Origin of the sequence: Nocardia sp. MH4 (assembly GCF_019266065.1) — a bacterium.
GTDB classification, from domain to species: domain Bacteria; phylum Actinomycetota; class Actinomycetes; order Mycobacteriales; family Mycobacteriaceae; genus Nocardia; species Nocardia canadensis.
Genome location: NZ_LPNR01000074.1, coordinates 1 through 42776 on the forward strand (window position 1 = coordinate 1; position 42776 = coordinate 42776).

The following is a 42776-nucleotide window of genomic DNA, read 5'->3' on the forward strand; positions in this document are numbered from 1 at the left end:
CCCCGGTGCCGGTGGCCACCGCCTCGACGCTGCGCCATCCAGGCGGTGGCCGCCACCGCGCGGCCCGGCGCGGCGGCGACGTGCCGCTCGTCACGTCGGCCCACGTTCCCGACCACGCGTGTCGACATGGGAAGATGGTCGGCGTGTTGCGCTGGATAACTGCCGGAGAATCCCATGGTCCCGCTCTCGTCGCCCTCCTGGAAGGGATGGTCGCCGGAGTCGAGGTGACATCGGACGATGTCTCCGCACAGCTCGCGCGCCGTCGGCTCGGTTACGGGCGCGGCGCCCGGATGAAGTTCGAGGCCGACAAGGTCACCCTGGTCGGTGGCGTGCGCCACGGCCGGACCATGGGTGGTCCGGTCGCGATCGAGGTCGCCAACTCCGAGTGGCCCAAGTGGACCGAGGTGATGTCGGCCGACCCGGTCGACGCGGACGCGCTCGCCGGGATGGCGCGCAACGCGCCGCTGACCCGTCCGCGCCCCGGTCACGCCGACTACTCCGGCATGCTCAAGTACGACTTCGACGACGCTCGTCCGGTGCTCGAGCGGGCCAGCGCCCGCGAGACCGCGGCCCGCGTCGCGGCCGGCACGGTCGCCCGCAACTTCCTGCGTCAGGCCTTCGGCGTCGAGGTGATCTCGCACGTGGTGTCGATCGGCACCGCGGCCAACACCACCGGCGTCATCCCCGGCCCGCACGATCTCGACGCCATCGACGCCAGCCCGGTGCGCGCGTTCGATGCCGACGCCGAGGCGGCGATGATCGCCGAGATCGAGGCCGCCAAGAAGGACGGCGACACCCTCGGTGGTGTCGTCGAGGTGATTGTCTCCGGTCTGCCGATCGGCCTCGGCTCGTTCATCAGCGGCGAGCAGCGGCTCGATTCCCGGCTGGCCGCCGCTCTCATGGGCATCCAGGCGATCAAGGGTGTCGAGGTGGGCGACGGTTTCGAGACCGCGCGCAGGCGTGGCAGCCAGGCCCACGACGAGATGCGTCCCGGGCCCGACGGTGTGCTGCGCTCGACCAACCGCGCGGGCGGTCTGGAAGGCGGCATGACCAACGGTGAGGCACTGCGGGTGCGCGCCGCCATGAAGCCGATCTCGACCGTGCCGCGCGCGCTGTCGACCGTCGACATGTCCACCGGCGAGGAAGCCGTCGCGATCCACCAGCGCTCGGATGTGTGCGCGGTGCCCGCGGCCGGTGTGGTCGCGGAATCGATGGTCGCGCTGGTGGTGGCGCAGGCCGCGCTGGAGAAGTTCGGCGGCGACTCGCTGACCGAGACCCTCGCCAACATCACCGGCTACCTCGAGCGGATCGGCAACCGCCCGCACGTGCCCGCGGACAGCCGTACGCCGTGACCGGACCGGGACAGGAGGGGGCCGCGGAGGACAACGACGCGGGTCCCCCATCGACTGTCGACACCGGCGGGCAGGCCGACCGAGCCGTCGGCTCCGCTGACGCGGTCGGCACCGTCGACGCGACCAGCACCCGCGCCGCCGACTCGACCGGTGACCGCAGTGCCACCGTTGCGATCGCTGAGGCCGCCGCGAGCAGTGCCACCGACGCGACCGGCGACGCCGACGCGAGCGCCGATACCGAGGCGGTGACCGTACCCCGTGCCCGGGTGGTGCTGGTCGGGCCGCCGGGGTCGGGGAAGTCGACCATCGGACGCAAGCTCGCCAGGGAGCTCGGGGTCGAGCTCTACGACACCGACGCCGGAATCGAGGCCGAAACCGGCCGCTCCATTCCGGAGATCTTCGCCAACGACGGTGAACCGGAGTTCCGGCGGATCGAGGAGCTGGTGGTGCGGCGTGCCGTGCTCGAACACGAGGGTGTCGTGTCGCTCGGCGGCGGGTCGGTGCTGTCGGCGCGGACCCGCGCGGTGTTGCGCACCGCGACCGTGGTCTACCTGGAAATCAGTGTGGCCGAAGGACTTCGGCGCACCGGCTCGAGCAATGCCCGCCCGCTGCTCAACGGCACCGATCCCGGTGCCAAGTACCGGGAGCTGATGCGGATCCGGCGCCCGCTCTACCGCGAGGTCGCCACCGTGCGCGTGCGAACCGACGGGCGCAGCCCCGGCCGGGTCGTGCGGATGATCCTCACCAAGCTGGGCTTGGAATCGGTGCGTACCGATCTCGACGCCGAGCGCGCCGGCGGATCCGGTACCGCCGCTTCGGGTTCGGCCACCAGCAGGCCCGGAATCGGCAGCAACCGGTCGCGGGCGCGTCGCCGCGCCAGGGCACGCGCCGCGGCCGCGCGCCGGGCGAACGAGCAGGCCACGATCGACCGGACCGCTTCGGCGGCGACCCGATCCGCCGACGCCGGGTCGAGCGGTGACGCGGGCACAGCGCAGGGCGAAGCCCGCACGACCGGCACTCGACGCTCCCGGCGTACCAGGTCCCGTCGCGGCGGGGTCCGCATCCGCTCGGCCGCGGGCACGAATCGCGACGCCGACGGCAAGACGGCGACGCGCGCCACCGGCGGCGACCAGGCAACGCAATCCGCGGCGTCACCGGATCGCCCGGCAGGTCAGCGCGCGGGCACCCCCGTGCCGACCGGACAGCGTTCCGGATCGGGCCAGACCGGCGACGCGGACCGCTCGACCGCTCAGGGCGAGCGCACACGGCGCAACCGGCCGCGGCGACGCGGCGGCCGACGCAAGACCAACGACCAGAAAGAATCGGAGCAGCGCACGTGACAGAGCCGACCACCATCCAGGTCCGCACCGCCGACCCGTACCCGGTGATCATCGGACGCGGGCTGCTCGGCGATCTCGTCGAGGCGGTCACCGCGGGCAACGCCGTGCGGACCGTGGCGATCTTCCATCAGCCGCCGCTGGCCGAGACCGCCGAGGTGGTCCGGAAAGCGTTGGCCGACACCGGGATCGACGCGCACCGCATCGAGATCCCGGATGCCGAGGACGGCAAGGATCTGGCCGTGGCCGGGTTCTGCTGGGAGGTGCTCGGCCGGATCGGGCTGACCCGCAACGACGCCATCGTGAGCCTCGGCGGTGGCGCGGCCACCGACCTGGCAGGCTTCGTCGCCGCCACCTGGATGCGCGGCGTGCGCATCGTGCACGTGCCGACCACGCTGCTGGCGATGGTCGACGCCGCGGTGGGCGGCAAGACCGGCATCAACACCGAGGCGGGCAAGAACCTCGTCGGCAGCTTCCACGAGCCGAGCGCCGTGCTGGTCGACCTGGCCACGCTGGAGACGGTGCCGCGCAACGAGATCGTGGCGGGCATGGCCGAGATCATCAAGGCCGGTTTCATCGCCGACCCGGTGATCCTGGACCTCATCGAGGCCGACCCGGAGGCCGCGCTCGATCCCACCGGTGACGTGCTGCCGGAACTGATCCGGCGCGCGATCCAGGTCAAGGCCGACGTGGTGGCGGCCGACCTCAAGGAGTCGAGCCTGCGCGAGATCCTGAACTACGGCCACACCCTGGGGCACGCCGTGGAGCGTCGCGAGCGCTACCGCTGGCGGCACGGTGCCGCTGTCTCCGTCGGCCTGGTGTTCGCGGCCGAGCTCGGCAGGCTGGCGGGTCGCCTCGACGACGCCACCGCCGACCGGCACCGCACCATCCTGGAGAGCGTCGGCCTGCCGGTCAGCTACGACGGTGACGCGCTACCGCAGCTGATGGACGCGATGCAGACCGACAAGAAGACCCGTTCGGGTGTGCTGCGATTCGTGGTGCTCGACGGGCTGGCCAAGCCGGGCCGGCTCGAGGGTCCCGATCCGTCGCTGCTGGCCGCGGCCTACTCCGCGATCGCGCGCGAGGCGTCCACCGGCGGCCCGATCCTGCTCTGAACGGTACTGTGCCCGGCGAGCGCGCTCGCCGGGCACAGTACCAACGGACTCAGACTGCCGGAGCGAACTCCGGTTGCGTAGTGGGAGAAGGGGATTCGGGGGTGCGCCGCGCGCGGCGGCGACCGAAGGCGACCCCCGCGAGCCCGGGCAGGAAGATCAGCAGCATGATGAACGACGCCGCCGAGGTCAGTTCGAACAGCGCGCCGGAGTCGCCGAGTTCGACGCCGGGCACCTGATCGAGGATCAGGCACACGGCACCACTGGCGAGACCGGCCACGGCCCCGGCGGCCAGCCAGCGCACGGTGAGATCATCGGTGGTGCCCGACCGGCCGTCGCGCATCCCCCAGACGACCACGACACCGACGATCACGACGAGGCAGGCGACCCGCCAGATCATGCCGTAGGTCGGCCAGAACGCCATCGCGAAGCCGAGCAGCAGCCGTAAGCCGACGACCAGCGCGCCGAGGACGGTGGCTCGTAACACCCAAGCGGTCATGTGCAACACCTTAACCGGAAAAAACTAGAACAGGTATCAATTCCGGCGATAAGGCGATCAGACCGAGGGCAGGGCCTCGTCGAGCGCGGCCGCCATCGCCGCGCGCGGCGCGGGCTGCCCGGTGAACAACTCGACCTGACCGAAGGCCTGGTTCAGCAGCATCTGCAGGCCGCTGACGACGGTGTGCCCGGCGGCGGCCACCGCCTCGGCCAGCGGGGTCGGCCACGGGTTGTAGATCGCGTCCAGCACCACCGGCGCCGCCGCGACCTGGGCCGCGACCGGGGCGGCCGCCGTCGCGGGAATCGTGCTGACCACCGCGCTCGCCGTCGCGCAGACGGCGGCGAGGGCCTCGGCCTCGAAGCCGATCGTCGACACGGCCAGGCCCAGACGTTCGGCGAGTTCCAGCGCGTCACGCGCGCGGCCCGCGTCGCGTGCGACCACGGTCACCGATTCCGCGCCCAGTTCCGACAGCGCCAGCAGGGCGGGCCGGGCGGTGCCACCGGCGCCCAGCACCACGGCCTCGCGCACCCGGTCGACGCCGCCCCCGCGCAGCGCGCCGAGCACCCCGTCCACATCGGTGCAGTCGGCCAGCCAGCCCGCCTCGGTGCGCACCAGGGTGTTGGCCGAGCCGACCAGGACCGCCCGGTCGGTGCGCGTGTCCGCGCGGGCCAACGCGGCCTCCTTGCCCGGCATGGTCACCGAGAGCCCGACCCACTCCGGTCCGAGCCCGTCGACCAGTCCCGGCAGCTCTTCGGCCGTGCACTCGACGCGCTCGTAGGTCCAGTCCAGCCCGAGCGCGCGGTAGGCGGCCAGATGCAGCTGCGGCGACCGTGAGTGTGCGATCGGCTTGCCGAGCACCGCCGCCTTGCGCGACTCAGCCACCGTAGGGCTTGGAGCTGTCGAGGATGCCGCTGCGCTGAGCCTGGGCGACCAGGCGCAGGTGTTCGGAGTAGCTGTCGGTGAACAGGGTGGTGCCCTCCTTGTCGACGGTGACGAAGTACAGCCACGCGCCCGGCTCCGGATTCTCCATGGCCCGCAACGCGTCCAGTGACGGTGCCGAGATCGGCGTCACGGGCAGGCCGCGCATCGCGTAGGTGTTCCAGGCGGTTTCCCTGGCCCGGTCGGCGTTGGTGGTCGCCACCTCGGTGGTGTCGAGGGTGTAGTTGACCGTCGAGTCGAACTGCAGCATCTGATCGACCTTGAGCCGGTTCACGATCACCCTGGCCACTTTGCTCATGTCCTGTGGCTTCGCCTCCCGCTCCACCAGCGACGCGGACACCAGCGTCTGATACGGCGTCAGGCCCGTGGTGGCGCCCGACTGCAGCAGGCCGGTCGACTCGTAGCGCTGCACGCTCGAGGTCACCAGCTGGCGCAGGATCTGCTGCGGAGTCCCGCTGGGATCGAAATCCCAGGTGCCAGCGGCGATCAGGCCTTCCAGCTGCCGGGACCGGTCCGGGGATTCCCGCACGCCCTTCATCGCCCAGTCCGGCACACCGAGGGCGGCCAGGTCCGTGCTCGCGCCCGCGGCGTCGAGCTGTTCGTAGGTCACGCACTTCTGCTCGGCGCCGTAGCAGCTGGCCTGGGCGACCTTGCGGTAGATGCCGTCGTAGCGCCCGCCGGTGTTCGCGTCGTGCTTGTCGTGCAGCAGCCTGCCCTCGGAGACGGTCACGTTGCCGACCCGCGACTTCCCGCCGACCAGCGTGGCGACGGCGGTGGCGGCCGGGCTGTTCACACCGATCGCGTAGTACCCGGGCTGCACGTTGTTCATCCCCGAATTGCGCACGGCCGCTTCGTAGAAGGCCTCGGGGCTGGCGACCACGCCACGGTCGTGCATGGCACCGGCGATCTGCGAGGCGGTGTCGCCGGGATGCACCTGCACCACGACCAGCGCCCCGGGCGGACCGGCGAAGTCCTCGGCCGGGGCGAACCGGCTCATCAGCTTGTAGCCGGCGAAACCGGCCGCGGAGACGATCAGGACGGCCAGCAGCGCACCGACCACCCAGAGGTTGCGGCGACGCCGTTTGCGCTCGGCGGCCTTGCGCGAGGCGATCCGCGACCGCTTGCGGCCCGACGCCGCCTTGCCGCGGCCCGCGGGCTGCTTGTCGCGGCCGGACGGCGGCGTGCCCCGGCCACGGTCGGCGGGGTTGCGTCCGCCCGCGCCGCGGCCTACCGGAGCGGCCCGCTGGCCGACCCGGCGCGGCGGAGCCACGGGCTCGGGCTCGGGTTCGGGCTCGGCGTCGTAGAGCTCGTCCTCGTAGCGCGGAATGACGTTGGTGTCGTCATCGTCGTCCCAGCCGGGCGGACCGGCCGGCTGCGGCTCCTCGCGCGCCTCGCGGGCGTCCAGGCCCCAGTCGTCGCGGCGGGGATAGCGCCGATCAGCTTCCCGCGCCCGGTAGCGTTCCTCGGCCCTGGCCCATCGGTCGGTCATGCATCGTCTCCGACCACGCTCGCGTCTGCTGCGTCCTTCAACACCGAACTCCGCTCGTCCAACCATCCTTGCAGAATCGACACGGCTGCCGCCTGGTCGATCACCTGCCGCTGGCCACGTGCGCGAACTCCGCTGTCGCGCAGCGCACGTGCAGCAGACACCGTAGTCAAACGTTCGTCGGAAAGGCGTATCGGAATCGGGTCGATCACCCGGCGCAACTCCCGGGCAAACCGACGTGCGATACCCGCCGCCGTGCCGTTTTCACCGCGCAAGGTGCGGGGCAGCCCGATGATCACCTCGACGGCTTCGTACTCCCGCACAATATCGGCAATTCTCGAGATGTCGGCGGGCGGACCCGCCGCGCGCCCGCCGGACTTCGACGGCTTGGCGCGCGGCACGGTCTCCACCGGGGTCGCGAGAATTCCGTCGGGGTCGCTCGAGGCGACCCCGATCCGGACGCTGCCGACATCGATCGCGATCCGGCGGCCCCTACCGGGGTCGGTCGCCGGATCCGGTCGGTCGGCCGGTTCCTGTTCGGCTGGACCTGCGGTGGGTGGCATCAGCCGGCGAGTTCGGCCACCCGGGCACGGACCGCGGCCAGACCGGCCGGGATACCCGACGGATCCGAACCGGAGCCCTGCGCCATCTCCGGCTTGCCGCCGCCGCGACCGGCGATGCTCGGGCCGAAGCTGGCCACCAGGTCGCCCGCCTTGAAGCCCAGATCCTGGGCGGCCTTGTTGACCGACACCACGAACGGCGCCTTGCCGTCGGTGTTGCCGAGCAGCACGACCACCGCGGCCTCGCTGCCGAACCGGCCGCGGATATCGGTGGCCAGGGTGCGCAGGTCGCCCGCGGCGACGCCCTCGGGCGCGGCGGCGGCGACCAGCAACACCGAGCCGACCCGCTCGGCCTGCTCGACGAAGGTGCCCGCCGAGGACAGCACCGCGGCGACCTTGGTGCGCTCGAGCTCCTTCTCCGCCACCTTGAGCCGCTCCACGAGCTGCTCGACCCGACCGGGCACCTCGTCCGACGGCACCTTCAGCGCGGACGCGACACCGGCCAGCAGCGCGCGCTCCTTGGCCAGGTACTTGTAGGAATCCAGGCCGACGAACGCCTCGACGCGACGCACGCCGGAACCGACCGAGGACTCGCCCAGCACCGTGATCGGGCCGATCTGCGAGGAGTGCTCGACGTGCGTACCACCGCACAGCTCCATCGAGAACGGGCCGCCGATCTCCACGACGCGCACCTCGTCGCCGTAGTTCTCGCCGAAGAGGGCCATCGCGCCCATCTCCTTGGCCTTGGGCAGGTCGGTGACGAAAGTGTTCACCGGGAAGTCGGCGCCGACGGCATCGTTGGAGACGGCCTCGATGTCGGCCTTCTGCTGCTCCGACAGCGCACCCTGCCAGTTGAAGTCGAACCGCAGGTAGCCGGGCTTGTTCAGCGAACCGGCCTGCACGGCGTTGGGGCCGAGCACCTGCCGCAGCGCGGCGTGCACCATGTGTGTGCCGGAGTGGCCCTGGGTAGCGCCCCGGCGCCAGGCCGGATCGGCCTGCGCGAGCACGACATCGCCCTCGGTGATCTGCCCCTGCTCGACGGTGGCCTTGTGCACCCACAGCTTCTTGGCGATCTTCTGCACGTCGTTGATGCGCAGCTTCAGGCCCGAGGCGGTGATGGTGCCACGGTCGGCGATCTGACCACCCGACTCGGCGTACATCGGGCTGCGGTCGAGGATGACCTCGACGTCGGACCCGGCCTGGGCGACGGGCACCCGCACGCCGTCGACGATCAGGGCCAGCACGTTGGCCTCGGAGGTGAGCTCGTCGAAGCCGGTGAACTCGGTGGCGCCGCGGTCGACCAGTTCCTTGTAGACGGTCAGGTCGGCGTGCGCGTGCTTGCGAGCCTGGGCGTCGTCCTTGGCGCGCTTGCGCTGCTCGGCCATGAGCGAGCGGAAGCCCTCCTCGTCCACCGACAGACCCGCCTCGGCAGCCATCTCGAGGGTGAGGTCGATCGGGAAGCCGTAGGTGTCGTGCAGCGCGAAGGCGTCCGAACCGGTGATCTGCTTGCCGCCCTTGGACTTCACCGCGGTGGCGGCGTTGTCGAAGAGGGTCTCGCCGGTGTTCAGGGTCTTCAGGAAGGCCGTCTCCTCGCCCACCGCGACGGTCTCGATGCGGGAGAAATCGGTGGCCAGCTCCGGGTAGGACGGCGACATCAGCTCGGAGACGATCTTCATCAGCTCGCCCATCACCGGCTTCTCGGCGCCGAGCAGGCGGGCCGAGCGCACGATGCGGCGCAGCAGCCGGCGCAGCACGTAGCCGCGGCCGTCGTTGCCGGGGTTCACGCCGTCGGCGATGAGCATCGCGGCGGTGCGGGCGTGGTCGGCGATGACGCGGAAGCGCACGTCGTCGGTGTGCTCGACACCGTAGGACCGGCCCGTGAGCTGCTCGGCCTTGTCGATGATGGGACGCATCAGGTCGGTCTCGTAGACGTTGTCCACGCCCTGGAGCAGGAACGCCACGCGCTCCACGCCCATGCCGGTGTCGATGTTCTGCTTGGGCAGCGGGCCGAGGATCTCGAAGTTGTCCTTGCCGATGCCGGCACCGCGCTCGTTCTGCATGAACACGAGATTCCAGATCTCGATGTAGCGGTCCTCGTCGGCCTCGGGGCCGCCCTCGACGCCGTACTCGGGGCCGCGGTCGTAGTAGATCTCCGAGCACGGACCACACGGGCCCGGAATGCCCATCGACCAGTAGTTGTCGGCCATACCGCGGCGCTGGATGCGGTCGGCGGGTACGCCCATCTCGAGCCACATCCGCTCGGCCTCGTCGTCGTCGAGGTAGACCGTCACCCACAGGCGCTCGGGATCGAAGCCGTAGCCGCCGTCCTCGACGCTGCTGGTGAGCAGTGTCCAGGCCAGGGTGATGGCCTCGCGCTTGAAGTAGTCACCGAAGCTGAAGTTGCCCGCCATCTGGAAGAAGGTGTTGTGGCGGGTGGTGATGCCGACGTTCTCGATGTCGAGGGTGCGCACGCACTTCTGCACGCTGGTCGCGGTGGCGTACGGCGGGGTCTGCTGACCGAGGAAATACGGCACGAACTGGACCATGCCTGCGTTGACGAACAGCAGGTTGGGGTCGGCCAGGATCAGCGAGGCGCTGGGCACCTCGGTGTGTCCGGCACGGACGAAATGGTCCAGGAAACGCCGTCTAATCTCGTGGGTCTGCACAGCTGTCCAGCTTACCGCCTGCAATCCACCGGTTTTGCGCCGGAGTCGGTGGTCTCGGCGACAATCCGAACGTGACCAAGACCGAGCGGCTCTACGCCCTCGCCGAAGAGCTGCGCGCCTACAGTCCGCGGCCGCGCACCGCACGTCAGCTGGCCGCCCGCTTCGAGGTGTCGACCCGCACGATCGAGCGCGATCTCGCCGCGCTGCAACAGTCGGGGCTGCCGATCCGGACCGTGCCGGGCCGCGCCGGCGGCTACGCCCTCGACCGGCACCGCACGCTCGCGCCGGTCAGCCTGACCGCGGCGGAGGCGACCGCGCTGGCCGTCGCGCTCCCCCGGCTGGCCGGGACACCGTTCGCGGCGGCCGCGCTGTCGGCGGTGCACAAGGTGGTGGCGGTGCTGCCCGAGCAGGACCGGCTGCGGGCCACGGCGCTGGTAGAGCGGGTGCGGTTCTTCCCGGTCGCGCCCGCACCCGTCCTGTCGCCCGCGATCCTGGACGCCCTCCTCGGCGGGCGGGTGCTGCGGATCGAGTACCTGGATCGGCTGGGCGCGCCCACCGAGCGCGAGGTCGAGCCGCTCGCGTTCGTGGCGGGCCGCGAGCACTGGTTCCTCTACGCCTGGTGCCGGATGCGGTCGGGACTGCGCGGATTCCGGCTCGATCGCGTGGTGCGCGCGCAGGTGCTCGACGACGTGGCGGTGGACCGGGGCATCGACCTGTCGACCATCCCGACCGGCGACGGGCGACTGATCGATGTGACCCCGATCACCGACACACCGTTGTCGCGGACGGACTGAATCCTGGACAGCGCGGGCCGTCACCGGGGCGGCCACTTCACCGGGGAGCAACCCATGACCACCACCGCACCGACCGTCGCCGACCAGCTCGCCGCCCGCTGGACCGCACTCTGGAACACCGACCCCGATCTCGCCCGGGCGCTGCTCACCGACGACTTCCAGCTCCGTTTCGCCGCCACTACCCGCGAGGCCACCGACGGGTTGCGCGGTCCCGCCGACGTGACCGCCTTCGTCACCGGATTCCGGGCACAGCGGCCGGACGTGCGCTTCGTCGTCGACTCGGCCGCGACCGGCACGCTCGATGCCGAAGGTTCCGGCACCTTCGCGGTCCGCTGGCATTCCGAGCGATCCGGGGAACCCGAGCACGGCGGCATCGACATGATGGAGGCCGTCGGGGGCAGGCTGCGCCGGATCTGGTCGGTCGGTGGGTCGGCGCCGTTCGCCGTCGACTGATCCGCCGGAGCCCGCCGCACGGGCACTTCGCCTGCCGGCGGACCGCGCCGTTCACCGTCGACACGATCCGGCCGGATACTCGTCCATCGGCGGATCGGCGCCGCTCGCTGTCGACGACGCGGCCGGGCTAGGTCCCCCGGACGATGCGGCGCAGTTTGGCGACGCGGGGGCCCACTTCGCGTTCGAAGCCGTGGTCGGTGGGCGCGTAGTAGTCGGTGCCGACCAGGTCGTCGGGTGGGTACTGCTGGGCGAGCACGCCGTCACGGGCGTCGTGCGGGAACTTGTAGCCCTGGGCGTTGCCCAGCGCGGCCGCGCCGGCGTAGTGGCCGTCGCGCAGGTGCGGGGGCACCGCGCCCGCCTTGCCCGCGGCGATGTCGGCCATGGCCGCGCCCAGCGCCGAGGTCACCGCGCCGGACTTGGGCGCGGTGGCGAGGTGGATGGTGGCCTGCGCCAGGGCCAGCTTGGCCTCGGGCAGGCCGACCAGCTGCACCACCTGGGCGGCGGCGGTGGCGGTCTGCAGGGCCATCGGATCGGCCATGCCGATGTCCTCGCTGGCATGGATCATCAGCCGGCGGGCGATGAAGCGGGGGTCCTCGCCCGCGGTGAGCATGCGCGCCAGGTAGTGCAGGGCGGCGTCGACATCGGAACCGCGGATGGACTTGATGAACGCGCTGATCACGTCGTAGTGCTGATCGCCCGCCCGGTCGTAGCGGACGGCGGCCTTGTCGACGCTGGCCTCGACCAGTGCCACATCGACGACGCCGTCGAGCGAGGACTCGGCCGAGGCCTCCAGGGCGGTCAGCGCGCGGCGCGCGTCACCGCCGGCGATCCGGACGATGTGGTCGAGCGCGTCCTCGGCGACGGTGTATTGCCCATCGAGCCCGCGCGGGTCGGTGATCGCGCGGTCGAGGACCTGGCGGATGTCGTCGGGCGTGAGCGACTGCAGTTGCAACACCAGCGAGCGCGACAGCAGCGGCGACACCACCGAGAACGACGGGTTCTCGGTGGTCGCGCCGACGAGCAGCACGATCCGGTTCTCCACCGCCGCCAGCAGCGCGTCCTGCTGGGTCTTGGAGAAGCGGTGCACCTCGTCGATGAACAGGACGGTCTGTTCACCCACGGTCAGCCTGCGCCGCGCGACGTCGATGACGGCGCGGACCTCCTTGACGCCCGCCGACAGGGCCGACAACGCCTCGAAACGGCGCCCGGTGGCCTGCGACAGCAGCGAGGCCAGGGTGGTCTTGCCGGTGCCCGGCGGGCCGTAGAGCAGCACCGACGCCGCCCCGGAGCCCTCGACCAGGCGGCGCAGCGGCGATCCCGGCCCGAGCAGGTGCTGCTGACCGATCACCTCGTCGAGCGACCGCGGCCGCATCCGGACGGCCAGCGGCGCACCGGAATCGCGCCGGATCACCGCGTCGAGACCGTGCTCGGGCGCGGCGGGTTCTCCGGGCACGTCGAACAGGCTCTCGCTCACGTCCAGCAGGGTACCGAGGCGGTCGGACAGGTCCGGGACGGCGCAGGTGACCCGCCACAAAGTTGAACGATTGACCAACTTTACGAACAGGACTTGCGCGTCACCCCGTCGGTGGGATGAGATCGCTCCTCGTGGTCGAAAACAACGGCGTCATCACCTCCGCGACAGGGCAGTTCGCCCGGCGCACCCTGTTCAAAGGCGGGACGGCGGCGGCCGCGGCGGTGTTCGCGAGCACCGCGACGGCCCACGCGGCGGGCGCGGTGTTCCGCCACGGTGTCGCCTCCGGTGACCCGCTGCCCGGCGCGGTGATCCTGTGGACCCGGGTCAGCGTGGCCGAGGACGCGGTCCCCGGCTCCGGCCTCGGCGCCCCCGCGACGGTGCGCTGGGAGATCTCCGCGAACGAGTCCTTCGCCGGGATCGCCGCCTCCGGCACCGTGACCGCGACCGCCGACGCCGATCACACCGTCAAGGTCGACGCGACCGGCCTGGCGCCGGCCACCGACTACTACTACCGCTTCACCGCCCTCGGCGAGACCTCGCCGGTCGGGCGCACCCGCACCGCGCCCGCGACCGACAGCGAGGTCGACCGCCTGCGCCTCGGCCTGGTCTCCTGCTCGAACTGGGAAGCCGGCTGGTTCGGGTCCTACCGGCATCTGGCCGCCCGCACCGATCTGGACGCGGTGGTGCACCTGGGCGACTACATCTACGAATACGCCCGCGGCAAGTACACCGGCCGCAACGGCGCGGTGCGCGGACACGAGCCGGCGAACGAGATCGTCAGCCTGGCCGACTACCGGACCCGGCACGGCCAGTACAAGACCGACCCCGACCTGCTGGCCCTGCACGCGTCGGTGCCGTTCATCTGCACCTGGGACGACCACGAGTCGGCCGACAACTCCTGGCGCGAGGGCTCCGAGAACCACGACCCCGCCGTGCACGGTCCGTGGAGCGCCCGCCGGGCCGCCTCCGCGCAGGCCTACCTGGAGTGGATGCCGGTGCGCGCCGCTCGCACCGGCACCGAGGTGCAGATCTATCGCCGCCTGCGCTTCGGCACGCTGGCCGAACTGTCGATGCTGGACCTGCGCAGCTACCGCGACCACGAGGCAGGTCCCGGCGCGGGCTGGCGCCAGGCCGACGATCCGGCGCGCACCATCACCGGCCGCGCCCAGATGGACTGGCTGACCGCGGGTCTGAGCTCCTCACCCGCCCGCTGGAAGCTGATCGGCAACTCGGTGATGATCGCGCCGCTGGTGTTCCCGCCGCTCGAGCCCGCCACCACCCAGGCGATCACCGAGGCGATCGGCGTGCCCCAGGGCGGCCTGACCGTCAACGGGGACCAGTGGGACGGCTACACCGCCGACCGGCGCACCCTGTTCCGGACCATCGCCGAGGACAACGTGGCCGATGTCGTCTTCCTGACCGGTGACATCCACACCTCCTGGGCCGCCGACCTGCCGCTGGATGCCGCGAACTACCCGGGCGGAGCGACGGTGGGCGCGGAGTTCGTCATCCCCTCGGTCACCTCCTCCAGCGTCGGCGACCTGCTGAAGGTGCCCGCCCGCACCGCGTCGGTGGCGGCCGAGGAGGCCATCAAGGCGGCCAACCATCACCTGCGCTACACCGAACTCGACTCGCACGGCTTCGGCGTGCTCGAGGTGACGCCCACCCAGACCCAGATGGACTGGTTCTACGTTCTCGACGTCACCGACCCGGCGACCGGTGTGCGCCACGGCGCCTCGTTCGCCGTGCCCGCGGGCGGCCGGGTGGAACCGCGGCCGAACCCGGTGGCCTGAGGGCGGTCACGCCTGGAGGAAATCGGCGCAGAATCTTCGGTGAGGCTGTCGATCGCAGCCACTGCCGCTCGTCGGGTGTGTACGGCTACCCGACGAGCGGGCAGCCCTCATCCGAAGGAGCACCGTCATGAGCCAGTATCTGGTCCTGATCTACGGCGACGAAGCCGCCTACGCCGCCCTGTCCCCCACCGAACTCGACGACATGCTCGCCGCCCACCGCACCTTCCAGCAGCTCGCCGGTGACGCCAACCTCGGCGGCCAGGCCCTGCAGCCCACCGGCACCGCCACCTCGATCCGTCACACCGCCGACGGCGAGGTCGTCATCACCGACGGGCCGTTCGCGGAAGCCAAGGAAGCCCTCGGCGGCTACTACCTGCTGGAGGCCCCCGACCTGGACGCCGCGATCGCGATCGCCGCGCAGGTGCCCGCGCCGGAGGGCGGCGTCGAGGTCCGCCCGATCAAGGTCTTCCCGCAGCCGTGACCACGACGGCGGCCGCGGCCGTCGAGCAGGCGCACCGTCGCGAGTGGGCCTTCGTGCTCGCCGCGACGGTGCGGCTGGTCCGCGATTTCGACCTGGCCGAGGAGTGTGTGCAGGACGCCTACGCGACGGCGCTCACCGTGTGGGCCACCGATGGTGTCCCGGCCAAGCCCGGCGCCTGGCTGACGACGGTCGCCCGGCGCCGCGGTCTCGATCTGCTGCGCCGCGACAGCACGTTCCGGCGGGCGCTGCCCGGCCTCGTCGTCGACGAGCAGGTCGACGACACCGCCGACCTCGCCCTGGCCGAACTGGACGACCCCGCGATCCCCGACGATCGGCTGCGCCTGATCAGCACCTGCTGTCACCCGGCGCTGGCGCCCGAGGCCCAGATCGCGTTGACACTGCGGCTGGTCTGCGGTGTGACCACCGCCGAGGTGGCGCGGGCGTTCCTGGTCAGCGAGTCGACCATGGCCGCGCGGATCACCCGGGCCAAGCGCAAGATCGCGGTGGCGGCGATCCCGTACCGGGTGCCGTCGGTGCGCGAGCTGCCCCAGCGCCTCGATGCGATCTGCGCGGTCATCCATCTGCTGTTCACCACCGGCCACACCGCACCGGCGGGCGAGCAGCTGGTCCGCGCCGATCTCGTCGAGCGCGCACTCCAGCTCGCCCGGATGATGCGCGCGCTGGTCCCCGACGACCCGTCGGTCACCGGGCTGCTGGCGTTGATCCTGCTGACCGACGCGCGCCGGGCCGCGCGGGTGGACGCGGCGGGCGAGCTGCGCACCCTCGAGCACCAGGATCGCGCCCGCTGGGACCGCGCGGCGATCGCCGAGGGCATCGCCCTGGTGAAACAGGCGCTGCCGCACCTGGATCCGTACACGCTGCAAGCCGCGATCGCCGCCGTCCACGACGAGGCACCCAGCTGGGCCGAGACGGACTGGCCCGAGATCATCGGACTGTACCGGCTGCTCCTGCGGGTGTGGCCGTCACCGGTCGCCCAGCTCAACCACGCGATCGCGGTCGGCCTCGGCGGCGATCCGGAGCGGGCGCTCGCGCTGCTGCGGCCGCTCGGCGCGGAACCCGCCCTGGCGACCTACGGCTATCTCGATGCGGCCCGGGCGGCGTTCCTGGCCGAGGTGGGCCGGGTCGACGAGGCGGTCGCCGCCTACGAGGCAGCGCTGCTGCTCACCGATAACACGGTCGAGCGGGCGCATCTTCGGAGCAAGCTGGCAGCGCTGATCACCTGAGCGCGGGCCGACCCGCCGCGGAGCTGCGGCGCCCTGCTGTTTCGGCCGGGCGCCACGACGCGGGCAACCCCACCGCCGGTTCCGCAGGTGCGGCGCGCCGATCAGGCGCCTTCGGCGGCCAGCGCGCGCTTCCACTCGCGGAAGCCTTCCTCGGTGCGACCGCGCCGCCAATACCCGGAGACGGACAGCCATTTCGGCGCGACGCCGCGTTCCTTGCGCAGGTAGGGGCGCAGCTGCCGCATGACGGCCTCGGCCTCGCCGTGCACGAACGCCTGCACCTGGCCGGGCAGCCACTCGGCCGCACGGACCGCCGCCACCAGCGGAGCGTGCTCCCCGGCGAGATCGTCGGGAATCCGGTCCGAGGACACGCCGCGATGCACCCAATGCAGGCGCAGGTCACCGGGAGAGCCGAGTTCGATCTCGTCCTCCGGGCCGCCCACCTCGACGAACACCTGCGCGGGCGCGCCGGCGGGCAGCGCCTCGACCGCGGCCGCGACGGCGGGCAAGGCCGACTCGTCACCGGCGAACAAGTACCAGTCGGCCGCCGGATCGGGCGCGAACGCGCCACCGGGTCCGGTCAATCGGAACCGCGCGCCCGGCTCGACCGAGCGCGCCCACGGACCCGCGATGCCCTCGTCGCCGTGCACCACGAAGTCGATGCTGATCTCGTGCCGCTCGGGAACGTAGGAGCGGACGGTGTAGGTGCGCAGCACCGGCTGACTCTCCGGGCCGAGTGTGGCGCGCACGGTGTCGAGATCGAACGGCTCGGGATACTCGACGCCGGGCGGGGCGAAGATCAGCTTCACATAGGCGTCGGTGAAGACATTCGGTGTGAATCCGTCGGCGGTGCCGACCACGCGCACCAGGTGCGGGGTCAACCACAGCTTGCGGACGACGGTGACGGTAACCGGTTTCGGCACTACTGCTCCCAACTCCTCGGACCCTCGCCGACGGTACTCCCGTCGGACCGGGAAGTGGGGAGCCTGCGCCGCGCGGCTACTCCGACCAGCGCTCTTCCAGCATCGCCGACACCTGCTCGGCGAAGTCACCGACCGCGTCGTCGCCGGTGACGCGCGCGTCCTCGGCCAGCGCCGACCAGCGGTTGATCAGCGCCTCCGAACGCGGCACGGACAGACCGTGTTCGCGGGCGGTGGCGATGCGGGTGTGATCGGCGGGCAGGAACCAGTACGTCGACAGCCACACCCAGATCAGGCGGGCCTCGAGGATCCGCTCGGCGAGCACGGTGTCGTCGGCCAGCGACGGCCACACCCCGACCACGGCCGACCGCCAGGCCTCGACCATCTCCCTGGCGCGGCTGCGCGAGAGCTCGAAATCGCAGAGGCAGCCCGGGAAGGACACGAGCGCGTAGGCGATGTCGAGAGTGGCGTCGCGGAAACCGCCCCACTCGTAGTCGAGGAAGCGGGCGCCCTCGTCGTTCATGATGACGTTGTCGGGGCACAGATCCGAGGGGCTGAACGCGCGGTACCGGCCGCCGGTGAACAGGCGATTGCCGTGCACGATCCGCTCGGCGATCTCGCCCGGCACCTCGATGCCGAGTTCGGCCTCGAGCAGCCCCGGCACATCGGCGATCGCGGCCTGAGCCTGCTGGGCGATCCCGTCGACGCGATGCACCGAGTCGACCCGGCGCATCAGCGCCACGAAGTCGGGCTCGCGGCCCACGGTCGCCGCGTGCATCCGGCCCAGCGCCTGCGCGAAGGCCATCAGCGCGTTGCGGGTGCCCGGCTCGGCGCGGGTCTGCAGCACGGAGGTGAGCAGCGCGTTGTCGCCCAGATCGGAGAGCACCAGCAACCGGTCGGGCACGCTGTGCGCGATCAGGTAGGCGCCGGGGCGCTGTTCGCGGCTGAGCGCGGTGGTGAACTGATAGGACACCGCCTCACGGAGGAATGCCGCATCGATGCTGGCGACTCCGGGCGCCATGCCACCGGTGCGGCGGTCCTGTGCGGAACCGCGCACCTGCTTCACGATCAGCGTGCGCGGCAACGAAAAAGCGTTCTCCGCAACACGCACGCGTAGGACTGTCGTCCTACCACTGCCACTGAGCTCCATCGGATCACTCAGCTTCACCGGAGCACCCATTCGCTTTGTGAGCAACTGTTGTGCTGCGGACACGACGTCGGCGGCGCGTTCGGCCAATAGTGCGGTCATCGCCTCTCAAGCTACTCGTACCTGGTCACTTCTAGCGAGCGGTTACACAACCTTTCCGCGTCGCTCGGCGTGTTGGCACCGTGGTTGCGCGAGTGTCACTGTTCGCTTGACACACCCGACTGTCGTCGGGTTTTCTCATCGTCAACTGCAGTGCGCCACACCGCAAACCGGTTGAGTCGAAAGGTCTACCACAGTGACCGACACGCCGTACGCCGCATCGAGCGATTCACCCGGTGGGCCCCCGGTTCCCGGAGGTGGCGGACAGTTCGCCGAGGGCACGGGCAGACACGAGGCGCCGGGTCGGGCGGGTGCCGCCGGACCGGGGCCGAGCAGGCATGGAATGGCCGGTGGCGCAGGCTATCCGCAATTCGAGGGTCCCGGCGCCGCGCAGTACGGCGAGGAGCCGCTCGAGCCGGCGCCGCCGATTGCCGGACCACCGCGATCCGCACCGCAGTACGGTCCGGCGGGCACCGGGCCCGGATACCCCACACCCCAGGCGAAGCCGGACAACCCGGGATACGCCGCCGCACCCGCACCCGGCGTGTCGGCCACCGGCGGCGGGCAGACGCCGGGTTACTACCATTCGGGAGCACAAGCCCTCGATGTCGGCCGCTCGCTGAGCTATGGCTGGGAGCGTTTCCGCGCCAATCCGGGCCCGTGGCTCGGGGTCACCGCGGTCGGCGTGCTCATCTACCTGTCGTTCCTCGCGATCGTCCAGATCTTCGACCCCACCTCGCTGTTCACCGTGCTGTTCCTGTTCCTGGTGGTGCTGGTGGCGCTGTGGCTGCTGCAGGCGGTGATGATCCGCGGCGCGCTGTACGAAACGGACGGCTATCCCCCGGCTTTCGGGTCGTTCTTCCGGTTCGTGAACGCGGGCAATGTCTTGTTGACGGCGTTGCTGGCGTTCGCGGCGACCCTGCTCGCCGCCTCGCTGTGCCTGCTGCCCGGCCTGGTCGTCGGCTTCCTGTGCATGTTCTCGATGCACTTCGTGATCGATCAGGACTACGGTCCGGTCGAGGCGATCAAGGCGAGCGCGCAGCTGGTGCTGGCCAATCTCTGGGCCGCGCTGCTGGTGGCGCTCACGGTCACCCTGGTGACCGTCGTCGGCGCGGCGGCATGCGGGCTCGGTCTGTTCATCGCCGGTCCGGTGTGCGCGATCGCGGTGACCTACGCCTACCGGATGCTCACGGCGGGACCGGTCGCCCGGATCTGAGCCGCGCGGTCAGTGGCTCAGCGGGGTGCTCATCCCGATGGCCCGCTTGAAGCGCTCGAACGGCCCGAGGTCGTCGCCGGCACGGGGACGCAGCTCGAGCACCAGCACGCCGGCCACGACGATGCCCAGCAGGTTCACCGCCAGCTGACCGACCGACTCGAACGCGCGATGCCACTGCCCGATCGTCGCGGCCACCACCGCGTAACCGGCGGCCGGCACGGTGGTGACCGAGATGAACACCCCGATCAGCGCGGCCGACTTCGCGGTCACCAGCGACAGCATGCCCGCCGCGCCCGCGAGCACGGCCACGACCAGCGAGAACGGCCCGACCTCGTAGATGAAGTCCACGTCGTGGGCATCGATGACCCCCTCGGTCGTCACCCAGCCGAGCTTCTCCCACAGCAGGGTGGCGAACAACGTGATCACCATCGCCACCGGGAACGCCACGGCCAGCGCGAGCACCGAGCGCCGGGCCAGCCGCCAGTTGCGGCGCACCAGGGCCACCGACAGCGCGGCCAGCGGCCCGAACTCCGGACCCACCACCATCGCGCCGACGATGGTGACCGGCGAGTTCGTCGCCACCCCGATGGAGGCCAGCAGGCAGGCGATGGTCAGGAACGCGACGAAGGTCGCGTTGAGCGATGACTCCTCGTGGGTCTCTTTGAGCAGTTGCTCCCAGACCACGGCGTCGCTCGGATCACCGGGCGCGGCCCGCACCGCCCGGTCGGCCGCGGCGGACAGCACCGCCTCGACGGGCCCGAGCGTGATACCGCCGGTCTGCTCGATGCCGAGCGCCTTGACGTCGGCGAGGACCTTGTTGGCGGCCTCGCGCGCCACGTCGGCCTGCACGAGATCACCGTGGGGCGCCACGGCGATCCCGCGCGCGACCGTGAGATGAGCGACGCCCGGGTCGGCTTCCAGCGCGCGCACGAGCGCGTCGGTCTGCTCGGGCGGACTGATCACACGCAGATGCAGCACCGGGTGGCCCTTCTGATCAATGCCGCCGTGACGGCGGGGAACTGACCAGAAGGTACCGGGCTACCGTCGGTGACCGCTATTTCTCGGCGGCAGCGGCTTTCGGCGCGTCGGTCTTGCCCTCGCCCTTGACCTCCGGCTTGGCGTCGATGCCCGCCTCCTTGCGCTGCTGCGCGGTGATCGGAGCGGGCGCGTCGGTGAGCGGGTCGACGCCGCCACCGGTCTTCGGGAACGCGATCACCTCGCGGATCGAGTCCTCCCCGGCCAGCAGCGCGGTGATGCGGTCCCAGCCGAAGGCGATGCCGCCGTGCGGCGGGGCGCCGTAGGCGAAGGCGTCGAGCAGGAAGCCGAACTTCTCCTGCGCTTCGTCGTGGCCGATGCCCATCACCTTGAACACGCGTTCCTGCACGTCGCGGCGGTGGATACGAATCGAACCGCCACCGATCTCGTTGCCGTTGCAGACGATGTCGTAGGCGTAGGCCAGCGCCGAGCCCGGGTCGGTGTCGAAGGTATCGATCGACTCCGGCTTGGGCGAGGTGAAGGCGTGGTGCACGGCGGTCCAGGCCGAGTAGCCCAGCGCCACATCGCCGCTGGCGGTGGCGTCGGCGGTCGGCTCGAACATCGGCGCGTCGACGATCCAGACGAACGCCCAGGCGTTCGGGTCGATGAGGTCGCACTTGCGGGCGATCTCGCCGCGCGCGGCACCCAGCAGCGCCCGGCTCGACTTGGTCGTGCCGGCGGCGAAGAACACGCAGTCGCCCGGCTCGGCACCGACCTGCTTGGCCAGCCCGTCGCGCTCGGCGTCGGTCAGGTTCTTGGCGACCGGGCCGCCCAGGCTGCCGTCCTCGTTGATCAGGATGTAGGCCAGCCCCTTGGCGCCGCGCTGCTTGGCCCACTCCTGCCAGGCGTCGAGCTGACGCCGCGGCTGGCTCGCGCCACCCGGCATGACGACCGCGCCGACGTACTCGGACTGGAACACCCGGAACGGGGTGTCCTTGAAGTAGTCGGTGAGCTCGGTGATCTCGACGCCGAAGCGCAGGTCCGGCTTGTCCGAACCGAAGCGGCGCATCGCCTCGGCATAGGTCATGTGCGGGATCGGGGTGGTGATGTCGTGGCCGACCAGCTTCCACAGCGCGACCAGGATGTCCTCGGCCAGCAGGATCACGTCCTCCTGGCGCACGAAGCTCATCTCGATGTCGAGCTGGGTGAACTCGGGCTGACGGTCGGCGCGGAAGTCCTCGTCGCGGTAGCAGCGCGCGATCTGGAAGTAGCGCTCGATGCCGCCGACCATGAGCAGCTGCTTGAACAGCTGCGGGCTCTGCGGCAGGGCGTAGAAGCTACCCGGCTGCAGGCGCGCTGGCACCAGGAAGTCGCGGGCGCCCTCGGGGGTCGAGCGGGTCAGCGTGGGGGTCTCCACCTCGATGAACTCGTGGCGGGCCAGCACCTCGCGCGCGGCGGCGTTGACCTTGGAGCGCAGCCGGATGGCGTGGCCCGGGCCCTCCCGGCGCAGGTCGAGGTAGCGGTACTTGAGGCGGGCCTCGTCGCCGGGGGTCTCGTCGAGCTGGAACGGCAGCGGCGCGCTCTCGTTGAGCACGACCAGTTCCTTGACGTCGACCTCGATCTGCCCGGTCGGCAGCTCCGGGTTCTCGTTGCCGTCGGGACGCTGCTCCACCACACCGGTGACCTGCACGCAGTACTCCGCGCGGAGCTTGTGGGCCTGCTCGGCCGCCTCGCCCTCGCGGAAGACCACCTGCGCGACGCCCGAGGCGTCGCGCAGATCGATGAAGGTCACACCACCGTGGTCACGACGCCGGGCCACCCAGCCGGTGAGGGTGACGGTCTGACCGGCGTGCTCGCTTCGCAGCGAACCAGCCAAGTGGGTGCGCAGCACGGTATTCCTTTCGACAGACTTCCTGGGGACTCCCCGCCATCGTAGTGAGACACGATCCCCGAGTGGAAACCGATATCTCGGTCGTCGTGTCAAGCTTGTGACGCATGCCCGCCGTGAGCCGCGTCCGGGGCGGTGAATCGTGCTGCAGGACAGCTGGACATCCGAGCGAAGGCGAGTACCGCGATGACCTTCAACGAAGGTATGCAGATCGATCCCGGCCGGGCATCCTCCGGCGGCGGCCCCGGCATGGGCGGCAAGCTCGCCGTGGGTGGCGGCGCGGGCGGTCTGATCCTGCTGGTGATCACGTTGCTCCTGGGCGGCGACCCGGGCTCGGTACTCGGCAGCTTCACCGGCGCGCAGGACACCCAGCAGAGCCAGCCGGGCACCGCGGGTACCCCGGCGCACTGCAAGACCGGCGCCGACGCCAACAAGTACGTCGACTGCCGGGTGGTCGCGACCGCGCAGAGCCTGGACGGGGTGTGGTCGCAGGAGCTGCCCCGGCAGACCGGTCAGCGCTACGTGGAGCCGAAGCTGGTGCTGTTCTCCGGCGCGGTGTCGACCGGCTGCGGCAACGCCACCAGTGACGTCGGCCCCTTCTACTGCCCCGCCGACCAGACCGCCTACTTCGACACCGCGTTCTTCCAGGAGCTCACCGACCGTTTCGGTGCCAGCGCCGGACCACTGGCCCAGGAGTACGTGGTGGCCCACGAGGTCGGCCACCACATCCAGAACCAGCTCGGCGACATCGGCCGCGCCCAGCGCGACCCGCAGGGCGCCCAGTCCGGCGCGGTCCGCACCGAGCTGCAGGCCGACTGCTACGCCGGCATCTGGGCCCATTACGCGGACAAGCAGCCCGCGCCGGGCAGCAGCCAGCCGTTCTTGAAGCCGCTGTCGGACAACGACATCCGCGACGCCCTCTCGGCGGCCAACGCCGTCGGCGACGACCGGATCCAGCGCTCGGCCGGGCGCGGGGTCAACCCGGAGTCGTGGACGCACGGCTCGTCCGAGCAGCGCCAGAAATGGTTCCTCACCGGCTACAAGACCGGCTCGGTCAAGTCGTGCGACACCTATTCCGCCGGTGACCTCAACAACCCGCCCGGGCTACGCTGACCCCCAACGAGATACCGCCACATCGTCTTTCGAGGGGAATCATGCGCCTGACCATGACCGGACTGCTCGTCTGCGCGCTCGCACTGCCCGGTGCGAGCGCGATCGCCCAGGCCGAGCCCGCGCCGCTACCCCTGGTCAGCGTGACCTCGATTCCCGACGGCTGGTCCCAGCGCACCGATCTGCGGCCGGTGCTGCAGGTCTTCGCCGACGGCAAGGCGGTGCACTCGCCCGACGCGGTGAGCAAGGACCGCAAGCCCGAGACCGCGGCCAAGCGGGTCGACGGCACCGTGCCCGAGGACGTGCTCGCGGCCGCGCGCGAGGAGATCACCGCGCTGCGGGAGATCGATTTCGGCATCCCGGCCGGTGAGGGCAAGGGCACCACGATCATCGATCTGATGCCCGACGATGTCGACGGCGAGACCCACCTCGTCGTCTACTCCCCCGATGCGTCCGACGGGCTCAACGACGACCAGAAGGCCGCGCGCAAGCGCTTCACCGACCTCTACAAGAAGCTGGTGGATTCCTTCAAGGAGAAGCGCTGAGCCACCGCGCGACGACCGTGCCCCCGACTCCGGGTCGGGGGCACGGTCGTCTTCGTCCGAGATCCGGTGTCTAGAACCGGTCTTCGTCGGCGTCGCGTTCGTCCTCGTGGACGGCGCCGATGACCTCGGGCGTGGATTCGCCGAGCGGGCCGGTGAGGTCGTCGTTGCCGGTGCGGCTCTGGTAGGGCTGCACGGTACGGCCGTGTTCCTCGTCGTTGTTGCCCTTGCCGCCCGCGCCCGCGGCACCGCCGCCGCCCATGAAGCCGGAGCCGCTGGTGCCCGCGGTGGTGGTGGTGCCCAGGCCCGTATTGCCCAGTGCGGTGGACAGGACGCGCCCGGCAGGCATGGCCGACCCGGGAACGGCGGTGGTGGCCTTGGGCGTTCCCGCGCTCGGGGTGCCGCCGGTGCTGCCGCCGGAACCGCCCCGCGCGGTGCCGAGGGCGCCGAGCGCACCGCCGGTGCTGCCGCCGGAACCGCCGGTGCTCAGGCCCGCGGTGGTGGTCGAGCCGGGCGTGGTGGTGGTGCCGCCCTGCGTGGTGCTCGCGGCGGTGGTCGAGTCGTCGGTGGTGCCCGACAGCGCTTCTTCCGCCTGGGTCAGCAGCGGCTCGGCGATGTTCTCCGAGGCCGCCGACAGCACTTCCTCCGGGGAGGGCAGGCCGCTCTGGGCGACCAGGTTCTGCACGACGCCGCTGAGCTGTCCGGTGTAACCGGCCAGCTCACCGCGGGTGGTGTTGACGACCGTGACCGCCGAGCCGAGATGCTCGGTGGCCAGCCCGATGAGGGTGGCCTGCGTCGGCGGCAGCATGATCGTCGGCGCGAGCGCGGTGGCCTGGGCGGCGAAGGTGGTGGCGATCGCCGACAGCTGCGCGTTGCCCGACTGGACGACGGCGGCGGCCTGCTCGGTCAGCGCGGAGATGTCGAAGCCGCGCTGACTGGTCTCCTGCCCCTCGGTCTGCGCCTGCTGGCTGGCGGTGGTCGCCGCGTCGGAGGCCTCGCCCTCCCACAGCTGCTGCACCGTCTTCAGGCCGCCCTGGGCGACGCTCATCGCCGATTCGATCAGCGAAGAGGAGTTGCTCAGCAGGGTGGTCGGATCGAGCGAGCCGAACACCCCGGTGCCGAAACTGCTCAGCAGCTGCAGGATCGGCTCGAACAGCGAGTCGATGCCCGGCAGCGCCGGAATCGAGACGCCGTTGAGCAGCGCGGAGACCGGATCCTCGGTCAGCGTCGTCGCGGCGGCGGAGCTGGTGGAATTCGTGGTACTCGCGGCGGTGCCGCCGCCCGCCGCCCCGGTGAGCGCGCTCTTGGCCTGGTCGAACGCCGTCTGGGCGGTGGCCAGCGCGGGCCCGGCGACCTGGTTGACAGCAGTCTGCGCGCCGCTCAACGCGGCGGAGGCGTCGGACGAGATGCCGGACAGGATGTCCTGCGCGTCGACGGCGCCGCCGGTACCGAGGCCGGACAGGCCGGCGAGCCCGGCCGGGGAGACCGCGGCGTTCTGGGCGTCCTCGGTGATCTTCTGCGCGAGGGTGAAGACCGGTTCCGCGTCGGCCTCGAGATCCTCGGGCAGCTGCATCAGCGGGACGTCGAGGATCGCCTGGGCGGCGCTGTAGTCGACGGGGACGGCGCCCAGCGCGGACTGGGTCGCGGCGTCGGCGGTGGCCAGGGCGGTATCGGGGGTGATGACGCCCGCGTCACCGGTACTCAGCGGCTTCATACCGCGCCTCCCATCCCGGCGGACTGGCGGGCCAGGTCGACGGCCAGCGACACGTCCTCGGTATCGAACGTCACCGAGGACTTGAACGCCGCGTCGGACAGCTTGGCGAACTTGGCCGACAGATCATTGATGTCCTTGGCCTGCAGCGCTTGCGCGGCCGCGAACATCGCCAGGTAGTCGGCGCCGATGAGCCCGAACACCGGGGTCATCGCGGCGACGTTGCCCGCCGCGTCGGTGATGCCGGCCGCGGCGATATCCCCCGCCACGGTCGCGTTCGTCGCCGCGAAGGCGGCGACGGCATCGGTATTGACCGAGAGATCGGCCATGCGAAACCCCCCAACTCGTCGTGAAAATCCTGCTCTGCGAGCGCGATCGGCGGTCGCGGAACTCCCTACGCGCCCGCGCGAGGGCGCAGTGCGCCAAATATAACCGAACACCCCGACCTCGATCGAGCCGTGTCGGCTCCGATCCACGGGATCCGCTTTCAAAACTAGAACATGTTCTATATCCTCGGCGGCATGAAGGTCGCAGTGACCGGCGCAGCCGGCTACCTCGGTACCAACCTGATCCCGCAGCTCCTCGAGCGTGGCCACGAAGTGGTGGCCATCGACCGCGCCGCACCGACCACGTCCGATCCGGCCGTCACCTGGATTTCCGGTGACGTGCTCGATCCGGCGTCGATGCGCGGCGCCCTCGAGGGCGCCGAGGTGGTCTACCACCTGGTCGCGCTGATCACCCTCGCCGAGAAGAACGACCTGGCGTGGCGGGTCAACACCGAGGGCGTGCGGGTCACCGCCGAGGCCGCGCTCGAGACCGGCGCGCGGCGCTTCGTACACACCAGCTCGATCCACGCCTTCGACCAGTACCGCGCGGGCGGGCACATCGACGAGACCACGCTGCGCTCCACCGATCCGGGCCTACCGGTCTACGACCGGTCCAAGTGGGCGGGCGAGCAGGCGCTGCGGCCGGTGATCGAGCGCGGTCTGGACGCGGTGATCGTCAACCCGACCGGCGTGTACGGCCCGGCCGACCACCCGAAGAACCTGTCCCGGCTCAACCGCACCGCCGCCGAGGCGATGCGCGGCCGCACGCCGGTGATGATCGGCGGCGGTTTCGACCTGGTCGACGTGCGCGACGTGGCGCACGGTCTGATCCTGGCGGGCGAGAAGGGCCGCACCGGCGAGAACTACCTGCTCGGCGGCTACATGACCACGCTGATCGACCTGTGCCGGATGGCCGCGGCGCGCACCGGCGCCAAGGGTCCGCGGTTCGCGATTCCGGCCAAGGCGCTGGGCGCCGTCCTGCCGGTGGTCGAGCCGATCAGCAAGCGCTTCGGCTCCGACATCCTGTCCAAGGCCGCGCTCGGCGCGATCCTGTCGGCGCCCATCGTCGACCACGGCAAGGCCGAACGCGAGCTGGGCTACCACCCGCGCCCGACCGCGGAAACCGTCGCCGACCTGGTCGACTTCCTGCGCGCGCCGCGCAGCGCGTAATCCGCACCGCTCACCCCGGCGCCGTCATGGCCGCGCGGAGCACTTCCGCGGTGGCCCGCTGCCCGGCGGCGTTGGGGTGCACCGGCGTCGCGTTGACCTGCGCGGGCAGCAGCGGTTCGACCCAGCGGGTCGCGGGGTCCCGGCAGGCGTCGTGGCCGATGGCCGGGGTATAGATGTCGACGTAGACCGCGCCGTTGGCCTCGGCCTGGCGCCGCAGCGCGGCATTGAGTTCACGTTCGATGCCGCGCGCGTAGTCGACGTCGCCGGTGCTCAGCGGCATCTGCGGATAGCAGTGCCCGGCTTCCGGCAGGACCGCCGGATAGCCCACCACATACACCCGCGCGTGTGGCGCCCGTTCCCGGATCCGCCCGATCGCCGCCCCCATCGCGGGTTCCCCGGCCGCGATGTCGTCGCTGAACCGCGACCCCTGACTGTCGCGACACGGCGCCCCGACATCGCCGGCGTTGCCCGCGTTCAGCGCCGAGCAGGTGACGACCATGGTTTGGAACAGGTTCCCGTCGTTGCCACCGGCCTGATAGCTGACGATCCGCGTCCGCGCCGACAGCGCGTCGAATTGCGGTGGCTGATCGGCATATTGCGCCGTGGTCATGTGCGCGGTGGCCGCCGAGGCACAGCTGACATCGGTGAGTTCCCACCCGGTCGCCGCCGCCAGCAGGTGCGGATAGTTCTGTGCCGACCGGGTACACAGCGGCGGACTGCCGGGCACGGGATCCAGCAAGCCGGGCGCGGCGGTATACGAGTCGCCGAGGGCGACATAGCTCACCTCGGGTGCCGGGACAGCACCCGGAAACAGCAGCCCGAGAACGAGCTGGGCGACGACCGCACCGACCACCGGTCTATCCATCGAACACTTCTCACCGAGTCACCGCGGATCGCGGGGCCGACGGTCCGCCACCTGTGATTCTACCGCCGGGAACGGCCGCGTGACTCGGCGCGCGGGCCCGTCGGGCGCCCCTCACCGTCCGCGCCCAAGCCCGCGAGCAGGCGCAGCCCGTCCTCGGTCGGGCTCCCGGGCGCGGCCGACAACACGATCAGCTCCATGCCGGACTCGTCCGGCAGCGCGAAGTTCTCCTGGTGCAGTTCGAGCAGGCCGACCAGTGGGTGCCGGTAGGCCCGGCGGCCATGGGTGCGAGCGCGCACGTCCGCGCGGGCCCAGAGCCGGCGGAAGCGCTCGCTGCCCATGGCGAGTTCGCCGATCAGCTCCGCCAGGCGGCGGTCGTCAGGGTACTTGCCCGCCGCCAGGCGCAGATGCCCGACGACATCGAGGGTGCAGGTCTCCCACTCCGCGTAGAGGCCACGCTCGGACTCCTCGAGAAAGATGTGCCGGGCGGTGTTCAGGCCCGCAGCGGGCCTGCCGTAGAGAAGTCCGGCCAGCCGGTTTCCCGCGACGATGTCGAGGCGATGATCCATGATCAGCGCGGGCGCGCCGCTGACCAGCTCCAGCACCCGCAGCAGCTCGGGCCGAACCCGCCCGCCGGGAGTCCTGGACCGACGGCGACGCTGCCGCGCCAGCCGGTGCAGATGCGCGCACTCGGTCTCGTCGAGGCCGAGGACACGGGCCAGCGCGTCGAGGACCTGCTCGGAGGGCTGGGTCGCGCGGCCCTGCTCGAGCCGGACGTAGTAGTCGACGCTGACCCCCGACAGGTGCGCGACCTCCTCGCGGCGTAATCCGTCGACCCGGCGGTGCCGGTCGACGGGGATGCCGACAGCCACCGGGTCGACCCGGGAACGCCGGGTCCGCAGAAATCCAGCGAGGTCGTCCATGATCTCGAGTATGGCCCCGGCGGGGGCGGTGAAGGTGGCCCTGCCGGTACCAGGAAGTCCCGTCCGACGGACGCGGCGCCCCTGAACGCATGCCCGCGCGGCGCCCAGGATCGACGTCATCCGATCCGAAGGAGTTCCGATGAAAGCACTGATCGTCCACGCCCATCCGGAGCCGAAGTCGCTCAACGGCGCGCTCACCGACGTCGCGGTCGCCACGCTGGCGGGCGAGGGACACGAAGTCCAGGTGAGCGACCTGTACGGGATGAACTGGAAGGCCGTCGTCGACGCCGACGACTATGGTCCCGACGCCTCCGATCCGCTGCGGGTCGTCCTGGATTCGGGCCGCGCCTTCGAGGCGGGCACGCTCGCCCCCGAGGTGCGCGCCGAGCAGGAGAAGCTGCTGTGGGCCGACGTGATCGTCTTCCAGTTCCCACTGTGGTGGTACTCGATGCCCGCCATCCTCAAAGGCTGGGTGGATCGGGTGTTCACCTACCGCTTCGCCTACGGCGTCGGTGAGCACAGCGACACCAGATACGGCGAGCGCTACGGCGAAGGCACCCTCGCGGGCAAGAGGGCCCTGCTGTCGGTGACCGTCGGTGGCCCCGAGGCGCACTACGCCGCGCGCGGTATCAACGGCCCGATCGAGGATCTGCTGTTCCCGATCCAGCACGGCATCCTCTTCTACCCCGGCGTCGAATCGCTGCCGCCGTTCGTGGTGTACGGCGCCGACAAGATCACCGAGGCGGACTATCCCGACCTCGCCGCAGCCTGGCAGCGGCGGCTGCGGGCGCTGGCCTCGACCGCGCCGATTCCGTTCCGGCGGCAGAACTTCGGCGATTACGAGATTCCCTCGCTGCAGCTCGAGCCGGGCCTGGAACCGGCGGGCCGCACCGGTTTCGGCCTGCATGTGCGCGGCTGACCGGACCGCGCCGCGCTTGACACTTCATCGAACACATGTTCGACTCACGGTATGCGGTGGCAAGCGCAGACTCTCGACGCCGAGGACGGCGCCCTGCCCGGACTGACCCGGGCGGGGCTGGTGCGCACCGTCCGAACGCCCGAGTTCGACGGCATCACCTTCCACGAGGTGCTGTGCAAGAGCGCGCTGAACAAGATGCCCGAGAGTTCGTCGCTGCCGTTCCGCTGGACGATCAATCCGATGCGGGGGTGCTCGCACGCCTGCCGCTACTGCTTCGCGCGGGGCAGTCACGAGTACCTGGGGCTGGACGCGGGCGAGGACTTCGATTCGCAGATCGTGGTGAAGACGAATGTGGCGGCGGTGCTGCGCAAGGAGCTGACCCGGCGGTCCTGGCAGCGTGAGCCGGTGGCGCTGGGCACCAATACCGACCCGTACCAGCGGGCCGAAGGACGCTACCGGCTGATGCCCGGCATCATCGGCGCCCTCGCCGATTCCGGGACGCCGTTCTCCATCCTCACCAAGGGGCCGCTGCTGCGCCGGGATCTGCCGCTACTCACCGCGGCCGCGCGGCGGGTGGAGGTGAGCGTGGCGGTGTCGATCGCCATCCTCGACGAGCAACTGCACCGCAGCCTGGAGCCGGGCACGCCGACGCCTCGCGCGCGCCTGGACCTGGTCCGCGCGCTGGCCGACGCCGGCTTCGCCGTCCACGTCATGGTGGCGCCGATCATCCCCTGTCTGACCGACGGCAGCGCCCACCTCGACGCCCTGTTCGCCGCCATCGCCGACGCGGGCGCCGACAGCGCCACGGCCTTCGGCCTGCATCTGCGCGGCAGCACCCGCGGCTGGTTCCTCGGCTGGCTGGCCGCCGAACACCCGGCACTGGTGCGCCGCTACCGGCAGCTCTACGGGCGCGGCGGGAACGTCACGCCCGCCTACAGCTCCTGGCTGCGCGAACGGGTCGACCCACTGCTGACCGCCTACGACCTGCGCCGCCCGCAGGGCCGAACCGTCCCGGCGGCGCCGGTCCCGGTGCCGCCGAGCGAGCAGCTCGCCCTGTTCGGCTGAGCGGTCACGGCGCGGTGGCGAACCCGAGATCGATCACCGCGTCCCGCTCGGCGACCAGTTCGGCGACACTGGCGTCGATCTCGGCCCGCGCGTAGTCGTCGAGGTCCAGGTCGTCGACGATGCGGTACTGCCCACCGACGCAGGTGACCGGGAACGAGCTGACCAATCCCTTCGGCACGCCGTAGGAGCCGTCGGAGGGCACGGCCATCGAGGTCCAGTCGTCGGCGGGCGTGCCGAGGACCCAGTCGTGGAGGTGGTCGATGGCGGCGCTGGCCGCGCTGGCGGCCGAGGACGCGCCGCGGGCCTTGATGATCGCGGTACCGCGCTGCTGCACGGTCGGCACGAAGACCTCCCGCACCCACTGCGGCTCGACCAGTTCCGGCGCGGGCTTGCCCGCGACGGTGGCGTGCGTCAGATCGGGGAACTGGGTCGCGGAGTGGTTGCCCCACACCGCCATCCGGGCGATATCGGCCGCCGGGGCGCCGGTGCGCGCGGCCAGCTGGGCGATGGCGCGATTGTGGTCGAGGCGGGTGAGCGCGGTGAAGCGGTCGGCCGGTACGTCGGGCGCGTTGCGCATCGCGATGTAAGCGTTGGTGTTGGCGGGATTTCCGACGACGAGCACCCGCACGTCCGAAGCGGCGACGGCATTGATCGCGGCGCCCTGACCGGTGAAGATCGGCCCGTTCGCGGCGAGCAGGTCGCCGCGCTCCATGCCGGGGCCACGCGGGCGGGCACCGACGAGCAGCGCCACGCTCGCGCCGTCGAACCCGACCGACGGATCGTCGGTGATCTCGATCGAGGACAGCAGCGGGAACGCGCCGTCCTCGAGTTCCATCGCGACCCCCTCGAGGGCGCGCACCGCGGCAGGCACCTCGAGCAGCCGCAAGCGCACCGGGGTGTCGTGCCCGAGCATCGCGCCCGCGGCGATCCGGAACAGCAGTCCGTAGGCGATCTGTCCCGCACCACCGGTGACGCTGACGGTGACCGGAGTTCTGCTGGCTGGGTGGCTCACGACCGACTCCTCGCACTGGACGACTTGGCGCCTCCCACGCTAATCAGTCACCCCGCCCCGAACCGGGATCCGTGAGGCAGAACACCACGCGGGTCAGACGAGTTCGGCGACCTCGGCGTCGGTCAGCACGACCGGCGACACCGCGTCCTTGGCCCGGACCAGCCGCACACCGCGATACAGCGGCCGCTCCCCCAGCCCCGCATCGCGCGCCTCGGCCCGCAACTGCTGCACCAGCACCTCCGACACGGCGACGGCGGCGGCGAGCTCACTGGCGGCCAGCGCGTCGGCGAGCTTGCGCAGCCCGAGTACATGCAGTTCGCGTCCGCTGCCGGAATCGGTGTACATCGCCAGCGGCACCACCTGGATGTCGGCGCCGACGGTCACCTTCAGCACGATCCGGCTGAGCCGGCCGGGGTAGACCAGCAGCTGCACGCCGGTCGCCCGCGCGAGGTCGACGCGCCGCTCCCCGAAGAGCCGGTGCGCGCGGATCTCGGTGCCGCTCAACCACATCCGCCTGCGCCGGAACGCGAACACGTAACCGAGGGTCGGCACGGCAACGACCAGTCCGAGGACGATCGCGAACAGCCAGCTCAACCACAGCGCGGACAGCAGCGTCACGCCCACGCCGACACCGATCGCGGCCAGCGCGAGCCTGCGCAACATCGGCGCGAACACCTCGGGCGCGACCAGGTCGATGCCGACCGGTTCCGTTCCCGCCCGCCCGGACTCCCCGTCCACCATGTCCCTCTCCACCCGGGCGGCCCGTCCGACCCGAGGCGCGGTCAGACTACCGCGCCCCGGATCGCCGGGCTCAGTGTCCGAGCGCGGAGCGCAGCACTCCCACGACCTCGCCCAGGGGCACCTGCCGCTGCTCGCCGGTCGCCATCTCCTTGACCCCGATCGAGTTCTCCTCCAGATCGCGATCACCCAGCACCAGGGTGAATTTCGCGCCGGAGCGGTCGGCGCCCTTCATCGCACCCTTCATCCCGCGCCCGCCGTAGGCCAGGTCGACGCTGATGCCCGCGCCGCGCAGCGCGCCGGCCAGCGCGACCAGTCGCGCCTTGGCGGCGTCACCGAGCGCGATGCCGTACACCTGGCAGCGCGCCGGATCGGCCGCGGCCTTGCCCTCGGCCGCCAGCGCGAGCACGGTCCGGTCGACACCGATGCCGAAACCGATGCCCGACAGCGGCTGCCCGCCGAGCTCGGCCATCAGTCCGTCGTAGCGGCCGCCACCACCGATGCCGGACTGCGCGCCCAACTGGTCGTGCACGAATTCGAAGGTGGTCTTGGTGTAGTAGTCCAGGCCGCGGACCATGCGCGGGTTCACCACGTAGGGCACGCCGAGGGCGTCGAGGTGGGCCAGCACCTGCTCGAAGTGCGTCTCCGCCGACTCGGAGAGGTGATCGATCATCAACGGCGCGTTCGCGGTCAGCTCGCGCACCTCCGGCCGCTTGTCGTCGAGGACGCGCAGCGGGTTGATCTGGGCGCGGCGACGGGTCTCCTCGTCGAGCGGGAGCCCGAGCAGGAACTCCTGCAGCAGCTCCCGGTACTGCGGGCGGCAGGTCTCATCGCCCAGCGAGGTGATCTCGAGACGGAAGCCGTCCAGACCGAGGCCGCGGAACCCGGCGTCGGCGATCGCGATGACCTCCGCGTCCAGCGCAGGGTCGTCGACGCCGATCGCCTCGATGCCCACCTGCTGCAACTGCCGGTAGCGGCCGGCCTGCGGGCGCTCGTAGCGGAAGAACGGCCCGGCGTAGCACAGCTTGAGCGGCAGCTGGCCGCTCTTGTCCAAGCCGTGCTGGATCACCGCGCGCATGACGCCCGCGGTGCCTTCGGGACGCAGGGTGAAGCTCTCGCCGTTGCGGTCGGCGAAGGTCCACATCTCCTTGCTGACCACGTCGGTCGACTCACCGACACCACGCGCGAACAGGGCGGTCTGTTCGAATACCGGCAGCTCGATGTGCCCGTACCCGGCGAGTCGGGCGGCGTGGATCAAGCCGTCGCGCACGGCGACGAACTCGGCCGAGCCGGGCGGCACGTAATCCGGGACCCCCTTCGGGGCGGTGAAGCTGCTGGTCTTGGTCACGATCATCCAGTTTTCCCCACGGGCGCCCCTCGAGTCCAACCGGTTACCCTCTAGACGAACCTGACGACACGGGAGGAACGCGGTAGTGCCGAGTAACGAACAGCGACGGGCGGCGGCCAAGCGCAAGCTGGAGCGCCAGCTGGCACGACGGGCCGAGCAGGAGAAGAAGCGCAAGCGCCTGGTGATCGCGGGCTCGGTACTGGGTGTGATCGTGGTCGCCGCCGCCGTGACCGGCGTGTACTTCCTCACCAAGGGCGGCGACGAGGCGGATTCCTCGGCCACCGCGAGCACCTCGGCCACCAGCAAGCGTGAACTACCCCCGGCCGCCGACGCGCCCGCGGTCGCCGCCAAGCCGGCCACCGTCACCTGCGCCTACCCCGTCGGCGCGGAGCCCGCGAGCAAGCCGGTCGCGCCGCCGAGCACCACCACGGTCGCCTCCGGCCCCGACGCGCCGAAGACCAAGGTGTCCATCGATTCCACCCAGGGACCGATCGGCCTCGAGCTCGACAGTGCCGAATCGCCGTGCACCGTCAACAGTTTCGTGAGCCTGGCGCAGCAGGGCTACTTCGACAACACCAGCTGCCACCGCATCTCGGCCGAGGAGGGCTTCGAGATGCTGCAGTGCGGCGACCCCACCGCCAGCGGCATGGGCGGGCCGGGCTACAGCTTCGCCAACGAGTACCCGACCGATCAGTTCCCGACGACCGATCCGGACAACGATCCCGCGCTCAACAGCCCGATCAAGTACAAGCGTGGCGTGATCGCGATGGCCAACTCGGGCCTGACCCCCGAGGGCACCAACGGCAGCCAGTTCTTCCTGGTCTACGGCGACACCATCCTGCCGCCGAAGTACACGATCTTCGGCACCATCGACGAGGCGGGCCTGACGACGCTGGAGAAGGTCGGCGCCGCGGGCGACGACGGATCCATGTCGGCCGGCGGCGGCAAGCCGAAGATGCCGATCAGCTTCACCACCGTCAAGGTGGGCTGACACCGCCACACGCAGCGTGAAACGGGTCGGACGCCACCATGGTGTCCGGCCCGTTTCCGGTTTTCCGGCCCCGACACCGCCAGAAGATCATCAGAGGCAAGGCAATCCTACGTTTCATCCGGCCGACAGCCTCGAACACCGTACTTTCTCCCCCGCCACTCCATGTCGGCCGAAACTTCTCGACACCTCCCGTGCGTGGCTCCGCCAGACATACAGTCGTGTCCTTCGCGCGGTAGTCTCAGATGTCCACTTCCACAGCAGCATCGGGGAGCAGTCATGGCGGAACTCGACGACATCGGCAGCGAAACGGCGTCCATGATGCGCATCATGCTGCAGATGGCCACCCTGGTCGCCCTCAAGTCGCGTGAGCACGGTCAGAAAGAGGCCGAGGCCCGCGCCAAGGCGGTCGAGGCGAAGATGAAGGAAGCCCGCGAGTTGCAGATCCGCGAGGCGCGCGAGCTGAAGGCCAAGGACCCGCGCAATCTCGAACTGGTGCAGATGATGTCGGTCGGCGCCAAGTCGAGCCAGCCGCGGGGACTGACCCTGGAGAAGGACCCGTCCTCCCCCTTCGCGAGCGGCGCCGCCGCGAAGGCCGCGCAGGCGCCTCAGTTGGGCTACGACTCCGTCGAGCGGCGCGCGGCCATCGCCGCCCATCTCGAACGGGCGGGCGTCGCACCGGAATTGGCCGAGGTGCGCATGCTCGTCGAGATGGGACAGGGCATCTCGCCGGACGAGGCGATCCGCCGCACGAACGCGGGCGCCCGCCGCACCGGCATCGAACGCGGTATCGATCCGCGTGGCCTCGAACGCGGGCGCTGACCCCGGCGAACATGCGTCGCCGGGCGGCCGGAGCACCGGCCGCCCGCGACGATCACCGCGCGGCTACAGCGTCGGCTTGGTCTTGAGCCACGGCTCGGTGACCTCCGGATCGGAGAACATCTCCTGATCCGCGCCCTCCTGGTCGCGCAACGGCAGCGGATCCAGCATGCTCTTGTGCCCGTTGCGCACGCTGCAGTACTTGAACGGCCCACGGGGATCGAACAACTTGGCCATGTGCTGGTCGGCGTGGTCGAGGAACCACACGCTGATTCCCGGCCCGCCCTCGAGCCGATAGTGCTCCCAGGCCTGCCACAGCGCGTCGAGGCGGATGACTGCCTCGGTGTGGCGCCACCATTCGGGGCACCACACGGTGTCGCTGATATCGGTGACCTGCCTGCGGTACACCTTGCTCAGGTAGCCGTTGACGAACTCCACGACATTGGGATAGCCGTTGGTGAGGTCGTTGGATCCGGGCATCGGCTGATTCACAGCGGCTTGACCTCCTCGACGTCGCCGTACTGCTCCGGCGGAGTGGAATTCGACAGCACCGGCGTTCCGATCAGATCGTCGATGCGGGTCTTGCGGGTCGGATCGTTGTACTCGATCGACTGTTTGACCGCCGCGGCGTACTCCCCTTCCCACCAGGGCACGGTCCGGACCAGCACGGCGGGCTGCCCCGAGGTGAACACCACCGCGCGACCGCGCGGCAGCGTCGCCAGGCCCTGCGCGGTGAAGGTCACCGAGGAGCTGAGCGAGCGCGAGTAGCTCTTGCTGCTGCCCGACTGCGACATCGACTGCGAGATCGAGTCGTACTCGCCGATCGCCTCGGACCGGTCGCGCAGGAACGCCATGTCGTCGACACCGCTGCCGAGCACCTTGATGTTGGCCGCCGACCACAGCGCGCTCATGCCCGCGTCGCCCCAGCAGCGCGCACCCTGTGCCCAGGACTGCAGCACCGTCATCACCACGATGCCGCGCGAGCCGAAGTGGCTGTACTGCTTGGGCAGATCCTTCCAGCGCACCACGTTCGCCGCCTCGTCGAGCACCGCGAGCAGCGGAATCGGCAGCCGCCCACCGGACGACAGCGAGGCCTTGCGCATGGCCACATCGATGACGGCCTCGGTCAGCGCGCTGACCAGCGGCGCCGCCGAGCCACGGCCCTCCAGCGACAAGCAGTAGAGCGTGCCGTTGCGCTCGATGAACTCGAGTTCGTCGAACTGCAGCCGATCACCGCTGCCGCGGGTGATCCACGGGTGCACATTCGACATCTGCAGGCAGCGCACCATCTTCTTCGCGGTGCCGAAGATGCCGCTCTTGGTGCGCTGTTCAGCGTTGTACTGCATGGCCAGACCGGAGGCGGTGAAGTCGTGCCCGGCGCCACGCAGGTGCTCGATCGGCTCACTGTTCTGCGGGTTGGTCACCCATTCCCACACCTGGGTGATCGGCTTGCCCGCGATCGCGGCGGCCAGGAACAGCCCGGCCAGCAGGTCCTCGGCCTCGGGATCGAAGAAGCTGTCGGTGTTGTCGGCGCCGCCGCTCTCGGCGTCGGCGAAGTGGCCCGCCAGGCGGGCCGCCCGCATCTCGCAGCCCTCCTTGCGGTGATCGACCCAGGCCAGCGGATCCCAGAACCACACCGGGCGTTCGCCCGCCACGCCCTGCGGGTCGAACACGAAGGTCGCGCTGCCCTTGGCCTCGCGCACATTTCGGGTCGCGTCGACCACGTCGCGCTTGTTCGAGGTGGTCAGCACGGGACCGATGGCCGACAGGATCGCCGGGATCACGCGCGAGGTGGACTTGCCCTGACGCGGGCCCCAGATGTCGAGGTGCAGATCCTCGTAGGAGCCGTAGAGCGGGGAACCGTCGGCGACGGCGACGCCGATCGGCACGCCCGGCGCGTCGTTGGTGCCCAGCCGCACCCCGAGATCGAGGGCCTTCTGGCGCACCCCGGCCTCGGTGATCGAGGCGATGGCGCTGCCAGTGCCCATGTGATCGGCCTTGTCGTCGATCGACAGCCTGCCCTTGACCGCGCGCTTCTTCAGCTGCTTGCGGACCACCACGTAGGCGATGACCGCCGCGATCACCAGCAGCACGATCACCGTCGACGCCCGGGGCCAGTGCAGTTTGCCGCGCGCCAGATCGGCGACCACCGCGATCGGGTTGGCCGGAATGTTCTGCGGCACCACCGACAGCGCGTTGCCCAGGTGCAGCGCGACGGCGAGGGTGATCAGCGTCGCAAAGCCGAACACGATCAGGATCAGCGTCGTGTCGGGTCCGACCGCGGCCGGATCCGTCACCTTCTTCTTCGCCACGTGTGCCTCCTTGTGGACCTTGTCGGATGGTGGTGGGTGCTCAGCGGAACGCGTCGAGGCGCCAGCCTTGCGGCGTCTGCACCACGGTCGCGATGACCGTGCCCGGCGGGAGGGCCTCGGACCGCCCGTTCGGGTAGACGACCGTCTGCTCGATGCCGATCTTGTACTGCGCCACCGCGGGATCCGCGCTCGCCGGCGCCTTCTCGCCGGACGCGAAGGCGAAGGCCTCGACGTGTGCCTTCGCCTTGGCCCAGTCCGCCCACTGCAGCGACGGTTTCGGCGTGTCGGTGGCCCCCGTCGAACCGTCCAGCATACGTATCATGCTGGGCCCCAGCCATTTTCGCGCGCGTTGCAGCGACTCGCCCGGTTGTTCGGTGGCCGGGTTCCAGGTGTAGATCTCGCGCAGGGCCACGACCGCGACGCCGTCGGCCGTCGTCGGGTCGACCGTGGCCGCGGCGTCGAGCAACCGGGTGGTCGAGGTGGCCGAGTCCGGGCGCGCGGCATCGGGATCGCCGCCGCAAGCGGCGATCGGGAGCAGGACCGCCACGAGCATCACCGCCGGAATTGTGCGGATTCGTGTTCTCTCCCACCAGGTTATCCCCGGAATCGGGGAACGTGTGGTCACAACACCCTCCTCGCCCGCGCGTCGCCCGGCACGGCCACCTCGGTGACGCCACCGCCGCCACCGCTGCTCGACGGTGGCACCGCCTGGATCATCTGACCGTTGCCCGCGTAGATCCCCACCTTCGACGGGCCCTTCGGCCCGAACCCGCTGAACACCAGATCGCCGACCGCCATCTTGGAGATCGGTACCTCCCGACCGGATTCCCACTGTTGCTCGGCGGTGCGCGGCAGGATGATCGCGCCCGAGGACGCCGCGAACACCGCGGCGGCGGTCAGGCCCGGCGCGTCGAAGCCGCCGCTGCTCGGGCCCTGGACGCCGCCCCCACCCCACACGTACGGGGTGCCGAGCCAGTCGTGAGCGGCCTCGACGATCTGCGCGCCACCGGCGCCCTGTTCCGGCGTGAACCGGCCCTGCGCGCCCGGCGCGCGATACTGCGGCTCCATCGACAAGATGTTGGTGACATACGGCTGGGTCTCGGAGTAGTGCGCCGCCACCTGATTGGGCATCCCGCCCGAGGCCAGCACCGCGCCCTCACCGGCGTTGTATCCGGCCAGGGTCAGCGCGGGCAGGTCGCCGGAGACCCTGCCCGCGGCCATCCAGCCCGCGATCTTGTGGGCGATCGCGCACATGTAGCGGGCTTGGCCGATGATCGCGTCACCGTCGTCCCACACGCTGGCCGTGCCGTTGCCGTCGGCGTCGATGACATAGGGTTTGCCGTCGTCGGGATTGATGCTCACCGCGGTGCCGGGCAGGAACTGGGCCAGACCCTGCGCGCCGGCGGGCGAGGTCAGCCCGCGCCGGAAGCCCGACTCCTGCTTGGCCTGCGCGGCCAGCAGCGACGACGAGATCTCCGGGCACACCGTGCCCGCCCTGCGGTACCAGATCTCCAGCTCCGCGGGCACCTTCCCGTCGGCGAGCGCGCCGCCCGCGCTGCCGAAGCCGCGCACACAGTCGGCGTCGGTCGAGAAGGCCCGCGCGCCACCGACATCCGGGGTCGGCGCGCCGTCGAGCCAGGGCATCGGGTCGATCTGGCGGCCACCGGTGAAGCGGCCGCCGGGCACGATCTCGAAATGCAGGTGTGGGCCGCTGGATTCGCCCGCCGAGCCGACCATCCCGATCGGCTGTCCCGCGGTCACGGTCTCGCCGGTGCGCACCTTCACGCCGCGGTCCCACATGTGGCCGTAGACGGCCGAGAAGGCGCGCCCGTTGGTGTCGACGGAATCGACGACGATCCAGTTGCCGAAACCCGACGCGGGACCGGCGGCCACGACCCGGCCGTCGGACACCGAGTAGATGGTGGTGCCGTCGGCGGCGGCCATGTCGATGCCCTTGTGACCGCCACCGCGCGAACCGAACACGTCGGAGATGGTGAAGGTGCCGGTCTCGAGCGGCAGCGTGCGGCGCAGCGGACCGACGCCCGCGGCCAGCGACGGCGTGCCGGTGACCGCCGGGTTCGCCGTCGTGCTGGGCGTGACGGACGCGGCGGCGCGCGAATCACCGACCGACTCGCCACCCAGCGGCGGCAGCGTCGGGGCCGCCGAACCGCTCAGCACGCCGGTGGTCTCGCAGGTCTCGTCGGAGGAGGGCAGCACGATGACCAGCACGAGCGCGATCAGCCCGATGACCGAGCCCAGCGCCGTCATCAGCATCGTGCGGGCGTTCACCGGCCGCCGCCTGGCGTTCCGCGCCGGGCGCCGGGATCCGGGTCCGCCGCGGCGGTGATCACGTGCGGCGCCGGGTTTCGTTGAGCGTGTCGGCGAGCGTGCGGTTCATCTCGGCCGCGGCGGCGAGTTGCTGCTGCAGCAGCGCCACCTTGCGGCGCAGCGCGGTGGCGTCCATCCGCTCCAGGCTCGGGCCCTCGGCCGCGCGCACCCAGTTGCGCACCGAATTGGCGTGCACGCCGATCTGTTCGGCGACGACCCGGCACGCCTCGGACTCGCTGCGCAGCTTGTCGGTCAGCGCGACGACCTGCGCGACCGCGGCATCGCGCACCTCGGGCGAGACCCGGCGGTAGGACCGGTGCGGCATCATTGCGCACCCCCGTCCGCCGACGGGTCAGGTGCGCCGCGTGGGTTGTCGCCGAACTCGCTGAACCGCTGGTTCGTGTCGTGGATACCGCTTTCCTTCTCCGACACCGTGAACTCCATGTGGAAGGGGATACCGGGACGGCGATCCTCACCGATCTTGAGCAGGAACTTGCCGGTACCGGGCGGCGACGGCCGTTGCTGGCCGGGTTTGAGCGCCTCGCCGGTGAGCGCCTGGGGCGCCGACCAACCGGTGACCATCTCCTGCTCGGCGGCGGTGAACGGCACCGTCGAATCGAGCCTGCTGATCTCCTCGGCGGGCAGGGCACCGAAGATCTTGGCGCGGGCGCGTTCCAGGAAGCCGATCGCCTTGGCGATGGCGGCGTCGGAACCGAGCGCCTGCAGGTCCTTGATGGTGTGGCTGATCATGATCAGCGCGGTGGCCAGGCCACGCTGCAGGCGGGTCAGTTCGTCGACCCGGTCGACCATGAAGTCGCCGAGGCCGAGCACCTGCCACAGCTCGTCCATCACGACCTGGAAGTAGCGCTGCGGACCGAGTTTCGCGTCGGCCAGCACGTGCGCGGCCTCGACCGAGGCGAAGCCGTCGGCCCAGCAGGCCAGCATGACCGCGGCCTTGAGCTTCTTGTCGCCGGTGGGGATGTGCGAGACGTCGATGCACACCGCGACGGCGCCGGTGTCGATCGGCACCGTGGTCTGGCCGTTGAAGATGGCGCCGAACGGACCCTGGGTGAGCGCGCGCAGCGAGCGCCGCAGGTTCTTGATCGCGTTCTGGTACTCGTCCTCGTTGTCGGCGCCCGCGTCGAGCATGAGTTCGGCACCGCCGCCGACGATCACCTCGAGCAGGTTCTCCATGATCGGCGGCTTGTCGGGGGCGTAGCCGCTGCCCGGCTGGTAGAGGATGCGCAGCGCGGTCGCGATCAGCGTCTCCTCGAAATCGGCCACCCGCGCGCCGCGGACCAGCTCCACCAGGCCCGCGATGAGCGTCACCTGGCGGGCCCGCAGGTCCTGCAGCACTTGGCGTTGCAGCGCGGGGAACTCCTCGAGGCGGGGCACCACCGAGCCGAGCACGCCCGCCGCCAGCGGGTTCAGCTTGCCGTGGCCGTAGCCGAGGTCGATCACCTGGCCGCCGACGAGTTCGACCATCTTGCGGTAGTCGGGCTTCACGTCGGCCAGGATCAGCGGGGTGATGCCCTGAGCGATGCCGCCCAGCACGATCCGGCGCACCAGCGAGGACTTGCCGAAACCGTTGAGGCCGAGCACGAACAGGCTCGGCGCGGTGATGAAGCTGCCGCGCATGAACCAGTTCATCGGGTCGAAGCAGACCGGGGCGCCGGTGTGCAGATGCGAGCCGAGCGGGGTGCCGATCAGCGGCGCGCCCGCGCCCACCGACCACGGCCACAGACCGGCGACCTGCGCGGTGGTGGCCCGGTACTCGACCGGGCGGCCGACCACGTTCATCTTGCCGCCGCCGGGACCGGAATAGCCGCGATCGGTCAATTCCGCGGTGGTGCGGTCGAATCCGTCGCTGACAACGGCCTCGTTGCGTGCCTGCGCGTTGTTGCGGCGCAGATCGTCGGTGTGGATGCGGAAGGTCGCCCAGGCCGCGCGCAGTCCCGACTGCTCGCGGGCGATCATCTCGTAGCGGGCGCGGGTGGCGTCGTCGAGCAGCGAGGGGCCGGACTGGCCGCGCCGGTCGGGCCGGTTGCGCGACTTCGCCGAACGGCCCGCGCCCATCGCCCGGTCGGCGGCGTCGTCGGGCCGATCGCCTCGCACCGGGCGCGGTGCCTTGGCGAAGGGGCCCGGCTCGGCCGGACGTGGCTTGCGGCGCG

General features: G+C 70.9%; 38 protein-coding genes and 1 pseudogene. 16 read left to right on the forward strand and 23 right to left on the reverse strand.

What is annotated here, in order from left to right; all coding sequences use genetic code 11:
* Positions 1–134 precede the first annotated feature (134 nt).
* From aroC to aroB, 3 genes and pseudogenes are all read left to right on the forward strand, one after another.
* Positions 135–1352, forward strand: coding sequence for a chorismate synthase (gene aroC, locus ATM97_RS07200; protein ID WP_218717195.1), 1218 nt, complete (start codon positions 135–137; stop codon positions 1350–1352).
* A 245-nt stretch (positions 1353–1597) separates the two neighbouring features.
* Positions 1598–2104: pseudogene (locus ATM97_RS34240) on the forward strand (shikimate kinase); the annotation flags it as partial.
* A 584-nt stretch (positions 2105–2688) separates the two neighbouring features.
* Complete coding sequence (gene aroB, locus ATM97_RS07210) at positions 2689–3804, forward strand: 3-dehydroquinate synthase (protein ID WP_218717161.1); 1116 nt, start codon at positions 2689–2691, stop codon at positions 3802–3804.
* Positions 3805–3853: 49 nt separating this feature from the next.
* On the opposite strand, the gene ATM97_RS07215 is transcribed toward aroB, so the two are convergent.
* Genes ATM97_RS07215 through alaS form a run of 5 tightly spaced genes read right to left on the reverse strand, consistent with a single transcriptional unit; the run spans position 3854 to position 9951 of the window.
* Positions 3854–4300: a B-4DMT family transporter gene (locus tag ATM97_RS07215; RefSeq protein WP_218717162.1), complete on the reverse strand. Its 447-nt coding sequence runs from the start codon at positions 4298–4300 to the stop codon at positions 3854–3856.
* A gap of 57 nt (positions 4301–4357) precedes the next feature.
* On the reverse strand, positions 4358–5182 hold the full coding sequence (locus ATM97_RS07220) for a shikimate dehydrogenase (protein ID WP_218717163.1): 825 nt from the start codon (positions 5180–5182) through the stop codon (positions 4358–4360).
* Complete coding sequence (gene mltG / locus ATM97_RS07225) at positions 5175–6728, reverse strand: endolytic transglycosylase MltG (protein WP_218717164.1); 1554 nt, start codon at positions 6726–6728, stop codon at positions 5175–5177. Before mltG ends, ATM97_RS07220 begins: the two co-directional genes overlap by 8 nt.
* Positions 6725–7288: a Holliday junction resolvase RuvX gene (gene ruvX, locus ATM97_RS07230; RefSeq protein ID WP_218717165.1), complete on the reverse strand. Its 564-nt coding sequence runs from the start codon at positions 7286–7288 to the stop codon at positions 6725–6727. Before ruvX ends, mltG begins: the two co-directional genes overlap by 4 nt.
* Positions 7288–9951, reverse strand: a complete 2664-nt coding sequence (gene alaS / locus ATM97_RS07235) for an alanine--tRNA ligase (protein WP_218717166.1) — start codon at positions 9949–9951, stop codon at positions 7288–7290. Before alaS ends, ruvX begins: the two co-directional genes overlap by 1 nt.
* A 71-nt stretch (positions 9952–10022) precedes the next feature.
* Between alaS and ATM97_RS07240 the strand changes: the two genes are divergently transcribed.
* Both ATM97_RS07240 and ATM97_RS07245 read left to right on the forward strand, forming a co-directional pair.
* On the forward strand, positions 10023–10745 hold the full coding sequence (locus ATM97_RS07240; protein ID WP_218717167.1) for a YafY family protein: 723 nt from the start codon (positions 10023–10025) through the stop codon (positions 10743–10745).
* A 54-nt stretch (positions 10746–10799) separates the two neighbouring features.
* Positions 10800–11198: a nuclear transport factor 2 family protein gene (locus ATM97_RS07245; protein ID WP_218717168.1), complete on the forward strand. Its 399-nt coding sequence runs from the start codon at positions 10800–10802 to the stop codon at positions 11196–11198.
* 127 nt (positions 11199–11325) lie between these two features.
* Here the strand turns inward: ATM97_RS07245 and ATM97_RS07250 are convergent, their stop codons facing one another.
* On the reverse strand, positions 11326–12702 hold the full coding sequence (locus tag ATM97_RS07250; RefSeq protein ID WP_218717197.1) for a replication-associated recombination protein A: 1377 nt from the start codon (positions 12700–12702) through the stop codon (positions 11326–11328).
* Between the two features lie 86 nt (positions 12703–12788).
* On the opposite strand from ATM97_RS07250, the gene ATM97_RS07255 reads away from it, so the two are divergent.
* The 3 genes from ATM97_RS07255 to ATM97_RS07265 all read left to right on the forward strand — a co-directional run bounded on the left by ATM97_RS07255 (position 12789) and on the right by ATM97_RS07265 (position 16190).
* Positions 12789–14465, forward strand: coding sequence for an alkaline phosphatase (locus ATM97_RS07255; protein WP_218717169.1), 1677 nt, complete (start codon positions 12789–12791; stop codon positions 14463–14465).
* A gap of 127 nt (positions 14466–14592) precedes the next feature.
* The gene (locus ATM97_RS07260) at positions 14593–14946 is read left to right on the forward strand and encodes a YciI family protein (protein ID WP_218717170.1); all 354 of its coding nucleotides are present in this window, start codon (positions 14593–14595) and stop codon (positions 14944–14946) included.
* A complete protein-coding gene (locus ATM97_RS07265) occupies positions 14943–16190 on the forward strand; it encodes an RNA polymerase sigma factor (RefSeq protein ID WP_218717171.1) in 1248 nt (415 codons plus the stop codon). Before ATM97_RS07260 ends, ATM97_RS07265 begins: the two co-directional genes overlap by 4 nt.
* Positions 16191–16291: 101 nt before the next feature.
* On the opposite strand, the gene ATM97_RS07270 is transcribed toward ATM97_RS07265, so the two are convergent.
* Positions 16292–17110, reverse strand: a complete 819-nt coding sequence (locus ATM97_RS07270; protein WP_308248402.1) for a siderophore-interacting protein — start codon at positions 17108–17110, stop codon at positions 16292–16294.
* Between the two features lie 76 nt (positions 17111–17186).
* Complete coding sequence (locus tag ATM97_RS07275; protein WP_218717173.1) at positions 17187–18356, reverse strand: phosphotransferase family protein; 1170 nt, start codon at positions 18354–18356, stop codon at positions 17187–17189.
* A 340-nt stretch (positions 18357–18696) separates the two neighbouring features.
* On the opposite strand from ATM97_RS07275, the gene ATM97_RS07280 reads away from it, so the two are divergent.
* Positions 18697–19569, forward strand: a complete 873-nt coding sequence (locus tag ATM97_RS07280) for a hypothetical protein (RefSeq protein WP_255587335.1) — start codon at positions 18697–18699, stop codon at positions 19567–19569.
* 9 nt (positions 19570–19578) lie between these two features.
* Here ATM97_RS07280 and ATM97_RS07285 read toward each other — a convergent pair whose 3' ends face one another.
* Complete coding sequence (locus ATM97_RS07285; protein WP_218717175.1) at positions 19579–20547, reverse strand: DUF389 domain-containing protein; 969 nt, start codon at positions 20545–20547, stop codon at positions 19579–19581.
* Positions 20548–20623: 76 nt separating this feature from the next.
* On the reverse strand, positions 20624–22435 hold the full coding sequence (gene aspS / locus ATM97_RS07290; protein WP_218717176.1) for an aspartate--tRNA ligase: 1812 nt from the start codon (positions 22433–22435) through the stop codon (positions 20624–20626).
* 183 nt (positions 22436–22618) lie between these two features.
* Between aspS and ATM97_RS07295 the strand changes: the two genes are divergently transcribed.
* Positions 22619–23545, forward strand: coding sequence for a neutral zinc metallopeptidase (locus ATM97_RS07295; protein WP_218717177.1), 927 nt, complete (start codon positions 22619–22621; stop codon positions 23543–23545).
* Positions 23546–23586: 41 nt separating this feature from the next.
* Positions 23587–24087 carry a hypothetical protein gene (locus ATM97_RS07300; RefSeq protein ID WP_218717178.1) on the forward strand — a complete coding sequence of 167 codons (501 nt, stop codon included), beginning with the start codon at positions 23587–23589 and terminating at the stop codon, positions 24085–24087.
* Between the two features lie 70 nt (positions 24088–24157).
* Here ATM97_RS07300 and ATM97_RS07305 read toward each other — a convergent pair whose 3' ends face one another.
* A complete protein-coding gene (locus tag ATM97_RS07305; RefSeq protein WP_218717179.1) occupies positions 24158–25798 on the reverse strand; it encodes a hypothetical protein in 1641 nt (546 codons plus the stop codon).
* On the reverse strand, positions 25795–26124 hold the full coding sequence (locus tag ATM97_RS07310; protein ID WP_218717180.1) for a type VII secretion target: 330 nt from the start codon (positions 26122–26124) through the stop codon (positions 25795–25797). Before ATM97_RS07310 ends, ATM97_RS07305 begins: the two co-directional genes overlap by 4 nt.
* A 192-nt stretch (positions 26125–26316) precedes the next feature.
* Between ATM97_RS07310 and ATM97_RS07315 the strand changes: the two genes are divergently transcribed.
* A complete protein-coding gene (locus ATM97_RS07315; protein ID WP_218717181.1) occupies positions 26317–27291 on the forward strand; it encodes an NAD-dependent epimerase/dehydratase family protein in 975 nt (324 codons plus the stop codon).
* A gap of 10 nt (positions 27292–27301) precedes the next feature.
* On the opposite strand, the gene ATM97_RS07320 is transcribed toward ATM97_RS07315, so the two are convergent.
* Together ATM97_RS07320 and ATM97_RS07325 are read right to left on the reverse strand one after the other, a co-directional pair.
* The gene (locus ATM97_RS07320; protein ID WP_218717182.1) at positions 27302–28156 is read right to left on the reverse strand and encodes an SGNH/GDSL hydrolase family protein; all 855 of its coding nucleotides are present in this window, start codon (positions 28154–28156) and stop codon (positions 27302–27304) included.
* Positions 28157–28215: 59 nt separating this feature from the next.
* Positions 28216–29076: a helix-turn-helix transcriptional regulator gene (locus ATM97_RS07325; RefSeq protein WP_218717183.1), complete on the reverse strand. Its 861-nt coding sequence runs from the start codon at positions 29074–29076 to the stop codon at positions 28216–28218.
* Between the two features lie 139 nt (positions 29077–29215).
* Here ATM97_RS07325 and ATM97_RS07330 point away from each other — a divergent pair, with 139 nt between their 5' ends.
* The gene (locus tag ATM97_RS07330) at positions 29216–29995 is read left to right on the forward strand and encodes an NAD(P)H-dependent oxidoreductase (RefSeq protein WP_218717184.1); all 780 of its coding nucleotides are present in this window, start codon (positions 29216–29218) and stop codon (positions 29993–29995) included.
* Between the two features lie 51 nt (positions 29996–30046).
* Positions 30047–31060 carry an Rv2578c family radical SAM protein gene (locus ATM97_RS07335; RefSeq protein ID WP_218717185.1) on the forward strand — a complete coding sequence of 338 codons (1014 nt, stop codon included), beginning with the start codon at positions 30047–30049 and terminating at the stop codon, positions 31058–31060.
* Between the two features lie 4 nt (positions 31061–31064).
* Here the strand turns inward: ATM97_RS07335 and ATM97_RS07340 are convergent, their stop codons facing one another.
* From ATM97_RS07340 to hisS, 3 genes are all read right to left on the reverse strand, one after another.
* The gene (locus ATM97_RS07340; protein ID WP_218717186.1) at positions 31065–32072 is read right to left on the reverse strand and encodes a malate dehydrogenase; all 1008 of its coding nucleotides are present in this window, start codon (positions 32070–32072) and stop codon (positions 31065–31067) included.
* A 93-nt stretch (positions 32073–32165) separates the two neighbouring features.
* Positions 32166–32813 (reverse strand): hypothetical protein, encoded by a 648-nt coding sequence (locus ATM97_RS07345; RefSeq protein ID WP_218717187.1) that lies wholly within the window; start codon positions 32811–32813, stop codon positions 32166–32168.
* A 70-nt stretch (positions 32814–32883) separates the two neighbouring features.
* Positions 32884–34158: a histidine--tRNA ligase gene (hisS, locus tag ATM97_RS07350; protein ID WP_218717198.1), complete on the reverse strand. Its 1275-nt coding sequence runs from the start codon at positions 34156–34158 to the stop codon at positions 32884–32886.
* Positions 34159–34243: 85 nt separating this feature from the next.
* Between hisS and ATM97_RS07355 the strand changes: the two genes are divergently transcribed.
* Both ATM97_RS07355 and ATM97_RS07360 read left to right on the forward strand, forming a co-directional pair.
* Positions 34244–35149, forward strand: a complete 906-nt coding sequence (locus ATM97_RS07355) for a peptidylprolyl isomerase (protein ID WP_218717188.1) — start codon at positions 34244–34246, stop codon at positions 35147–35149.
* Between the two features lie 276 nt (positions 35150–35425).
* Positions 35426–35968 carry a hypothetical protein gene (locus ATM97_RS07360; protein WP_218717189.1) on the forward strand — a complete coding sequence of 181 codons (543 nt, stop codon included), beginning with the start codon at positions 35426–35428 and terminating at the stop codon, positions 35966–35968.
* A gap of 63 nt (positions 35969–36031) precedes the next feature.
* Here the strand turns inward: ATM97_RS07360 and ATM97_RS07365 are convergent, their stop codons facing one another.
* The 6 genes from ATM97_RS07365 to ATM97_RS07390 form a co-directional block, all read right to left on the reverse strand.
* The gene (locus ATM97_RS07365) at positions 36032–36445 is read right to left on the reverse strand and encodes a DUF4913 domain-containing protein (RefSeq protein ID WP_218717190.1); all 414 of its coding nucleotides are present in this window, start codon (positions 36443–36445) and stop codon (positions 36032–36034) included.
* Positions 36446–36453: 8 nt separating this feature from the next.
* Entirely contained in the window at positions 36454–38277 is a 1824-nt protein-coding gene (locus tag ATM97_RS07370) for a type IV secretory system conjugative DNA transfer family protein (protein ID WP_218717191.1), read from the reverse strand.
* Between the two features lie 40 nt (positions 38278–38317).
* Positions 38318–38830: a hypothetical protein gene (locus ATM97_RS07375; RefSeq protein WP_218717199.1), complete on the reverse strand. Its 513-nt coding sequence runs from the start codon at positions 38828–38830 to the stop codon at positions 38318–38320.
* Between the two features lie 68 nt (positions 38831–38898).
* Positions 38899–40566 carry a peptidoglycan DD-metalloendopeptidase family protein gene (locus tag ATM97_RS07380; protein WP_218717192.1) on the reverse strand — a complete coding sequence of 556 codons (1668 nt, stop codon included), beginning with the start codon at positions 40564–40566 and terminating at the stop codon, positions 38899–38901.
* A gap of 58 nt (positions 40567–40624) precedes the next feature.
* Entirely contained in the window at positions 40625–40930 is a 306-nt protein-coding gene (locus tag ATM97_RS07385) for a transposase (protein ID WP_255587337.1), read from the reverse strand.
* Positions 40930–42776, reverse strand: a 1847-nt coding sequence (locus tag ATM97_RS07390; protein WP_218717194.1) for a hypothetical protein, incomplete at its 5' end; no start/stop codon positions are given. The genes ATM97_RS07390 and ATM97_RS07385, both read right to left, overlap by 1 nt.

Bases quoted from the DNA above. Each gene is read 5' to 3' on its own strand.
- ATM97_RS07320 (WP_218717182.1), bottom strand. From the start codon at position 28,156: ATGGATAGACCGGTGGTCGGTGCGGTCGTCGCCCAGCTCGTTCTCGGG.
- ATM97_RS07360 (WP_218717189.1), top strand. From the start codon at position 35,426: ATGGCGGAACTCGACGACATCGGCAGCGAAACGGCGTCCATGATGCGC.
- ATM97_RS07280 (WP_255587335.1), top strand. From the start codon at position 18,697: ATGGCCGGTGGCGCAGGCTATCCGCAATTCGAGGGTCCCGGCGCCGCG.
- ATM97_RS07300 (WP_218717178.1), top strand. From the start codon at position 23,587: ATGCGCCTGACCATGACCGGACTGCTCGTCTGCGCGCTCGCACTGCCC.
- ATM97_RS07345 (WP_218717187.1), bottom strand. From the start codon at position 32,813: ATGGTGGACGGGGAGTCCGGGCGGGCGGGAACGGAACCGGTCGGCATC.
- ATM97_RS07245 (WP_218717168.1), top strand. From the start codon at position 10,800: ATGACCACCACCGCACCGACCGTCGCCGACCAGCTCGCCGCCCGCTGG.
- ATM97_RS07310 (WP_218717180.1), bottom strand. From the start codon at position 26,124: ATGGCCGATCTCTCGGTCAATACCGATGCCGTCGCCGCCTTCGCGGCG.
- ATM97_RS07275 (WP_218717173.1), bottom strand. From the start codon at position 18,356: ATGACCGCACTATTGGCCGAACGCGCCGCCGACGTCGTGTCCGCAGCA.
- mltG (WP_218717164.1), bottom strand. From the start codon at position 6,728: ATGACCGACCGATGGGCCAGGGCCGAGGAACGCTACCGGGCGCGGGAA.
- ATM97_RS07330 (WP_218717184.1), top strand. From the start codon at position 29,216: ATGAAAGCACTGATCGTCCACGCCCATCCGGAGCCGAAGTCGCTCAAC.
- ATM97_RS07255 (WP_218717169.1), top strand. From the start codon at position 12,789: ATGAGATCGCTCCTCGTGGTCGAAAACAACGGCGTCATCACCTCCGCG.
- ATM97_RS07375 (WP_218717199.1), bottom strand. From the start codon at position 38,830: ATGCTCGTGGCGGTCCTGCTCCCGATCGCCGCTTGCGGCGGCGATCCC.
- ATM97_RS07315 (WP_218717181.1), top strand. From the start codon at position 26,317: ATGAAGGTCGCAGTGACCGGCGCAGCCGGCTACCTCGGTACCAACCTG.
- ATM97_RS07365 (WP_218717190.1), bottom strand. From the start codon at position 36,445: ATGCCCGGATCCAACGACCTCACCAACGGCTATCCCAATGTCGTGGAG.
- ATM97_RS07305 (WP_218717179.1), bottom strand. From the start codon at position 25,798: ATGAAGCCGCTGAGTACCGGTGACGCGGGCGTCATCACCCCCGATACC.
- ATM97_RS07335 (WP_218717185.1), top strand. From the start codon at position 30,047: ATGCGGTGGCAAGCGCAGACTCTCGACGCCGAGGACGGCGCCCTGCCC.
- ATM97_RS07215 (WP_218717162.1), bottom strand. From the start codon at position 4,300: ATGACCGCTTGGGTGTTACGAGCCACCGTCCTCGGCGCGCTGGTCGTC.
- aroC (WP_218717195.1), top strand. From the start codon at position 135: ATGGTCGGCGTGTTGCGCTGGATAACTGCCGGAGAATCCCATGGTCCC.
- ATM97_RS07385 (WP_255587337.1), bottom strand. From the start codon at position 40,930: ATGCCGCACCGGTCCTACCGCCGGGTCTCGCCCGAGGTGCGCGATGCC.
- ATM97_RS07260 (WP_218717170.1), top strand. From the start codon at position 14,593: ATGAGCCAGTATCTGGTCCTGATCTACGGCGACGAAGCCGCCTACGCC.
- ruvX (WP_218717165.1), bottom strand. From the start codon at position 7,288: ATGCCACCCACCGCAGGTCCAGCCGAACAGGAACCGGCCGACCGACCG.
- ATM97_RS07295 (WP_218717177.1), top strand. From the start codon at position 22,619: ATGACCTTCAACGAAGGTATGCAGATCGATCCCGGCCGGGCATCCTCC.
- ATM97_RS07325 (WP_218717183.1), bottom strand. From the start codon at position 29,076: ATGGACGACCTCGCTGGATTTCTGCGGACCCGGCGTTCCCGGGTCGAC.